Source organism: Labilibaculum sp. DW002 (assembly GCF_029029525.1).
In the GTDB taxonomy this organism is placed as follows: Bacteria; Bacteroidota; Bacteroidia; order Bacteroidales; family Marinifilaceae; genus Paralabilibaculum; species Paralabilibaculum antarcticum.
Map to the genome: position 1 here is coordinate 57,672 of NZ_JAKJSC010000001.1, position 57,671 is coordinate 115,342.

At 35.8% G+C, this 57,671-nt stretch carries 54 protein-coding genes (2 of these 54 cut by a window edge); 35 read left to right on the plus strand and 19 right to left on the minus strand.

Annotated elements, in window-relative coordinates; translation table 11 throughout:
- From phoR to pstS, 7 genes are all read right to left on the minus strand, one after another.
- Window positions 1-696: the 5' portion of a sensor histidine kinase gene (phoR, locus tag L3049_RS00250; RefSeq protein ID WP_275107758.1), read on the minus strand. 1,098 nt of this gene lie to the left of the window's left edge; the window shows 696 of its 1,794 coding nt (coding positions 1-696); the start codon lies at window positions 694-696; its stop codon lies beyond the left edge, outside the window.
- 19 nt (window positions 697-715) lie between these two features.
- Window positions 716-1,405, minus strand: a complete 690-nt coding sequence (phoB, locus tag L3049_RS00255) for a two-component system response regulator PhoB (protein WP_275107759.1) — start codon at window positions 1,403-1,405, stop codon at window positions 716-718.
- A 71-nt stretch (window positions 1,406-1,476) separates the two neighbouring features.
- Window positions 1,477-2,172: a phosphate signaling complex PhoU family protein gene (locus tag L3049_RS00260; protein ID WP_275107760.1), complete on the minus strand. Its 696-nt coding sequence runs from the start codon at window positions 2,170-2,172 to the stop codon at window positions 1,477-1,479.
- Between the two features lie 71 nt (window positions 2,173-2,243).
- Window positions 2,244-3,128, minus strand: a complete 885-nt coding sequence (gene pstB / locus L3049_RS00265) for a phosphate ABC transporter ATP-binding protein PstB (RefSeq protein ID WP_275107761.1) — start codon at window positions 3,126-3,128, stop codon at window positions 2,244-2,246.
- Complete coding sequence (gene pstA / locus L3049_RS00270; protein WP_275107762.1) at window positions 3,110-4,003, minus strand: phosphate ABC transporter permease PstA; 894 nt, start codon at window positions 4,001-4,003, stop codon at window positions 3,110-3,112. Before pstA ends, pstB begins: the two co-directional genes overlap by 19 nt.
- A 377-nt stretch (window positions 4,004-4,380) precedes the next feature.
- Window positions 4,381-5,235 (minus strand): phosphate ABC transporter permease subunit PstC, encoded by an 855-nt coding sequence (gene pstC, locus L3049_RS00275; protein ID WP_275107763.1) that lies wholly within the window; start codon window positions 5,233-5,235, stop codon window positions 4,381-4,383.
- Window positions 5,236-5,514: 279 nt separating this feature from the next.
- Window positions 5,515-6,585 (minus strand): phosphate ABC transporter substrate-binding protein PstS, encoded by a 1,071-nt coding sequence (pstS, locus tag L3049_RS00280; protein WP_275107764.1) that lies wholly within the window; start codon window positions 6,583-6,585, stop codon window positions 5,515-5,517.
- 247 nt (window positions 6,586-6,832) lie between these two features.
- Here pstS and L3049_RS00285 point away from each other — a divergent pair, with 247 nt between their 5' ends.
- From L3049_RS00285 to L3049_RS00310, 6 genes are all read left to right on the plus strand, one after another.
- Window positions 6,833-7,579 carry an SIR2 family NAD-dependent protein deacylase gene (locus tag L3049_RS00285; protein ID WP_275107765.1) on the plus strand — a complete coding sequence of 249 codons (747 nt, stop codon included), beginning with the start codon at window positions 6,833-6,835 and terminating at the stop codon, window positions 7,577-7,579.
- A 256-nt stretch (window positions 7,580-7,835) separates the two neighbouring features.
- Window positions 7,836-8,582 (plus strand): 3-oxoacyl-[acyl-carrier-protein] reductase, encoded by a 747-nt coding sequence (gene fabG / locus L3049_RS00290; RefSeq protein ID WP_275107766.1) that lies wholly within the window; start codon window positions 7,836-7,838, stop codon window positions 8,580-8,582.
- A 208-nt stretch (window positions 8,583-8,790) separates the two neighbouring features.
- Window positions 8,791-10,230, plus strand: a complete 1,440-nt coding sequence (locus L3049_RS00295; protein WP_275107767.1) for a hypothetical protein — start codon at window positions 8,791-8,793, stop codon at window positions 10,228-10,230.
- 163 nt (window positions 10,231-10,393) lie between these two features.
- Window positions 10,394-11,431 carry a sensor histidine kinase gene (locus L3049_RS00300; protein ID WP_275107768.1) on the plus strand — a complete coding sequence of 346 codons (1,038 nt, stop codon included), beginning with the start codon at window positions 10,394-10,396 and terminating at the stop codon, window positions 11,429-11,431.
- Window positions 11,432-11,447: 16 nt separating this feature from the next.
- Window positions 11,448-12,488: a histidine kinase gene (locus tag L3049_RS00305; protein ID WP_275107769.1), complete on the plus strand. Its 1,041-nt coding sequence runs from the start codon at window positions 11,448-11,450 to the stop codon at window positions 12,486-12,488.
- A gap of 36 nt (window positions 12,489-12,524) precedes the next feature.
- On the plus strand, window positions 12,525-13,301 hold the full coding sequence (locus tag L3049_RS00310) for a LytR/AlgR family response regulator transcription factor (RefSeq protein WP_275107770.1): 777 nt from the start codon (window positions 12,525-12,527) through the stop codon (window positions 13,299-13,301).
- A gap of 2 nt (window positions 13,302-13,303) precedes the next feature.
- Here L3049_RS00310 and L3049_RS00315 read toward each other — a convergent pair whose 3' ends face one another.
- From L3049_RS00315 to L3049_RS00325, 3 genes are read right to left on the minus strand one after another with little or no spacing between them, the layout of a single operon-like run.
- Window positions 13,304-13,711, minus strand: a complete 408-nt coding sequence (locus L3049_RS00315; RefSeq protein ID WP_275107771.1) for a hypothetical protein — start codon at window positions 13,709-13,711, stop codon at window positions 13,304-13,306.
- A 10-nt stretch (window positions 13,712-13,721) separates the two neighbouring features.
- On the minus strand, window positions 13,722-14,861 hold the full coding sequence (locus tag L3049_RS00320; protein ID WP_275107772.1) for a DUF3179 domain-containing (seleno)protein: 1,140 nt from the start codon (window positions 14,859-14,861) through the stop codon (window positions 13,722-13,724).
- Window positions 14,862-14,871: 10 nt separating this feature from the next.
- Window positions 14,872-15,849 (minus strand): transporter, encoded by a 978-nt coding sequence (locus tag L3049_RS00325; protein WP_275107773.1) that lies wholly within the window; start codon window positions 15,847-15,849, stop codon window positions 14,872-14,874.
- A 178-nt stretch (window positions 15,850-16,027) separates the two neighbouring features.
- Here L3049_RS00325 and L3049_RS00330 point away from each other — a divergent pair, with 178 nt between their 5' ends.
- The 3 genes from L3049_RS00330 to L3049_RS00340 all read left to right on the plus strand — a co-directional run bounded on the left by L3049_RS00330 (window position 16,028) and on the right by L3049_RS00340 (window position 18,681).
- Window positions 16,028-16,519 carry a superoxide dismutase [Ni] gene (locus L3049_RS00330; protein WP_275107774.1) on the plus strand — a complete coding sequence of 164 codons (492 nt, stop codon included), beginning with the start codon at window positions 16,028-16,030 and terminating at the stop codon, window positions 16,517-16,519.
- Between the two features lie 101 nt (window positions 16,520-16,620).
- Window positions 16,621-17,289, plus strand: a complete 669-nt coding sequence (locus L3049_RS00335; RefSeq protein ID WP_275107775.1) for a Crp/Fnr family transcriptional regulator — start codon at window positions 16,621-16,623, stop codon at window positions 17,287-17,289.
- Window positions 17,290-17,391: 102 nt separating this feature from the next.
- Window positions 17,392-18,681: a spondin domain-containing protein gene (locus L3049_RS00340; RefSeq protein ID WP_275107776.1), complete on the plus strand. Its 1,290-nt coding sequence runs from the start codon at window positions 17,392-17,394 to the stop codon at window positions 18,679-18,681.
- A gap of 40 nt (window positions 18,682-18,721) precedes the next feature.
- Here the strand turns inward: L3049_RS00340 and L3049_RS00345 are convergent, their stop codons facing one another.
- Complete coding sequence (locus tag L3049_RS00345; protein WP_275107777.1) at window positions 18,722-19,963, minus strand: hypothetical protein; 1,242 nt, start codon at window positions 19,961-19,963, stop codon at window positions 18,722-18,724.
- 77 nt (window positions 19,964-20,040) lie between these two features.
- Between L3049_RS00345 and sfsA the strand changes: the two genes are divergently transcribed.
- Together sfsA and L3049_RS00355 are read left to right on the plus strand one after the other, a co-directional pair.
- Window positions 20,041-20,751: a DNA/RNA nuclease SfsA gene (gene sfsA / locus L3049_RS00350; RefSeq protein ID WP_275107778.1), complete on the plus strand. Its 711-nt coding sequence runs from the start codon at window positions 20,041-20,043 to the stop codon at window positions 20,749-20,751.
- Window positions 20,752-20,830: 79 nt separating this feature from the next.
- Window positions 20,831-21,364 (plus strand): YkgJ family cysteine cluster protein, encoded by a 534-nt coding sequence (locus tag L3049_RS00355; RefSeq protein ID WP_275107779.1) that lies wholly within the window; start codon window positions 20,831-20,833, stop codon window positions 21,362-21,364.
- 14 nt (window positions 21,365-21,378) lie between these two features.
- On the opposite strand, the gene L3049_RS00360 is transcribed toward L3049_RS00355, so the two are convergent.
- Window positions 21,379-22,074: a Crp/Fnr family transcriptional regulator gene (locus L3049_RS00360; protein ID WP_275107780.1), complete on the minus strand. Its 696-nt coding sequence runs from the start codon at window positions 22,072-22,074 to the stop codon at window positions 21,379-21,381.
- Between the two features lie 369 nt (window positions 22,075-22,443).
- Between L3049_RS00360 and L3049_RS00365 the strand changes: the two genes are divergently transcribed.
- The 9 genes from L3049_RS00365 to L3049_RS00405 all read left to right on the plus strand — a co-directional run bounded on the left by L3049_RS00365 (window position 22,444) and on the right by L3049_RS00405 (window position 31,379).
- The gene (locus tag L3049_RS00365) at window positions 22,444-22,977 is read left to right on the plus strand and encodes a rhodanese-like domain-containing protein (RefSeq protein ID WP_275107781.1); all 534 of its coding nucleotides are present in this window, start codon (window positions 22,444-22,446) and stop codon (window positions 22,975-22,977) included.
- A gap of 54 nt (window positions 22,978-23,031) precedes the next feature.
- Window positions 23,032-23,985, plus strand: a complete 954-nt coding sequence (locus L3049_RS00370) for a rhodanese-like domain-containing protein (protein WP_275107782.1) — start codon at window positions 23,032-23,034, stop codon at window positions 23,983-23,985.
- A gap of 150 nt (window positions 23,986-24,135) precedes the next feature.
- Window positions 24,136-25,167: a porin gene (locus L3049_RS00375; RefSeq protein ID WP_275107783.1), complete on the plus strand. Its 1,032-nt coding sequence runs from the start codon at window positions 24,136-24,138 to the stop codon at window positions 25,165-25,167.
- 73 nt (window positions 25,168-25,240) lie between these two features.
- Window positions 25,241-26,086 (plus strand): sulfurtransferase, encoded by an 846-nt coding sequence (locus L3049_RS00380; protein WP_275107784.1) that lies wholly within the window; start codon window positions 25,241-25,243, stop codon window positions 26,084-26,086.
- 204 nt (window positions 26,087-26,290) lie between these two features.
- Window positions 26,291-28,528: a molybdopterin-containing oxidoreductase family protein gene (locus tag L3049_RS00385; protein ID WP_275107785.1), complete on the plus strand. Its 2,238-nt coding sequence runs from the start codon at window positions 26,291-26,293 to the stop codon at window positions 28,526-28,528.
- Window positions 28,525-29,058 carry a 4Fe-4S dicluster domain-containing protein gene (locus tag L3049_RS00390; protein ID WP_275107786.1) on the plus strand — a complete coding sequence of 178 codons (534 nt, stop codon included), beginning with the start codon at window positions 28,525-28,527 and terminating at the stop codon, window positions 29,056-29,058. The genes L3049_RS00385 and L3049_RS00390 overlap by 4 nt, the downstream gene beginning before the upstream one ends.
- A gap of 102 nt (window positions 29,059-29,160) precedes the next feature.
- A complete protein-coding gene (nrfD, locus tag L3049_RS00395; RefSeq protein WP_275107787.1) occupies window positions 29,161-30,102 on the plus strand; it encodes an NrfD/PsrC family molybdoenzyme membrane anchor subunit in 942 nt (313 codons plus the stop codon).
- A gap of 118 nt (window positions 30,103-30,220) precedes the next feature.
- A complete protein-coding gene (locus L3049_RS00400) occupies window positions 30,221-30,589 on the plus strand; it encodes a hypothetical protein (RefSeq protein ID WP_275107788.1) in 369 nt (122 codons plus the stop codon).
- A gap of 202 nt (window positions 30,590-30,791) precedes the next feature.
- The gene (locus tag L3049_RS00405; protein ID WP_275107789.1) at window positions 30,792-31,379 is read left to right on the plus strand and encodes a TetR/AcrR family transcriptional regulator; all 588 of its coding nucleotides are present in this window, start codon (window positions 30,792-30,794) and stop codon (window positions 31,377-31,379) included.
- 178 nt (window positions 31,380-31,557) lie between these two features.
- Here the strand turns inward: L3049_RS00405 and L3049_RS00410 are convergent, their stop codons facing one another.
- The 5 genes from L3049_RS00410 to mtnN all read right to left on the minus strand — a co-directional run bounded on the left by L3049_RS00410 (window position 31,558) and on the right by mtnN (window position 37,751).
- On the minus strand, window positions 31,558-33,678 hold the full coding sequence (locus tag L3049_RS00410; RefSeq protein WP_275107790.1) for a M3 family metallopeptidase: 2,121 nt from the start codon (window positions 33,676-33,678) through the stop codon (window positions 31,558-31,560).
- A gap of 257 nt (window positions 33,679-33,935) precedes the next feature.
- Window positions 33,936-35,912 carry a peptidase U32 family protein gene (locus tag L3049_RS00415; RefSeq protein ID WP_275107791.1) on the minus strand — a complete coding sequence of 659 codons (1,977 nt, stop codon included), beginning with the start codon at window positions 35,910-35,912 and terminating at the stop codon, window positions 33,936-33,938.
- A gap of 88 nt (window positions 35,913-36,000) precedes the next feature.
- The gene (locus tag L3049_RS00420; protein WP_275107792.1) at window positions 36,001-36,450 is read right to left on the minus strand and encodes a DUF3592 domain-containing protein; all 450 of its coding nucleotides are present in this window, start codon (window positions 36,448-36,450) and stop codon (window positions 36,001-36,003) included.
- Window positions 36,451-36,555: 105 nt separating this feature from the next.
- Window positions 36,556-37,035, minus strand: coding sequence for an S-ribosylhomocysteine lyase (locus tag L3049_RS00425; RefSeq protein WP_275107793.1), 480 nt, complete (start codon window positions 37,033-37,035; stop codon window positions 36,556-36,558).
- An 11-nt stretch (window positions 37,036-37,046) separates the two neighbouring features.
- Window positions 37,047-37,751: a 5'-methylthioadenosine/S-adenosylhomocysteine nucleosidase gene (mtnN, locus tag L3049_RS00430; RefSeq protein WP_275107794.1), complete on the minus strand. Its 705-nt coding sequence runs from the start codon at window positions 37,749-37,751 to the stop codon at window positions 37,047-37,049.
- Between the two features lie 214 nt (window positions 37,752-37,965).
- Between mtnN and L3049_RS00435 the strand changes: the two genes are divergently transcribed.
- From L3049_RS00435 to L3049_RS00455, 5 genes are all read left to right on the plus strand, one after another.
- Window positions 37,966-38,910: a hydrogen peroxide-inducible genes activator gene (locus tag L3049_RS00435; protein ID WP_275107795.1), complete on the plus strand. Its 945-nt coding sequence runs from the start codon at window positions 37,966-37,968 to the stop codon at window positions 38,908-38,910.
- Window positions 38,910-39,227 (plus strand): antibiotic biosynthesis monooxygenase family protein, encoded by a 318-nt coding sequence (locus tag L3049_RS00440; RefSeq protein WP_275107796.1) that lies wholly within the window; start codon window positions 38,910-38,912, stop codon window positions 39,225-39,227. Before L3049_RS00435 ends, L3049_RS00440 begins: the two co-directional genes overlap by 1 nt.
- 125 nt (window positions 39,228-39,352) lie before the next feature.
- On the plus strand, window positions 39,353-41,488 hold the full coding sequence (gene ovoA / locus L3049_RS00445) for a 5-histidylcysteine sulfoxide synthase (protein ID WP_275107797.1): 2,136 nt from the start codon (window positions 39,353-39,355) through the stop codon (window positions 41,486-41,488).
- Between the two features lie 210 nt (window positions 41,489-41,698).
- Window positions 41,699-42,592 (plus strand): phosphatidylserine decarboxylase, encoded by an 894-nt coding sequence (locus L3049_RS00450; RefSeq protein WP_275107798.1) that lies wholly within the window; start codon window positions 41,699-41,701, stop codon window positions 42,590-42,592.
- A 439-nt stretch (window positions 42,593-43,031) separates the two neighbouring features.
- Window positions 43,032-43,946 carry a DMT family transporter gene (locus tag L3049_RS00455; RefSeq protein WP_275107799.1) on the plus strand — a complete coding sequence of 305 codons (915 nt, stop codon included), beginning with the start codon at window positions 43,032-43,034 and terminating at the stop codon, window positions 43,944-43,946.
- Window positions 43,947-44,081: 135 nt separating this feature from the next.
- Here L3049_RS00455 and L3049_RS00460 read toward each other — a convergent pair whose 3' ends face one another.
- Window positions 44,082-46,295 carry an alpha-L-rhamnosidase-related protein gene (locus L3049_RS00460; RefSeq protein ID WP_275107800.1) on the minus strand — a complete coding sequence of 738 codons (2,214 nt, stop codon included), beginning with the start codon at window positions 46,293-46,295 and terminating at the stop codon, window positions 44,082-44,084.
- Window positions 46,296-46,584: 289 nt separating this feature from the next.
- The gene (locus tag L3049_RS00465; protein ID WP_275107801.1) at window positions 46,585-47,292 is read right to left on the minus strand and encodes a hypothetical protein; all 708 of its coding nucleotides are present in this window, start codon (window positions 47,290-47,292) and stop codon (window positions 46,585-46,587) included.
- A gap of 490 nt (window positions 47,293-47,782) precedes the next feature.
- Between L3049_RS00465 and L3049_RS00470 the strand changes: the two genes are divergently transcribed.
- From L3049_RS00470 to L3049_RS00515, 10 genes are all read left to right on the plus strand, one after another.
- Entirely contained in the window at window positions 47,783-48,988 is a 1,206-nt protein-coding gene (locus L3049_RS00470; protein ID WP_275107802.1) for an outer membrane protein assembly factor BamB family protein, read from the plus strand.
- Between the two features lie 30 nt (window positions 48,989-49,018).
- Entirely contained in the window at window positions 49,019-50,266 is a 1,248-nt protein-coding gene (locus L3049_RS00475) for an outer membrane protein assembly factor BamB family protein (RefSeq protein WP_275107803.1), read from the plus strand.
- 54 nt (window positions 50,267-50,320) lie between these two features.
- Window positions 50,321-51,316 carry an outer membrane protein assembly factor BamB family protein gene (locus tag L3049_RS00480; protein WP_275107804.1) on the plus strand — a complete coding sequence of 332 codons (996 nt, stop codon included), beginning with the start codon at window positions 50,321-50,323 and terminating at the stop codon, window positions 51,314-51,316.
- On the plus strand, window positions 51,285-51,746 hold the full coding sequence (locus L3049_RS00485) for a hypothetical protein (RefSeq protein ID WP_275107805.1): 462 nt from the start codon (window positions 51,285-51,287) through the stop codon (window positions 51,744-51,746). The genes L3049_RS00480 and L3049_RS00485 overlap by 32 nt, the downstream gene beginning before the upstream one ends.
- 12 nt (window positions 51,747-51,758) lie before the next feature.
- On the plus strand, window positions 51,759-52,721 hold the full coding sequence (locus tag L3049_RS00490; RefSeq protein WP_275107806.1) for an NHL repeat-containing protein: 963 nt from the start codon (window positions 51,759-51,761) through the stop codon (window positions 52,719-52,721).
- 1 nt (window position 52,722) lies between these two features.
- Window positions 52,723-52,917, plus strand: coding sequence for a hypothetical protein (locus L3049_RS00495; protein WP_275107807.1), 195 nt, complete (start codon window positions 52,723-52,725; stop codon window positions 52,915-52,917).
- An 83-nt stretch (window positions 52,918-53,000) separates the two neighbouring features.
- Window positions 53,001-53,561 carry a 4Fe-4S dicluster domain-containing protein gene (locus L3049_RS00500; RefSeq protein WP_275107808.1) on the plus strand — a complete coding sequence of 187 codons (561 nt, stop codon included), beginning with the start codon at window positions 53,001-53,003 and terminating at the stop codon, window positions 53,559-53,561.
- A 9-nt stretch (window positions 53,562-53,570) separates the two neighbouring features.
- On the plus strand, window positions 53,571-54,833 hold the full coding sequence (locus tag L3049_RS00505) for a 4Fe-4S binding protein (protein ID WP_275107809.1): 1,263 nt from the start codon (window positions 53,571-53,573) through the stop codon (window positions 54,831-54,833).
- Between the two features lie 125 nt (window positions 54,834-54,958).
- A complete protein-coding gene (locus tag L3049_RS00510) occupies window positions 54,959-56,842 on the plus strand; it encodes an outer membrane protein assembly factor BamB family protein (protein WP_275107810.1) in 1,884 nt (627 codons plus the stop codon).
- 2 nt (window positions 56,843-56,844) lie between these two features.
- Window positions 56,845-57,671, plus strand: the 5' portion of a protein-coding gene (locus L3049_RS00515; RefSeq protein ID WP_275107811.1) for an NAD(P)H-dependent oxidoreductase subunit E. It continues 1,516 nt past the right edge of the window; 827 of the gene's 2,343 nt are visible here — the first part of the coding sequence; it begins with the start codon at window positions 56,845-56,847; the stop codon falls past the right edge of the window.

Sequence of the window (57,671 nt, forward strand, 5' to 3'; positions counted from 1 at the left end):
ATGACTGATTTCACCCAATTCAGTTTTCCCAAAATCTTCGTTAGGGTCGATATCTCTATTTTTTGCAGCATTTATTGCAAACTTGCGAAGTTTAGAAATGGAATTCCCAAAATGCTCGGTTGCGTAAATTAGAAAGATTACGGTAACCCCAAACAAGCCAATCAGAAAATAAAAAAATAAGGTGTTGGCTTTTAAAAAGCTTAGTACACTTTCGTTGATTGGTAAAGCGGTACGTATAAAATAATCGTAATAGTTCTTCGAATAATAGTAGTACGATTGCCCCGTAGATCCAGACAAACGAATGTTACTTCCTTTTTCGGAATGCAATGATTTTTGAACCTCTGGACGTTTCAAGTGATTGTCTAAACGCTCTAGGTCTTCAACAAAAGAATCGTAAATAACCTTTCCTTTTGCGGTGATAAGCGAAATTCGAATGTCTTTGTCGGGCATGAGCGTGCGCAAGGTATCAATCTCCGAAAAATCTTTGATGCTAAACAGTTGCTTTTTCTTTACCAGTTCGTGTACTTGTTGTGTATAGATATCTAGAGCATATTCAAGCTTTTCGCGACGATACAATCGTTCCTGACTATATTGAAAACCTCCAATAAGTAGAGAGAATAAAAGCACAATGATGAAAAAGAAAAAGAAGAGTCTTTTTTTGTATTTTGATCCTGAATTTTGGATTGCTTTTTGCATGAATTTATAGATTTGGGTATCAAGAGGTTTGTGGTTCAAAATAATAACCGTAACCGGATTTTGTTTTTAATAATTTGTGGTATTCACCAATTTTTTTTCTGATTCGTCTAACGTTAACATCTACTGTTCGGTCGCCTATGTGAATGTCATCTTTCCATACAATACTCATGATTTCTTCTCTGGAATAGATTCTACCTTGATGATCAAGCAAGAGGAGAAGAATTTCATATTCTGTTTTGGTTAAACCGATGTCTACATCATCAATGGTAACTTTTTTTGCTTCTGAAATTAACTTTAAGTTTTCAAATTCAAAATTCTCATTCTTTTCTGATGGCACAAAAACACGTTTGCAAATTACATGAATTCGGGCAATAATTTCTTTTACCGAGAATGGTTTTGCTACATAATCATCTGCTCCTGCGCTAAAACCAATTAATTTATCGGCCTCACTTGTTTTTGCGGTGATAAAAAGAATGGGTTTCTCTTTTAAATCAGGATTCCTACGAATTATTTTAGCCAATTCAAGTCCCGATATTTCTCCCATCATAATATCCAGAAGAAAAAAATCATAATTACGAAGATCTAACTTCAGTGCTTGCTCCGAAGAGTAAGCTACGTCGACATTAAATCCTTCCTTTTTTAGATTGAATTGGAGAATTTCACATAAATCCTCTTCATCATCGACTACTAATATCTTTAAATCTTTCATTTTTTGAAAATCTTTCCTGGGGTTTATTGAAAAAGTTGCCTTATTGCTTCGTAGGGCAAACAACTTTTAATTTACTGATCTTCTTCTGGCAGTTCTTGATGACGCAAATCAATTCCTTGCTGATAATAAATTGCAGCTTCTGCAATGTTGGTTGCGTTATCGGCAATTCGCTCGATATTACCTAAGATGCTGTTGAAATTTAGCAAGTTGAAAATTTCTGTAGGATCGGTATCCTTTGGTGCATTTTTACGAACCATACGTTTCAAGATTTGCGACTGCATCTCATCCACAATTTCGTCGTTTTTAATGGTCCAAATTGCATATTCATGATCACCATCTTCAAAGGATATTAAGGCTTTTTTTACCATCTTTTCGCTTAAAGAGAGCATGTTAAGAACAGAATCTTTTTGGTTTTCTGGAATGTTGGGAGGATCCATTTTATGGAAAAAGCGCATGACGTTATTTAGCTGATCACCAATTCTTTCTACGTGGCCAATCATTCTGAAATAGGAAACCAATAAACGTAATTCTCTTGCCATTGGATGCTGTAATCCAATGGTCTGTATAATGTTATCGCTCATCTTCAATTCGAACTGATCGAGCTTGCTTTCGTTTTTATTGAAGGTATCTATTGTGCTTTTTTCAACTTCATCTAAGCCATTGTTTACGACCTCTTCCAGTATTTCAAACTGTTGAAATACTAATGATTTCATTTTTGCAAAATCATTGTCGAGCTTATCGAACTTTTTGTCTTTCTTAATTGACATTGTATGTGAATTTGTATTGTTAAACCATTTTAATAATCAGAATGAATAAGCGTTTAATTTGTTTTGCTAAATCAACCAAATTTTCCAGTTAAGTATTCCTCTGTTCGTTTGTCTTTAGGAGTGGTAAACATTTGTTTTGTTTTCCCATATTCTACCAATTCTCCCAAATACATAAACATCGAATAGTCTGAAATTCTAGCTGCCTGCGACATGTTGTGGGTAACCAATACGATGGTAAAGTCTTTTTTTAACTTTACTAACAAGTCTTCAATTTTTGCAGTTGCAATTGGATCTAGGGCAGAGGTAGGCTCATCCAAGAGAATAATTTCTGGCGTGTAAGCAAGTGCTCTGGCAATACACAAACGCTGCTGTTGTCCTCCAGATAGGAAAGTTCCTTTGTTGTGTAATGAGTCTTTTACCTCGCTCCACAAACCAACTTCACGCAATGATTTTTCCACAATAGCATCCTTTTCAGCTCGCTTTAGTTTGATTCCATTCAACTTATAGCCGGCAATTACATTGTCGTAAATGCTCATGGTTGGAAACGGATTCGGACGTTGAAACACCATTCCAATCTTTCTTCTCAAAAGAATCGGATTCATATCGTAAATGTTCTCATCACCAAGATATACAGCGCCTTTGTTGTGTGTATTTGGATACAATTCATGCATGCGGTTAATGGCTCTAAGGAGCGTACTTTTTCCACATCCTGATGGCCCCATAATTGCCGTAATTTTATTTTTAGCAATACCTGCAGTAACATCATTAATTGAATACTTATCTCCACCATACGAAACCGATAATTTATCGATGTTTAATATTGGAGAAGTTATATTTTCGATTGGATTTTGTATCACGCTTCTTGTTTTAGTTGTGTTGTCTGTTAGGTCTGTGTTTGCTGTTACCTCTTTTTCTTTAGTGGCAACTACTTCTTTTTCTAATATTGTACTTTCCATCTCTTTGCAATTGCTTTAGCACTAAGGTTTAAGGTTAAAATTAATAGCAGTAGGAATAGGGACGCACTCCAAATCATATTTACCAAATTAGGATCGTTGTAAAATTCCCACACCAACAGAGGAACAGCACTCGATGGCTGCGTAACATCTGTATTAATAGCAGCACTTCCCAATGCGGTTAACATTAATGGAGCAGTTTCACCCGCAATTCTCGAAATACCAAGAATAACACCAGTTAGGATTCCACTAATTCCCGATGGTAGAATAACTTTCAGCATGGTTTTGTGATAGGGAACACCTAATGATAAGGCCGCCTCCTTTAAAGTTGAAGGGATCATTTTTAGTGTTTCTTCCGTTGAGCGAACAATTGATGGCAACATCATGATTGAAAGAGCGACACTACCCGCAAGAGCTGAAAATCCTGAAGTGACAGGCTTAACAATCCAGATATAGGCAATAACTCCCAAAACAATTGAAGGAATACCTTGTAGCATATCAACAACAAAACGAACCATATTTGTCATTTTTCCTTTTGATGCTTCTGATAAATATATACCTGTAATTAAACCTAAAGGAATAGCAATAAGTGAAGCCATCCCAACAATTATAATTGTACCAACAATACCATTGGCGATACCACCAGGAATAATTTCATTGTTGTTTACAGCAACCATGGCTTCCATTGTATCTGGCGCCACTTTGTAAAAGAAGCTGATGTTGATTTGTTTGTACCCTTTCTTTATCAATTCAAAAAGAATTAAAAATAGCGGTACGCTTGAAAGAAAAGCCAAGGAAATTAGCAGGTAGGTGAAAAACTTGTCTTTCAACAAACGTCTGTTAAGCTTCGCATTGGATATTTGTGTAGATGTATTCATTTTATATTAATATTGTCCAATTCATTTTTTGTATTGGGCTTTCCGCCCAAACCCGACTTCATCTTTTTGGCTTGATCCAAAAAACGAAGCAAAAAAAATCAAGGCTACTTTTAAAATTACTTCCTTATTTATCTCACACTTAAGTGCGGCCGAGCGATTTACTCCCGAAGATGAATTTTGTTGTATTTGGAAAACAAATACTTACAAATTCTATATCGGGATCAACTTCTCGGTCTTACTAAAGCTAAGCGTTAAAACAAAAGCAATTTGAAAAAATGCCGAAAAAGCATGGTGCATAAAAACGTCTTTTCAAGCAAATGCTCCTCGAACCCTTATTTTTATTGAAATCTTATTCATTTTATATATAATGATATCGCTTACGCTGATAGTTTTCTCATGATTAATTTTCCCAAGTAGTTTACAATACCCGTGATGACAAAAAGGAGTAATCCGATTTCAACCAAAGCGGTATATTTTAAACCATCGGCCTCGCCAAACTGGTTGGCAATTAAACTTGCCATGGTGTTTCCTAGATCGAAGATTCCTGTTGGGATTTTGTTGGAGTTACCAATTAACATGGTAACTGCCATGGTTTCACCAATTGCTCTGCCGAGTGCAAGAATGTATCCCGCAAAAATTCCCGAGCCAGCATTTGGGATAATCACACTCGTTACAACCTCTAATCGTGTTGCGCCCAGTGAGTAGGCCGCTTCCTTTAAACTTCCGGGAACCATAGAGATTACTTCTGATCCTAAGGAGGATGCATAAGGAATAATCATGATGGCAAGGATAATTGAGGAAGTGAAAATTCCGAATCCTTGAGCATTTAAGCCAAGATCGGCAACTAATGGTCTTAGCGCATAAAATCCCCAAAGTCCATAAACTACAGATGGGATTCCAGCCAATAGTTCAACTACAGACCTTAAAAAGGAGGGTAGTTTACCATTCTTATAATATTCGCCTAAGAATAAGGATATTGAAAAGGCGAACGGAAATGTTAAAATCAGAGCCAATATGGAGGTTACTAAGGTTCCAATAATAAAAGGGAGAGCACCATATGATTCTCTTCCTTCGGTTGGATTCCAATCGGCCGAATAAATAAATCCAAAACCAAACTCTTTAAAGGATGGAATGGAGCCAATAATGAGGGTAGTAACAATTCCAAGGGCGATTAATACGATTAGAACACCACTACCAATTAATAAATATCGAAAAATTTTCTCGCTGTTCATATGCTTTGAACGATTGCTGTAAAAAGAGAGCTTGCTTCCTATTAAGAAACTGTTTAAAAATTTATCCTTTAGCTTTTTTATAAGCTAAAAACCTCATAACTGCGTTAAATTATCTTTAAATAGAACCACTATTCGCATCAAATTTGCCTTATTCTGAGTCTTTTTTCTTCGATAAAAATTTCTAAAAATAAATTTAAACAGCTTCTAAGTTTGGAGAACTTTTCTATTGTGTTTGAAATAGAACTGGAAGCAAGCCCAATCAGATAAATAATAGCTTTCTTATTTTAATGCTTTTCCATTATAAGTTACTTTGCTTAAAACAGCTTTGGCTTTGGCAACAGCAGCTTCAGGAAGTGGTGCGTAATGAACCTTAGTTGTTTCTTTCTGAGCATCGGCACTTACAGCCCAATCGATCAATTTGATGGTTTGTGCTGCCTGATCCTGACTTCTGTTGTTATAGTTTTGCTCTTTGTATACGATTAACCAAGTGAAACTTGATATTGGATATCCATCTACAGCAGTTGTATTTGTTAATGTTACACGTGTATCGTTTGGAATATCACCAGCTGCAGCAGCACTTACCGATTGTACCGATGGCTTAATAAAGTTACCTGCTTGATTTTGAATGCTAGCGATTGGAATACCCTGTGCAAATGCATACTCAGATCCAATATATCCAATAGCACCTTTGGTTGAACTTATTGTTCCTGCAACACCAGGATTTCCTTTAGCTGCAATACCAACAGGCCATTGTAAAGCTTTACCAGCTCCGATTTTTTCTTTCCATTCTGAGCTAACCTTACTCATATAGTCACTAAAGATAAAAGTTGTTCCACTTCCATCCGAACGGTAAACAACTGTGATAGCTAAATCAGGAAGTTTGGCATCGGGATTGATTTTTGCAATCTTCGCATCGTTCCATTTCGTGATTTTTCCCATGAAAATACCTTCCATCAATTCAGGTGTGAATTTTAACTCTGGTTTTCCAGGAAGATTATAAGCTGCTACTACAGCACCTAAACATGAAGGAATATGTAGAACATTACCTGGCATATCAGCCAATTTTTTATCTGATAGGAATGCATCTGTTGCACCAAAATCCACAATTTTATCTTTTAAACTGCGAATACCACCACCTGAACCAATTCCACCGTAGGTTACTAAAAGACCTTTCGACTTGGTGTAAGTTTTAAAAATTGTATTGTAAAAAGGTTGTGGGAAAGTTGCACCCGCACCTGTTAAAGCTTTTGCTTTTTTCTCGCTATTCGATTTGTCTTTACCAGAGCCTCCGCAACTTGCCATAAGGGTAAGCGCAATAATGGCTGTAAGAAGCAGTTGAAATTTTTTCATTTTTTTAATTTTTAGTTCAGAACTTTCGTTCTTGGTTTTATTAAATTATTTTTATTTCTAATTGAGAGATCAAGAGCAATTCGCTCTGCATCTTTTGATATTACAATATTAGAGAGCTAGTATTACAAGAATGTTACAGTAATGTTAAATAAACGTTACATCTTTTATTTAGCTCAAAATGAGATGATTGAGACGTTGATTTGGTTTGTTTTTGTTGATTTAATAAGATAATTTAATCTAAATAAGCATGGAGAATGATTTAAAAAGAGCTGCGGAATTGATTAAAAATTCCAATTCGATGATTGCTTTTACAGGGGCGGGGATTTCTGTGGAGAGTGGAATTCCTCCTTTTCGTGGACCAGATGGATTGTGGAGTAAGTACGATCCCAAATGTTTGGATTTGGATTATTTTCATGAATATCCAAAGGAATCCTGGACGGCTATTAAATCGATATTCTACGATTTTTTTGGAAAAGCAAAATACAATAAAGCGCACAAGGTATTAGCCAACTTAGAGAAGGAAGGTTTGTTAAAAGCTATCGTAACTCAGAACATCGATAATTTGCATCAGGAAGCAGGTTCGAAACAAGTGTTTGAGTTTCATGGGAACTCTCAAAGAATGATTTGCCCAATATGCGATCAAATGTATCTGCCTGGCGAACTTGATTTGAATAAATTACCTCCTCGGTGCAAAAATGATGGGGAAGTACTAAAACCAGACTTCGTATTTTTTGGAGAAGGCATACCAGAAGATGCTTACCGAAAATCGCTATTGGCAGCAAGAATGTGTGATGTGGTTTTGATAATTGGAACGACAGGCGAAGTAATGCCAGCCGCTATGATTCCCACAGAAGCCCAAAGAGCTGGAGCAACAATTATCGAAATAAATACCGAGCCTTCGAACTATACGGACAAGATTACGGAAATTTTTCTTCAAGGAAAAGCCAGTGAAATATTGGTACAATTACAAGACTTGATCTCGTTAAAAAAATAACTTATTGTTTTGATTTAGTGAGTTGTGGCATTTATTATAAATCTGATTTACTCCATGAGAAAAGCAATTGCACGCTTCAAAAGCCTAATAAAAAAAGCATAATAGAGAATAATATTTTATATTTGTTATCGATTTAAGGCACAGGGCTGATTAAACAAGTTTATTTAGTTAACTGAACGATCATCCCAAAGCTTGTAATTGAAGACTGCTTTTTGCAGTTATTACATTGAATATATTAAAATAAAAATAGAATTTCATGAAATTATTAGAAGGAAAAACAGCGATTATTACCGGAGCTTCTCGCGGTATAGGTAAAGCAGTAGCAATTGAGTTCGCAAAGCAAGGTGCTAATGTAGCATTCACTGACTTATTTTATAATGAAGCAGCTCAGGAAACTGAAAAAGAAATCGCTTCATATGGTGTTAAGGCTAAAGGATATGCTTCAGATGCAAGTAATTTTGCTGACACCGATAAAGTTGTAGCAGAAATAGTTAAGGAGTTTGGAGCTATTGATATTTTGGTTAACAATGCAGGTATCACTAAAGATACATTGCTAATGAGAATGACTGAAGATCAGTGGGATATGGTTATTAACGTCAACCTTAAATCTGTATTCAACTTCACTAAAGCTGTTCAACGTACCATGTTGAAGCAACGTAGCGGATCTATTATCAATATGAGTTCTGTAGTTGGTGTTAGTGGTAACGCTGGTCAGTCTAACTACTCAGCTTCTAAGGCTGGTATTATTGGTTTCACTAAATCTGTAGCTAAAGAGCTTGGTTCTCGTGGTATCCGTTCTAACGCAATTGCTCCAGGATTTATCATTACAGAAATGACAGGTCAACTTCCTGAGGATGTGGTGAAAGAATGGGCTGGTAAAATTCCTTTGAAAAGAGGTGGTACACCTGAAGAAATTGCAAAAACTTGCGTTTATTTAGGTTGTGATCTTTCTTCTTACGTTACAGGTCAGACTCTTCACGTTTGTGGTGGTATGAACGTTTAAGAAATTACGATATCATATTTAAAAGCCATCCTTCGGGGTGGCTTTTTGTGTATCTAAAAGTTTGAAAAAAAACGGTTCGTGTGGAATATGTACAATTCACTACACTGATTCTACAGTTCGGTTCATTTCATTTTTTATTCCAATTGATATTTCAGAATATTGTATCGTAGGAAACTATATAATGAAGAACAGAACAAACACTAAGGATATGAAAAAACTACTACTATTTATTACACTGATTTTTGCCGTATTGCTAAATGCGACTTTTTCTAGTTTGGCGGCAGAGCCAGATAAGGAAGTATCCATCACCAGAAACTCTAACTGGAATTTCGAAAAACTGAAAATATCTACCAATGGCGATTTGACTTTTAACGATAATTATACAGATGTTATTTCTTTATCGGAAGATGCTTATTTGAAAATTAGCATGGTTAGTTTCGGTATGAAACGAAAGCTATACATTTCTTCTGATGAAGGTCGTGTGGTATATCGTTATTTCGAAGGTAGTAAAGAAATTAACTTTGAGCCAAAGGGTAGAGAATGGATGAAAGAGATATTACCTGATGTAATTCGAAATTCAGGACTCGATTTAGAAAATCGGGTGAATAAGATTTATCAGAAAAAGGGTGTTACAGGATTCTTATCTGAGCTTGAGGAGACCGATAGTGATTATTACAGATCGAAAATGGTTAGTTACTTGCTGAAGAACAATGAGCTTAAGAAACCTGAACTGCAATCCTTATTGAGAGAGTTTCCTTATCGTATCAATTCGGATTACGAATTGTCTCAAATCTATAAAAAATACAATTCAGCCTTTTTAGTTGATATGGAGCTTTCTACGGAGTTTTTCAACAGCTTAGAGGAATTGTCGTCAGATTATGAACTTTCTCAGGTTCTAAAATCAGTTTACAAGCTGAATGATTTAGATAATGGGAAGTTTAGCTTGTTTATTGGTGCATTTGACGAAATTTCATCGGATTACGAAAAATCGAACTTGATGAAATTGGCTTTAAATGATGACCGATTAACAAGTGAGCAATTGACTGAACTTCTGGAGCAGGTTGAGGATTTGTCTTCGGATTATGAGAAATCACAAATTATTAAGTCTTTATTGCGAGGACATGGACTTTCAACTAAGAATATTAACGATATAATAAGGTTATCACATTCAATTTCTTCGGATTATGAAATAACACAAATCGTTAATTCTATAATTGAAAGTGGTATGTTGAACAAAGCAAATCTTGATTTATTTAATGAGTTGGTTGAAGAAATTTCGTCGGATTATTCGTACACTGGAATTTTAAAAGACTTAATTGAATATGAAAAATTAGGAACTGAACGTTTCGATTTTTTACTGGAAGCATCAGAGAATATCTCATCGAACTATGAGCTGAGTCGTTTTTATCATGAATTGCTATATCGACGAGAATTGTCTATTGATCAGCAGTTAAGCTTGATTGAAAAAGCTCGAAATATTTCTTCTAACTATGAATTGGCAAAATTTTTAATGGAGGCAAGCCAAAAAATGGATTTGGATAATGACAAGATTTATGAAGCTTTGGTGAACGCAACTCAAGACATTAGTTCTGAATACGAATATGGGAAAGTGATGAAAGTTATTTATACCCATCGCAAAGATCGATAATTGAAAGGTATTGTAAGCTTATAATAAACAGTTAGAGAATTGCGTTTGTCAAGTGAATAAACGATTAGAACGAAATTGAGACTTTTCAAAGTGCAATTCAATACTGTTTGCCTTATCTTTAATACAAATTAAAATTAGCTGAATCAAAATCCACAACACACCAATGAATAAATACCTGCGATTTTTAATCATTAGTCCTATTCTTGGAGTACTTTGCTATGTATTGGCATTTTATGGCCACCTTAGTGAATTACCAGGAGCAGAGTACAAGTTTACGGGCTATTTGCCTAGTGCTGTATTTGGTTTGTGGGCAGGTTTTGCAGCATTAGGAGTCGGACAATACTTAAATAGGTTCTTTAATTGGCGTCATAAGCATGCACTAAGGTTCTTTGTGCAATGTGTTTTGTTATATGCTGTAGCATTGGTATTGTTAGCAATTTACTCAGAAATGTTTCTGATTTCGCTTCGTAGCGAGTTAACTTATTCTCAGTTTTGGTTGATGTATAAAGATGAGTTCTTTAAATCAATCTTGATATTGTTTATTTTGGTCTTTATTTATTCTCTTCTCGATTTTGTAGTTTATTCTTACAATCAAATGAAGGAGGAGGAAGTTCGCTCTGCCGAAGTGATGAACAATCAGCTGAATTTACAATTTGAAGCTCTTAAGTCGCAATTGGATCCACATTTTTTATTCAATTCCTTAAACACCATTTCCTCTTTACTATATAAGGATACCGAGAAAGCGGAACGTTTTATTCGAATGTTTGCCGAAAGTTATCGCTTTATTTTTAGACAGAACGATCAGGCCTTAATTCCATTGAAAAAGGAGTTGGATTTTGTACAAGCTTATAATTATTTACTTGAAGTGCGTTTTCAGGAATCTTATGAGCTGAAAATCAATTTGCCAGATTCAATTTTAAAGAGTTATGTGCCTCCTTTAAGCGTTCAGATGTTGGTGGAAAATGCCATTAAACACAATTTGATATCACCTACTTCGCCTTTGGCAGTAGAGATCGATTTTGAGAAAAATTATTTGTGTGTGAGAAACAATATCAATCCTTTACGAGTGCAGCCAGAGTCTTTTCAAATAGGTATTGAGAACATTAAAAAGCGCTATTCTTACTTTACGGATGAGAGCATTTTATTGGATAAAAATGAACAATTTAAGGTTAGTTTACCCTTAATTTCAGAATTACAATAGTTATAGAGAATCAATTATGAAGACCAACTATTTAAATCACATTTTGTACAGAATATTTGCTCCACCCGTGGTTGCTGTGTTTGTATATTTATTGATTCTATTGATTTTTGATCGTTTATCTGAAATCAGTAACAATTTCAGTCCCGAAGAATTGCTATTTCTTGCAGTTGTGACTTTCGCTTTATTCGAAGCATATCGTTTTTGGATTAAAAAGGCAGAAAGGATTGCTTATTTTAATGATCGCCCTTATTTGAAATCTATGATTTTATTTGCTGGCGGCTTTGCAATTACCATGCTTGTTGTCATTGGCTTGTTCTCCGTTTATTTTATCTATTTAGTGGGAATGAGTGAGTTTCGAGCAGAATTAATCTCATTTCTGATTGTTTTTACATTGGTAGGGATTTTATACCATCTGTTTTATTTAAGTATTCGTTTTTTGGATCGTCAAAAGACTCTTTTGTTGAAGAAAGAGGAGATTAACAGAAAGAACATTGAGTTTGAATTAGAGGTATTCAAGAATAAAATCAATCCTGATTTCTTATTTCAATCATTGGAAAGTGTGATTAGTTTGATCCGTAAAAAAGAGGTGGATCATGCAGAGAAATTTATCGATCATTTGGCTTTGTTCTACAGACGAATATTAGGGAATCGTTATTCGGAGATTATTTCATTGGAGGAAGAAGTTCACAAGATCAATCAATATCTGGAGATAAGAAACTTTAAATACGATCAGAATTTCAAAGTAAATTGGAATGTTGAATCTTCGCAACAAGAGGTTAATGTGGTTCCCAATACGCTATTGCAGACCTTACAAATGATTGAATATCATCAAATGGTTGACAGCAATATCGCACTAAATGTAGAAATAAAAGAAGAAGATAATTATCTTGTATTTCAGTACCTTTCATCTGAAAGATTAACACCAGTGCCGAAATTAAAATTGTATATGGAAACCTTGCAAAAGGCGATTGGTTTTTATTCTAATTTGAAAGTTGAATGGACAAAAAATGAGGGTTTTAGCCTGATTAAGATTCCAATCGTATGTTTGGAAGACTAATAAATACAACAAAACAATAACCTATTCCCCTAAGATATGAATGTAGTAATTATAGAAGATGAAGCATTAGCAGCTGATAAACTAGAGCGTTTGTTGTTTAAATATGATCCGAAGATTAAGGTTGTGGATCGATTTGATTCTGTAACTGATTCTTCTATTTGGCTGGGAAATCCTAGCAATCAGGTCGACTTAATATTTCTTGACATTCATTTAGTAGATGGTTTAAGCTTTGAGATCTTTAATCGAGTGCAAGTACAAACTCCAATCATATTTACCACGGCTTATAACGAATATGCCTTAAATGCTTTTAAGCTGAACAGCATCGATTATTTGCTTAAGCCAGTTACTTTCGATCATTTGTATTCCAGTCTTAAAAAGTTGGAAAATCTAAAGGAATCTTTGTCAGAATCTGTGAAGATGAGAGATTTTGAAGATTTGACAAATGCTTTGGCTACGATTCAGAAAAATTACAAATCTCGCTTCATGGTTAAAATAGGTGAGAAATTGAGATCTTTCAAAGCCGAGGATATTTCTATTTTTTATGCTGATGGTAGAGATGTTTTTATTCTACTGAAGGAAGGAAATCAGTATATTATCGATTATAAAATGGAAGAATTACAAGATTTATTAAATCCAGAACAGTTCTACCGAATAAGTCGTTCTTTTATTGTGAATATCAATGCGATTAGTGATGTGCTTTTGCATTCAAATTCTAGATTAAAAGTTGTTTTATCACAAATATTTGAACGCGAATTAATTGTAAGTAGAGAGAAAGTGAGTAGTTTTAAAGATTGGTTTAATGGTGCTGGTTAATCTTACAATTGCCTAATTATTAATTTGTTTCTCTGATGAAATAGATAGCCAAAACTAAATCCCCACAGTAAATGGCTTAAGATATAGTATCCAACACCATATGCATTTTCGTCGAGTAATGCACAGGTTAAAATAAGTAAAGCGCTTATAGCTAATCCTCCGATGGTTCCCTTAAGTCCATTTATATTCGTTATTCCGAGTCCAAAAAGGAGGGCCGTGGCAAACAATACTATATACAAACATGTCCAATCCACCATTAATACATCATCTCTAATAATTGTCCATGGAATAGCGAGCTCTTCCGAGAGCATTTGCAAATTCACCAATCCATAAAGAATGATTGTTAATAGACCGCTTGCCAAAGCTCCTCCAGTTAGTAGGCGAACCCAATTTCTTTTTCTTTTGTACATCGAATTCTATTTAAAAAGATGAAAAACGATATGCTTTGGCGTTTCCTTTGATGATAACACCAAGTACTCTTTCTTTAGGGTTTAATCTATTATCTTCAAAATTGATCGGGAAGTTAATAGTCTTGTTTGTTGGGTAATTGCCGTATGGATTTCTACCATAATCCCTACTATAGCCTGTTTTTGTCGACAATAGAGAGAAATTACCTGCAACTAATTTCCAGGTGGATAGACTTGTTTCCAGTACTAAAAGATTATCAGCATTATTGCCAGATAATGTCCCTTGAACACTTTTTTGTAGCATTTGACTCCAATTGGAATTGGTGTTTCTATCGTAAGGAACCACATTGCTGTTATAGAGGAATCCGGAAACCCCAAAAGTTGTTATTTGTCCATTGATATTTCGATCCCAAACTGTCGCCGTTCCAGTTAAGGGACAATAAACGACTGAAAAATAAACATCATCAATTTTATCATTTACGATTTCGTGCCAATTTAATATTCCATGAGGATATGCCTTACTGGTGTTGTTAATGCGAACACCTACCATTAATTCATCTTCCGGTCTTTTTTCGCCTTTGGATGTAACAAATTTTGGGTCGTCTATTGCTGGTATTCCATCTCGAGAAGCTCCTCTGAAAACTTTATCCTTTGGAATTAACCAGTCATCGCTTCCAGCAACAGTTTTGCCCAAATTAGGTCTAGTTTTGGCATCTCCATAAATTTCTAAGCCAGGGTAAAAAGTTCCCCAAGAAAACCAATAGCCCATAAAAGCATTCATTGGAGTTAATTTTTCGCCCACATTGGGTCCATTCGATACTCTACCAAAAATATCATATTGATTACCAAGATTGTCTTGCATTACAATAGGTAATCTGTTTTGTAATGCTTCAAAAGTAAGATTATTACCATTTAAAGACGTGTTAAATGCAAGCATGAATTTTAATGATTTACTTCCTACCACAATGTATTTTGAGCCTGCAAAAGTGTCATTTATTAGGTTGATAACATCTTTTGATTGAACGGGAGGTGAAGTTTGAATTGTATCTGTTGGAGGAGGAGTGTCCGTTATAATTTCATCCTCGCTTATGCTAGTGCAAGAAATGGCGAAAAGGAATAGTAGTAAGATCAGATTGTTATGTATTGTTTTCATATTCTTGGATTTATTTTAAATATTTTGTCTTTATAAAATTGATCGTATAATTCAAACCAATGTTTCCTTTGAATGATGTGATGAGTTGAGTGCCAATAACATCAGCATGAATTGGAATTTCAAGATTTGAATGAACTTGTAAAGAAGGTGATAGTTGAATGTTTATGGCTGGTACCAAATACATCCAGGAACCACCTGTGTTTGGGAACTGACTTCCATTGTTTTCATCCTTTTGAGTATGTCGATAGCGATACTGCAAACTTGGTTTGATAACATGTTTTCCTAAGTTAAAGCTGTCACTTGCACCAATGTTTATTGCTAGTTCGTTGCCAAAACGATACTTTTGTTGACCATCGTACCTGCCAACTTCGAAGCTATAACGATAACTAACTAATGAAATAAGGCTAAGACTTGGTCTTGAAAAACCCGATCTGACATAGGATACAGCACCAATTCCATCCCAAGATCCTGTTCCGGGTTGCAGATCAGGTGGCAATAAAATATCAAATTCATTTCCGCGTTTAGACGTACTGCCTGTTGGTAGTTTAGGGCCAGCCGCTATGATTAATTGATTATTGTGGCTTTGAATAAGCGAGTATTGACCTAATAGAACAAAATCACCAATTCCATTTGCTGATTGATTGTTAGAACCAACTACCGATCGAACAGTTTGTTTTTGCCAAACATAGGGAAGGATAGCTGTTAATGAAAAACGATCGCTAAGTGCATAACTGAGACGTAATATGGTGCTTTGTGTAATTCTTTCACGCTCATTGTCATTCAGTTTAGTGCTGCCCGCATATAAATTATCAATTTTATTATAATCGTAAGATAGATCGACAACTAATTGATTGGCCTTATAATGTGCAATTCCCAAATTACTAGATAAAGGAGCTCCACCAGTACAGCATGCCTGTGAATAAAGAACATTAGGACAGCCTAAAATTAATAAGATTAGCAATAGAATATTTTCTCTTTTTGTTTTCATGCAACAGCTGTATTAATGATTACTTGCAAAATACAGATTGGCGTGAAGAAAAAATGTCGGCATATGGACAGTAGCTATTTTTTATGCTAGATAAATTGTAGTTGAAAGTTTTTAATTATGAATATTTAGATTAATTTTAAATAAGAAAGTTATTATTCACTAAAATGAAAAGATTACCATGAAAAAATTACAATCGAAAATAGGAGTAGGCATACTAATGTTATTTATGCTTTTGATTGGAACTACAAATAAAACTTACGCTCATTGTGAAATACCGTGTGGTATTTATGCTGATTCGGTACGAGTTGTATTGCTGTCGGAACACATAACGACAATCGAAAAGAGCATGAAGAAAATTACAGAATTATCGGCTGCAGATCAGGTAGATTATAATCAATTGGTGCGTTGGGTTACAAATAAGGAAGATCATGCTAAGAAGATTCAGGAAATTGCAACGCAGTATTTCATGTTTCAGAGAGTAAAAGTTTCAGATGATCCAGAAGTGGTGAAGAAGAACACAAAATTACTAGCTGTTTTGCATGAGATTTGTGTTTATGCTATGAAAACAAAACAAACAACAGACTTGCAATACATTAAAAAATTGAATGATACAGTTCATAATTTTTCACATTTGTATTTTGGAAAGAAAGGACATCACCATCATCATTAATAGATAATTAAATAAAAATCCCTTTCTTGTTAAGATTGGGATTTTTATTTTAAACTTAGATGTCAATTTGGATTTAATGCATTATCAAAATTAAAGAAGGAATGAGTGAATCAATTTGGTGTTTCGAGGATGTAAACCTTTATCAGGTTCTTTGTCCTCATAAGCTAAAAGAATACGGAAAGGATCATTTTGAGGGTTTTAAGAAAGGTGATTTTATTTATTTCCCAGAGGACGCTTCTCAATCGATCTTTATGGTTAGTAAGGGTAAGGTGAAAATTGTAACCTATAACGGAGATGGAGAAGAGGTTGTGAAAGCAATTTTAGGTAAGGGAGAGATCTTTGGAGAAAAGGCCTTGTTAGGTGAAGACAAACGCAGCGATTATGCGATGGCTTGTATGGAACCAACGGTTTTGTGTCCTATGAAGTTGCCAGATATGTATCAGTTAATGCGTAATAATGAGAAGTTTGGCTTTTCTATTTACAAGTTAATAGGCCTTAGAATCAGGAAAATGGAAAGAAGGCTAGAGGGCTTGCTTTTTAAGGATGTAAGAACACGTTTATGCGAGTTTATTAAGGAAATGAGCGAAGAGAGCGGAAATGTTATTGGTTCTGAAATAATCGTTCCACATTTTTTCACCCAAAAAGATTTTGCAGATTTAATTGGTACCAAAAGAGAAACCGTTACTCGCTTGTTTAACGAATTAAAAGAAGAAGGAATTATCGATTACTCTAGAAAGGAAATTAGAGTGTTAGCGAAAGAAAAATTGTAAATTTTTTAACTTTTTTCGCAAATGTGATCTGGCTTACATTTTATGATTATTTACAAAAGTACTTTTGATTGTATAAGTAATTAATCAATAAAATGTAGCGATATGAAAAAGATAGTTAGCCTAGTTGCAGCAAGTACATTATTCTTCACAGCATGTGATTTAGATGATGATAAAGATTTTGACCCAATTCCAACGGGTGAATTTACAGTTCGTGTAGAAAATATTCAGGCCGGTAAGAGTTTCTTTAATTCTGGAACCACAGATGCTGTTGGACCCGGTGGAACATTGAGCTTTAGTTTTAATGCAGGTAAAGGTGCTTACCTTTCCTTAGCTACAATGTTTGTACAATCAAACGATTTATTTTACGGTTTTGAGGATACAGGATTAGCTTTATATGATGCTAACGGAGATCCGGTAACGGGAGATGTTACTTCTGAAATTATGCTTTGGGATGCAGGTACAGAAGTGAATCAAGAACCGGGTGTTGGTACAGATCAGGCACCAAGACAAGCGGGTGCGAATACGGGTGCAGCAGAGAATGGAACCGTAAAATTAGTTGCTGATGTAATGGATGGTTATACATACCCGGCAAATTCGGAAGTGATTCAGGTAGAATTAGCACACGATGGTGGTAGCGAATTTACCGTAACAATAAACAATGTTTCCGATATGTATGCACTTCAATCTCCTATTGCACCAGGAGTATGGGCAGTTCACAATTCAGGAATGCCAATTTTCACAAAAGATCAGGCTGCAGCTAATGGTTTAGAAGGATTAGCGGAAGATGGTGCTAATGCTGATACAGGAATGTTCCTTGCTGATAACAGTGGCTATGTTTCACCATTTGCACCTGGAGTATTTGTCTTGAGTGGAGCTGGTTACCCACTATTCCAAGATGGAATGATTCAAGCTGGTAATGGTCTTGAAAAATTAGCTGAAGACGGTGGCCCTGGCGATTTAGATACTTATGTGGCTAGTTTGCCTACGGTACTTGGACATGGAATTTTTTCAGAACCTGTAGGACAAAGCGGTGGAGCACCAATTTTCCCCGGCGATGCATATGAATTTACTTTTGTAGCTGCTGAAGGAGATTACCTTAATCTGGCTAGCATGTTAATTCAATCAAACGATTTATTTGTTGCTTTTGATGATATGGGGATTGCTCTTTTCAACAATGGTGTAGCGGTAACTGGTGATGTTACTTCTCAATTGAAATTATGGGATGCTGGAACGGAAGTAAATGAATATCCGGGAGCAGGTAACAACCAAGCACCAAGACAAGCTGGTCCTAATACTGGTGATACAGAGGCAGAAAAAGTAATGGAAGTAAACGATGGCTTTACTTACCCTGCAGTAAACGAATTAATTAGGGTGACAATTAGTGCTAACTAAATTGAAGCTTGGGATTCTCACAATTGTGAGAATCCCTTTTTTATTCTTCCGTATTTTCAAGCAAAATGTACGCGCCAAAGTTTTTATTCTGATATGGACTTACCAATGGAAGATAACCTTTCAACCATTTACCATCCTTCATCTTAAAAGGATGTTTCTTTTCCATTTCTTTATGAAATTCATCAAATGTAGATTTTGGCTTAAAAATCATTTTAAATGCGCCACTTGTATTGGGAGCCAAATATTCATCCAAAATAAGCGCTAATGTTCCCATGTTGTATCGTAAGTTGATTTCTACACATGGTTGAATTCTCATTTTACCACTTTTATCCTCAAATAAGAGGCAATCAATTCCTAAATATCCGCAATAGTTCGTTGCCAAGTCCGATTCTTCCATTGCACTTTTAATACCATTTGACAGTTCGTCCATTTGAGCATCTGACAAGTAAGCCTTAAAATACTCAGGCATTCCACCAAGAATATTACCCTCGTATTGTCCATTCGAACTAGTCAGGAAAAAACCAGGTCCCATATAGCTTAACTTGCCTTTTCCATCGCAATGGTACTGCAAGGAAAAGTCGTACTTCTTGTCTAGCAGTGCTTCAACAGTTAGGTAATCTTGTGCCTCTAAGGTTCCATTAATCCATTGCGTAATAGAATCATTTAAGTGCGAATATCTTAGTACTTGCAAGCCACGTCCAGATGAACTTAAAGGAGCTTTTATAACCAACTGTTTCCATTCTTCAATTAAAACTTCAATTTCTTGGATATTGGTACAAACTCTTGCAATCTGACTTTGATCTATGTAAATGTCATCAGGATGATTGTTCAAGAAGGTTTTTAATACTTTTAAAGCGGTTTCTCTACCATATAAATCTCGATGCTCATCTTTCCAGTAGGCATTTGGCTGAGCCAGATATTCCGAACTACAAGAAGTTTTGAATGGTTTTAAAATGTGGTGTATTCTAGGACTCCATCCCCAAGCTTGTAGGCTGTTTTTATCGGTCTTTACAAATTCATCATCCGTAAGAGCATCTTCAAGTACTTTAAACTTTGGTAATTTTATACCTGCAGCAGAAATCTGGTTTAAAAAATCATTATCGGGCATTTGCCTTACCAATAAAACATCATTGCTATCGGTAAAACATAGGGGCAATACATCCAAATCTTTTTCAAATTTAGATAAGGTCTTGTTGGGGAAAAAGCTTAATGTACCATTGGCAATCGCTATTTCACAAGTGGGATTGTAAATGTATATATTGGGTAGTTTTTTTTCTGTCATAATCTTATTCTCGAATCTTGCTCCGACAAAAGTAGCCGAAATCTCTTTATCTTTGAATTTCCAACAAAAAATTAATCATGATTTTTCCCAATAAATTAGTACACGGTAAATTAATAAGACGATACAAACGATTTTTAGCTGATATTGAATTGGATAATGGTGAGGTAGTAATTGCACATACCTCTAATTCGGGCAGTATGAAATCTTGTTTAGAAGAAGGAGCAGAGGTGTATTTAACTTACGTTGATGATCCCAAACGAAAAACAAAGTACACTTGGGAAATGATCAAGATAAATGGTTCTTGGGTCGGGATCAATACGGCAGTACCCAATTTGTTGGTAGCCGAAGCGGTTAAAAATCATCAAATTAAAGAGCTTGCGGGATATTCGTTTGTAAAGCGTGAAGTAAAGTTTGATGACAGTCGTTTTGATGTTTTTGCTTCTAATGATGAGGAGGAATGTTTCATTGAAGTCAAAAATGTGAGCTTAAGAGTTGAAAACTATGCTCGTTTTCCTGATGCAGTTACAATTCGAGGTAGAAAGCACCTAAACACTTTAATGAAAGTTAAGGAAGAGGGAAAAAGAGCCGTTATGGTATATGTAATTCAACGAGCTGATGTTGATGTTTTTGCACCTGCTGTTGATATCGATCCGGAATATGCTAAGACTTTAAAGGAAGCACACGAAAATGGAGTAGAAGTTTATCCCATACGCGCCATTGTTTCTCCTGAAAAAATAGAATTGGGCGAACTATTGCCTTTTGAATTATCAATGAACAGTTATCAGTAAGCAGTTATCAGTTTGGGATTTTCAATGAAGTTCGGATTCTCAATTCAATTTGCCTACATTTGCACAAAATTCAAAAGAAATGAACGATCAGGCAAGAGAAGAATTGGCAAAGTATCGCCAGTTAAGAAACGAGGTAAGCGAAGTAAGCGAGAAACTTTCAAAATTACACAAAGAGGAAATGGCCTGTAAAAAGGGTTGTGCTGAATGTTGTATGCATTTTTCGGTTTTGCCAGTTGAGTATTTTAGCATTTTAGAAGAGTTAAAAGAAAATCCACCAAAGGAACATCTAGAATTGGATGAGGAAGCAGATGATTGCAACTTCTTGATTAAGGACTTGTGCCAGATCTATCAATCTCGACCTTTTATCTGTAGAACACATGGCTTGCCACTTTTGTTTATGAGTCAAGAAGGAGAAGATTGGGAATTATCAACTTGTCCTTTGAACTTTACTGATTTTGAAGATTTCCATAGTGAAAACACCTATCCTCAGGATACCTATAACAGCAAATTATTCTTAATCAATCAGGAGTTTGTGAAGAATTATGAAGCCGAAAAATTCGGAGATTTTGATATGATCTCGATTAATCGGCTAATACATGATTTGAAAAAATAGTTGCTCCTAATTAATTAACCATTTTCGCAGATTCGCTCCAAGCGTTCACGGTCGGTGATTTCTAATTTCCGGCCATCTAATTTAATAATGCCATCGTCTTTGAACTCTTTTATTACTCTAGAAAGACTTTCAACAGACATAACGGTAATTTCAGCTAGATCTTTTCGAGAAAGTGCCATTTCAAACTTATTGCTTTTGTATAAGCGATCCGATAGGCAAAGAAGGATATCTGCTAGTCTTCCGCTAGATTGCTTTTGTGTAAGACAGAACAGACGACTATAACTTCGAATTGTATTTTCATTTAATTTAGCAATCAGTTTGGATGCAAAGCCAGAGTTTTGCTCGATAATTTCACTAATTACATTCATTTCAAAAAGACAAACTGTTGTGTCTTCATAGGCAACAGCTGTATAATGGAAAACATTATTTCCAAATAAGGACTGCAATCCAATCATGTATCCGTCTTTCTCAATGGTAAGAATGATATTCTTATTATTTCCACCTTCGATGTATAATTTTACAAATCCTTTCTTAATATAGATCAAATGTGACGCAAGCATTCCTTGTTTACAAACTATTTCTCCCTTTTTAAAAGTTACTTCAAATCTTCCCGTGTCAATTTGAATTAGTTCGTTTTCTGATAACTCATTGAAACAAGCTGATTTACTAACACACTCTTTGCAACACGTCGTTTTTGTTGGGATAGCCATAGATTAGTCGTTAAGGTTTTTGTATCCAATCCTGTAAATATATACAAATTTAGAGAATGAAAACATGTCTTATATCATTTTGAAACATGTAATAGATCAAATTTTGTTCTTGTCTGCGTCAAATAATTCCTTCCAAATTACAAATTTCCAGTTGATGGATTGGGCATAGAATCTCTCGTTTGAAAGCGGATAATCCATTAATATTACAATAGAGAAATAAATCTTTAATTAGAAGCATTCCAAATTTCATTTTAAGGGATAATGCAGACGAAATATCCTCAAAATGAAATTACAAACGTTTTAAAGATTAAAAAAGCAGTTAATAAGGTAATATTCATTACTAAAAAGTTTGACCTTAATAAATAAACTATGAAAGCAATCAGGAATTTATTCTTTATATGTTTAATCGCACTTGTTAGTTGCCAATCTAATGAGATCGATCGAAATAAGACTTATGCAAGCATTGATGAAATGGTAGAAGATATTCGAAAAGATATTTCGACACTTACCACTCAAGAGTTTCATGAATTAATGAATAGCGAAGAGGCATATGTCTTACTTGATGTGCGTTTACCAGAAGAGCACGATCGTGGATTTATACCAGGTTCTGTATCAATTCCTAGAGGTGTACTTGAATTTAGAATTGCAAGTGAAAAGATCTGGGATGAAGAAGGATTATATGTTCCGGAGAAAGAGGAGATGCTAATTCTTTATTGTAAAAAAAGTAATCGTAGCCCATTGGCAGCGCTTCGTCTAAACCAGCTAGGTTATAAGAATGTAAAAATTCTTACCGGTGGGTGGATTGAGTGGCATAAAGCTTATCCTGAAGCAATGGAGGATAATATTGAAGAAGGTGGAACTGTTGCTGTTGCCGCGGAAGAGGAAGATTCTGGCGGATGTTAATTAAGAAAACTTAGAACCCAATAAACCACAATTACAAACTAAACTATTTAAATTATGAAAACATTACTGAAGTATTTCTTTATTCTGGCAATTATACCTGCCTTATTTTTAACATCTTGTAAAGAAGATAATGATACTGCTGGTGTTGACAACCCTGCATTTGAAACACTTCAAAGCTACCTTGTAGATAATCAAATGGACCTAAACCAAGTTATCTCGACTACAGAGAATGGTAAGTTTGCCACAAAAACTATTGATGGCAAATACATTATTGATATTCGTAAGGCTGTAGACTTTGACGCTAGTCATTTAACTGGAGCTGTAAACTCTACATTAGGAAATATATTAGAAACTGCAAAAGGTGCAGATAAAGAGATACTTGTTGTTTGTTATACAGGTCAGACTGCTGCCAGAGGTGTTGTCGCTTTACGTTTGAGTGGTTACCCCAATGCTAAACTTTTAAAGTGGGGTATGAGTGGACAAGGTAGTCCTGCTAAATGGGATGCAAATGTTGGTGATGCAGCTGTAGGTCATGAAAATTGGACTAATGATGCTCCTGTTAACCCTTCAACTTTCCCAGCTCCTATTTTATATACGACAGCAACTGAGCCTACTGAAATTCTTAAGGAAAGAGTACAAGCAATGCTTGAGAACACAACTTGGTCTGTTGGTAATGCAGATGTATTAGCTACTCCTGAAAACTATCAAATTAACAACTACTTCTCAGAAACTGACTGGAATGGTTTTGGTCATTTTAAAGGTGCTTACCGTTTAAACCCTCTAACACTAGATGGAAGTCAGATTTTCAATCTTGATCCTAACCAAACTATCGTAACTTATTGCTATACTGGACAAACTTCAAGTATTATTACTGCATACTTACACGTACTTGGATATGACAAGGCAAAGAGTTTAATGTTCGGAATGAATGGCTTAAATAATTCACACAGCCAGTGGACTGACAACACTGCTATTACCGGCAATCGTTGGGTAGTTGGTGCTCACTAGAAATTTATAAAACATTGTAAGGGTATGCTTTGCCCTTACAGTGTTTCTTTTAAGAAATTACATTGAACTTTTTACTAAACATAAAGGAAGTCTGTAGGATAGTTATAATTGCTATTTGATCCGTATTCCTTTGCCTTTAATCTTCAACAAATGAAAAAATTACTCATAATTATAATGATCGCCTTGCTTGCACCAGCGCTAACTTTTGCGCAAGGTTGCGACGAACCTTCAAGTGAAGGTGTTAATGTATTTGGTTTCTTCCAACCAAAATTCGAGTATAACCAGCAAGAAGGTATTGATGATAGCAATACATTCAATTTCAATAGAGCTCGTATTGGAGCAATGGGAAGTATTCCTTACGATTTTAGTTACTATATGGTTCTTGAAACCAGCCCTTCGAAAAATGGAGGTACACCTTATTTACTTGATGCCTTTGTAACCTACTCTCGCTACGATTTTGCACGTGTTTCTTTTGGTTCATTCAAATCTCCAATCTCTATGGAATTAAACACGCCATGTCATAAACTTCATACCATTAATCGTTCAAGAGCTGTAGAGCAATTGGCTACACCTGATCGCGATCGTGGTTTCATGGTACTAGGTGGTGCTGACACAACCCTATTCCAATACAGTGTTGCTTTGACTAACGGAACTGGTTTGTTCCAAAATGATGACAATAAAAGAAAAGATATTGCTGCTCGTTTAGTTGCTAATCCTCATAAGAATCTAAAAATTGGTGCTAGTTACAAATTTGGTAAAGCAACGGCTGCTGTAGACGGCATGCCTGAAGACGAAAGAACACGTTGGGGAGCTGATCTTCAGTACAAGCAAGGTGGTTTCATGTTACAAGCAGAATATTTATATGCAAAAGATGTTGGTTCGTATACGACTGGTGGTGGCTGCGGTGAGCCTATCGAAATGCACCAGGGAGACATCAAACGTGATGGTGGTTTCATTATGGCCATGTATGAATTCGAAAACAAATTACAACCGGTTCTTAAGTTTGAATTCTTCGATTCAAATAAAGATATGGGTAACAACACTGAATTTTGCACAACCTATGGTCTAAACTATTTCTTCAACGACTGGACAAAAGTTCAAGCTAACTATGTGTACAGAGCTGAGAGAGAGAATGAGATTGATAACGATATTTTCATGTTACAGGTAACTGTTAAGTTCTAAAACAGGAACGTGGGAGCCTTATGGCTCCCTTTATACCAAATTAACCGAAAACCAAACTAATATATATAGACTTATGAAAAAATTGATATTAATGACCTTTGTTTGCTTTCTTGGCATTCAAATGTCTTTCGGACAAGATATAATTTCAGTAAAAGAATTCTTAAAAATTAAGAAGGACCCTAATGTGGTTCTGGTTAGTGCCAGAAAACCTGCTGATTACAAAAAAGTTCATATTGCTGGTGCAATAAACATCAACCATAAAGATTTATACAAAGCAAGTCCTAAGAGCACGCTTAAGACAGTTGCTGAAATTGCTAAAATCCTTGGAGAAAAAGGTCTTAGCAACACCAATACCATCGTTCTTTACGATAATGGTTCTGGTAAATATTCAGGACGCATGTACTGGATTCTAAAATATTTAGGTGCTAAAGATGTAAAGCTTTTGGATGGACATATGAAAGCCTGGAGAATGGCTCGTAAGCCTGTAACCAAGAATCCTGCTAAAAGAAAAGCAACAACATTTGCCGTAAAACTAAACAAAGGTATCATTGCCTCTATCGCTCAAGTTAAGAAAGCTTCGAACAGTGCTGCTTCAGTAATCGTAGATGTTCGTGCTGCTGACGAATTCAAGGGTATTAAAGAATCGAAGCTACCTAAGGGGCATATTCCATCTGCAATCAATCTTGAATTTAAAAAGGTGTTGACAACAAAAGGTAAACTAAAGTCTAAGGAAGATTTACAAGCTTTATTCAATGCTGCTGGCATAACTAAGGACAAAGAGATCATTCTTTACTGTGAATCTAGTGTACGTGCCGGTGTTGTTTATTTAGCTCTAACATCAGCCTTAGCTTATCCAAATGTAAAAGTTTATGATGGTGCTTTGTTCGAATGGACGGCAAGCGAAATTGTACAAAAGTAGATTCTTTTTTTCATAAATTAAAATTCATATCCTCTTCGAAACGGAGGGTATGAATTTCATTCACACTACATATTTACTACAATTACTTACACCGAATGATTTTGGATTTAAAAGAATCCAGTGTGAATTAAAGAAGACCTTAAAGATAAGCAACAAACTAATGTTTGTAAACTAAGCATCAGTTCAATCTAAAATATCGATCTGATGAGCAAGTCAAGAAGAGAATTTATTAAGATATCTGCATTGAGTTTTGGTGGCTTAGTGATGGCTAATCCTATTTTGAACGCAATGATTGGGCAAGTGCAAGCAGGCGAGCCCATAGATGCCTCCAAAATAAAACCTGTACCTACCTATTGTGAAGTGTGTTTCTGGAAATGTGCTGGTTGGGTGCATACCGACGAAAAAGGTGAACTATGGAAAATAGAAGGTAACGAAGATGATCCTCATTGTAAAGGACGTTTCTGTCCGAGAGGTACAGGTGGTCTTGGCATGTACAATGATGAAGACCGATTGAAATCACCATTGATGCGAGTTGAAGTTAATGGTAAACAAACCTTCAAAGAAGTCAGTTGGGATAAAGCATTCCGATTTATCGCTGACAAAATGAATCAAATTTCCGAAGAGCATGGGCCAGAAAGTTTAGCCTTATTCAAACATGGATCAGGTGGCGCTCACTTTGGTAAATTATTCAAAGCCTTTGGTTCCAGAAATATTACTGCTCCCTCCTATGCACAATGCCGTGGACCAAGAGAAGTTGGTTTCCATGCGACCTTCGGTGCAAACATTAACTCACCTGAACCTGTGGATTTAGAGAACACAAAGTGTTTAGTCCTGATTGGTAACCATATTGGTGAGAACATGCACAACTCCCATGTGCAAGAAATGTCTAAAGCAATTGACAACGGCTTGGAAATTATAACTGTTGATCCTCGTTTATCAACGGCTGCAAGCAAATCAGTACATTGGCTTCCAATAAAACCGGCTACTGACATTGCCCTTCTACTGGCTTGGATGCACGTTTTAGTTACTGAAAAATTATACGACAAGGCATACATCGACCAGTATGCTTATGGTTTTGAAGATCTTGAAGCACATATAGCTGATAAAACCCCTGAGTGGGCTGAAGAAATTACAACAATCAAAGCTGACGTTATTAGGGAAACTGCTAGAAAAATGGCTTATCACGCTCCTGCTACTCTTATTCATCCTGGTCGTCATGTTACCTGGTATGGTGATGACACACAGCGATTGCGTGCCATGGCTATGCTAAATGCGCTTCTTGGTTCCTGGGGACGTAAAGGTGGTTTCTATTTCCCTGAAAAAGCCAAAGTTCCTTCTTTCCCTCATCCTGCCTATCCTTCGGCTTCATGGACATGGAAAGATTATTTGGATGGCAAATATGCCTTAGCAGGCTCTTCAATTGCAAATGTATTTGTAGATGCTTCACATCCTGATAATAAAACAGATAAAAAAATTAAAGGTTGGTTCGTAGTTGGAACAAATCTGATTTCAACTATACCTGATACTAAGAAAACGCTGGAGGCTATTGATAACCTTGATTTATTTGTTGTGGTTGATACCATGCCAATGGAGATTACGGGTTATGCCGATATCATTCTTCCGGAATGTACTTATCTGGAGCGTTACGATGATATTCGTGTATCGCCAAACAGAGAACCTAATATTGCTGTGAGAATACCAGCAGCAAAACCAAAGTATTTAACGAAACCATCCGATTGGATCGTTCGTAAATTAGCTGAGAAACTGAAATTGAGTGCCCACTTCAACTATAAGAGTTATTCTGAAGTTTTAGATTGGCAGTTGAAGCAAATGGGCTTCTCCTTAGCGGAGATGAAAGAAAGGGGAATCATCAAATTCGATAGAAAGAATGCGAACCTTTATCTTGAAGAAGGTGAAGAATATGAATTTGGAACGCCAACGGGAATGATTGAGCTTTATTCTACAGACCTGGAGATGGAAGGCTTTGATCCACTACCAAACTACACCCCTCATCCTGAGCCACCAGCAGGTTTCTTCCGATTGAATTACGGACGTGCCCCTATGCACACCTTTGGTCGTACAGCCAATAACCCAAACCTGAATGAGCTAATGAACGAAAACAAGCTTTGGGTGAACCCTAAAATCGCTAAGAAAGCCGGAATCGTAAACGGACAAGAAATTTGGTTAGAAAACCAGGATGGTGTTAAGTCTGAATTTCCTATTAAAGTAAGAGTAACCGAACGTATTGGTATGGATAACGTTTATATGGTACACGGTTTTGGAAAATCGAATAAAAAGCTGAAGCGTTCGAACGGACGTGGCATAAGTGATTCTCAACTCGTCACCAATGTGATGGTCGATCCGGTAATGGGTGGAACAGGCATGCGTGGTAATTTCGTGAAATTTGTAATTGACAAGCCAGAAAGGGAGGTTATCTCATGAGATATGCAATGGTAATTGATACTAAAAAATGTGTTGGATGCAGCGACTGTGTTGTTGCCTGCCAAAACGAAAATCGTGTGCCTATTGGCTATTGCCGCGACTGGGTAATTGAACATGCTAAGGGAGCTTTCCCTAATGTTAGCATCGAATTGCGCTCAGAAAGATGTAATCATTGTGAGAATTCACCTTGTGTACGCTGCTGTCCTACTGGCGCCAGTCATTACGAAGAGGGTGGTTTGGTTATGGTCGACAGAGGTGCCTGTATTGGTTGTGGTGCTTGTGTTCAATCTTGTCCGTACAATGCACGTTTCTCTCACCCGGAGGGCTATGTGGATAAGTGCAGTTTCTGTAATCACAGATTGAAGGAAGGTAAAAGCCCATCATGTGTTTCGGTTTGTCCTACCAACTGTATGTATTTTGGTGACTTGAACGACTCTGAAAGTCAGGTGAGTCAGCTTCTCAAAAACAGAGACTGGAAAGTACTCGCTCCGGAAGTGGGGACAAAACCACAGGTATATTATTTAATTTAGTTTGTTGAAGTGAAATAGTTCAAGTTTTTTATCAGATTCCATTTGTCAAGTGGTACTCGCGCTGGGGCAATCTTGACGAATGGAATCAAAAACATTCAATTTATGAACGAAGAAATTTTAATTAGTGGAAGAATGAATCCCCATATCGACCCTACCTTGGGTATTTGGGGATGGGAAATTCCTCTTTACCTATTTCTGGGAGGTTTGGCTGCCGGCATCCTATTCTTTGCTTCCCTTTATACCCTACTGGGAAGAGAGAAAGAATTGCCTACTGCTGTTAGAAAAGCGACATTCTTAGTCCCTATCATTTTGATTGTAGGCTTGGGTGCTCTTTTTCTTGATTTAAAAAACAAACTGTACTTCTGGCAACTATACACAACCATACGAATCGAATCTCCAATGTCGTGGGGAGCTTGGATTCTAATGCTAATCACGCCCCTATCTATGGCCTGGTGCCTTAGTTATTGGCGTGATTTAGCACCTGGATGGAAGTATAAGCTTGAATGGTTAGAATACATAGAAAAACTAGTAAATAAGTATCGAAAACCAATGGCATGGATACTTATTGTATCATCAGTAATTCTAGGTATCTATACCGGAATTCTATTGTCAGCATTTAACGCACGCCCGCTATGGAACACATCTATTTTAGGTCCTCTCTTTCTGGTTTCCGGTTTGTCTACAGGTGCAGCTACCATCATGTGGCTATCCAAAGAACAATTGGAACGTAGCTTATTCAGTAAAATCGACTTACTTCTGATTGGTATCGAGGTTTTCTTTATTATTCACCTGTTTATGGGATTCATGGCCAGTAATGCTGCCCAAATAGAAGCAGCAGGTTTATTTTTGGGAGGAGCATATACTTTACCATTCTGGATTGGCGTTGTTGTTCTTGGACTTATAGTACCAGCAATATTAGAGATTATGGAGTTAAGGGGACGAAAAATCCCCGTCGCGATACCAGCTTTACTTATTTTATTTGGAGGCTTAATTTTTCGTTTTATAATGGTAGATGCGGGACAAATAAGTAGTTACTTGTATTAATTTTAAAGAGATATACTCAAATACTAAGATTTATAAAATTAAAAAGAGTACAGTTATGTACTCTTTTTTTGTTTAATTGTTAGTATCTTGAATATCTTCGAAAGATTAAAATTATTGAATGGCAGAAGTTAAGTATAAGATCATAAAATCAGGTTCTACCAAAATACTACTTCGTGAATTTCATGGAAAGGTACAAGCTGATGATGTTGTAGAATCCTTTAAATATATTTTTGAAAAATATATTGACGAGGATTTTTCTGGCATTGTTTCAGATTTTAGCCATGCTAAGTTTGCAATGGGTATAAGTGACTTTCAAAAGGTACTAAAATACATCAAACGAACTCCAGCTATTTATAATTTTCAACTGGCTATTGTTGTTAATACTCCTCAAAAAACAATATTTCCAATCATAGCAAAAACAAAACTTAAAAGATTGAATATTAAGCCTTTTTCTACATTGAGTGCCGCTCTTGATTGGCTGGACTAGATTATCTAGGTTCTTATTTCAATTATGGTTTTTGTCTAAAATTTAGCTCCATTTTGGTATGGATCAATCAATGACTATTAATATTAGAAGTTAGAATGAAAGCCTAAATCTTAATTTTCTCCATAAGTTTTTTTTGGATATACACCATATTGTGTTGTAACTTAGGAATAAATAGAAGTCTAATTCTTTAAATTATAATGATATGGCTCCAAAAAAGAATACATCAAGCGAAGATTTGAAGAGAAAAGAAATTCTAAACACAGCTTTGGAGATTTTTGTGAGAGATGGCTATTTCATAACTACGGGAGCTGATATAGCAAGTGCATTAGAAATCACAGAAAAAGATCTATTTCAATATTTCGAAACCAAAGAGAGTCTATTGCATACAGTAGTAGCGGAGGCTGTTCATTTGGTTTTCGATGGTATAGATCCAAATCAGGATGGGAAACTACAGGAAGTAGAGTTACTATTTTTCATTAATGATTATTTCGATTCGGTAGAAAAGAACCTTGAATTTTTTAGATTGTTTTATTCCCTTAGATTTCAGCCAGGTGTGGTTGCATTATACAAACAAGAATTGTTAGAAATTGTTAATCCTTTGTTGGATATTTTAGTAGAATATTTTGAGAAGGAGGGAGCTGAAAATCCAAAAATGGAAACACGTTTCTTGGCATCGATGTTAGATGGTATTGCAATGAATTATGTGTTGGAGCCCGAAGGATATCCAATTGATGCAATGCAGCATAAGGTTTTGAATATGTATATCAAAAAAGAAGAATACGAGGAATAAATTCAATTATAAATTAAGAATGATTAATTAATAATAGCCAGAGGTAGATTATTAAGATTGATATGATTTTCGTGTAAGGGATAATTCAAGACTAGAAATATTAAGACAAATAAAAACTCCGATTCACACTGTGAATCGGAGTTTTATATTTTTACCAGTAGCTAAATGCTAATCGTTTTTATTTTAATCCACGCTTAATTAAAAGAGGATCGATACTTGGCTCAGCACCTCTAAAGCGCTTGTAAAGTACCATCGGATCTTCAGTACCACCTCTTGAGATTACATTATCGCGGAATGACTTAGCAGTAGCTTGGTCAAATAAAGATGTCTCTTTAAATGCCTGGAAAGCATCAGAATCAAGTACACCAGCCCAAATGTAAGCGTAGTAACCCGCAGAGTAACCTACAGGACTAGAGAAGATATGGTTGAAATAAGTAGAACGGTATCTTGAATAGATCTCCGGAATTAATCCCATTCCCTCAAGGTAGTTCTTCTCAAAAGTCATCACATCTTCAGTTAATGGCTCAGTTAAAGTATGGTATTTCATATCAAGTAATGAAGCAGCAAGATACTCAAGAGTTGCAAATCCCTGGTTGAATTTACCAGCAGCTTGAATCTTCTTAACCAATTCAGCAGGAATAACCTCACCTGTTTTGTAATGCTTTGCATAAAGCGCTAACATTTCCGGCTCGAAACACCAATTTTCCATTACCTGAGATGGTAACTCAACAAAGTCGCGAGATACCGAAGTACCGGACAATGTGTTGTAACGACACTTAGATAAGAATCCGTGAAGTGCGTGACCAAACTCGTGGAATAAAGTTTCAACCTCATCTGGAGTTAATAAGGAAGGAGTATCGCCAACAGGCTTAGTAAAGTTGCAAATATTTAGGATAATAGGAGTTACTGGCTTAGCAGTACCAAAACCCGACTGCTTACGGAATGAATCCATCCAAGCACCTGGACGCTTAGATGCACGTGGGTGATAATCTAAATAGAAAATACCAATATGTGTTCCATCAGCTTCTTGAAGCTCCCAAGTTTGACATTCTTCATGAAACTTAGCAATATCCTTACGCTCGATGAATTTGATACCATATAACTTTGTTGCCAAAGCAAAAGCACCATCACGTACGTTGTTAATTTCGAAATAAGGACGTAGTTCATTCTCGTCAAGAGCATACTTTGCTTTCTTCACTTTATCAGAATAGTACCACCAGTCCCAAGAAGCTAACTTAAATTTGCCACCTTCTTTGTTAATCATTTTTTGCAATTCAACAGCTTCTTTCTTAGCATTTGGCAAAGTTTTATTCCAAAGCTTGTTCAATAACTCAAGAGCTTTCTCCGGAGTCTTAGCCATATTCTTATCAAGAACATAAGCTGCGTGATTTTTAAAGCCGAATAATTTAGCTCTCTCGATTCTTAAGTTTGCAATTTCCTGAGCAATCTTCTTATTATCAAATTCGTTATTGTTGTTACCACGATTTGTGTAGCCCATGTACAATTTCTCTCTCAAGTCACGCTTATCAGAGTATTGTAGGAAAGGAAGCATCGATGGCTTATCTAAACCAAACATCCACTTACCTTCTTTACCAGCAGCAGTTGCTTTTTCAGCAGCAGCACCAATAACAGATTCAGGTAAACCAGCAAGGTCTTCTTTCTTGTCGATAACCAACTCGAAAGCATTTGTTTCTTTCAATACATTATCGCCAAACTGCATGGTTAGTAAAGCTAATTTACCATCAATCTCACGCAATTTTGTTTTTTTGTCAGCATCAAGATTAGCACCACTACGAACAAAGCCTTGGTACATTTTCTCTAGTAAAGTATTCTGCTCAACAGTCAACTTCAAATCAGCTTTCTTATCGTAAACTGTTTTAATTCTCTTAAATAGGTTTTCGTTAAGGCTAATGTCAGCACTGTATTTTGTCATGATAGGAGACAATCTTTTAGCTAATGCAGCAATTGAATCAGTATTCTCTGATCCTTTAATGTTAAAGAATACATCACTAACTTTACCTAGCAGTTTTCCAGCTTTTTCGTAAGCTACAATTGTATTTTCGAAGGTAGCTGTTTCTTTGCTGTTTGCAATTGCATCAATCTCTGCACGACCTTGTACCATACCTTCTGTAAAAGCAGGCTCAAAGTGTTCAAATTTGATTTGATCAAACGGCGCTGTTTGATGTGGTGTGTTATACTCAGAAAAAAACGGGTTATCAGTCTTTTGCTCACTTTTGTTATCATTACAAGCGGTTAAACCGATACCTGCAATAAGTACGTAAAGGAAAGTCTTTTTCACGTTGTTCGTTTTAGTGTTAATAATTTTTGAATGTTCGCCGACCAAATTAGTAAAAAACCATTGTTTTTCCTTACAATTAATATAGTTTCCGCAACATATTGCTTTTAATTAAGAATTAAAATTTGGTAATGAGTAATAAACAGAAGGAGATACGATGTCTCCATATATTATGCCATTAAAATTTCCATAAAAAAGAGCCTCACGGCAAGTGAGGCTCTATATTTAAAATATGATTAATCAATCATTTAAATTCTGAATTACTTAAGTCCTTTTTTCATATTAAAGCTAGTAGACGGTTGTGCCTGCTTAGCTTGTTGAAAGTTTTTAATCAGACGCTTAAAGGTGTTCGACGAAGGTTTTTCATGCGTTAAATCAATCATGAAACGCTTAAATCCTTCTTTAATAAGATTATTTTTCTGTTGCATCCAGGTTACAGGATGTTTAGGATATACAATTGTGATTCCATCTCTAAGGTCTTTATCAAATTCACCCTGCATATCATCAATTAACTCATCTTCCTTATGCAATTTTACAGGCATTCTCGAGAAGAATAACTGAGGATAAAAATAGACTGGAATAATACCAAAACGATCGTTTCCAAGCAGCAAATTCTCTAGATCGTTTTCCTGTGGATGAGTGTATAAGTTAATACCTTCTTCCTGAACGTGAGCAACGGCTGCCTCATTAAACAGATATACATTCTCGTTACACGCTATTCTAGCTTTTGCAGGAACAATAAGCTTCTGTGATAAGTGACTGATCATGAAGTTTTGATAACCATTTTTCATTGCCTTATCGCAAATGTCCTTGTAAAAATCGATGTCATTTTCAGGAATGAATTTTGGCAATTCGATGAATATTTTCCCTGCGTTCTTTTGTAGGAAAGGAGCATTTAATCGTAATTCTTTCCATTCCGATTTTTTCAAGTTCAAGATTAAGTAATCCATCTCGTTTAAATGGATCTTTCTTAACCAAGCCATGGAATCAATACGTACATAGATCTGTTCTTTCTTTGGACTGTCCTTTTTTCCTAAACTTTTAACAATTTTGGTTCTGGCTCCACGATGCATGTTTATTGGTAGCGGCTTACCTTCTTCAGTGAATTTACTAGAGAATTTCTCCTCTTGCAATCCCGCAAGGTAAACTTGATCGCCAGATCTAGCGATAGCGTCTTTTGCATTTACTTTATAAACACCTTCTTCGAGCAAATCAATTTCTTTGATTTTAATTGCTTTTTGAGGCTCCCCACTTCGTTGCTTAATGCGAATTCGATTACCAAGTTTTAGTTCATGATCCGAAGAGATAATTACACGATCGTTAACTCTTTCCAATACTTCACCAATAAGAATACCAGTGTTTGTATTTTGAGTGATGGCACTACTTACATTGCCAGCCAAAAAGTATCCTGTCTTTTCACGACCCATGTCGTAGTTTAGAAGTTTTTTCGCAGTTTCAATATTGTTATTGTCAATAACTTCTCGGTAAGCACGAGATACATTGTAAACAAATTCAGCAGGTTTCATACGGCCTTCAACCTTAATCGATTCAATGCCTATTTTTATTAATTCTGGTAATACTTCAACAGCTTGGTTGTCTTTCAAACTAAAGACATAGCTTTTTTGTTTTCCCGATTGGTAAAAACGACGACAGGGTTGTGCACACAAACCTCTGTTGGCTCCACTACCGCCTAGATAGCTACTAAATAGGCACATTCCAGAAAAGGAATAGCATAGAGCTCCGTGCATGAAAATCTCCAATTCAATGTCCGATTTCTTTTTGATTTCTTTTAGTTCAGGAAGGGTTAATTCTCTTGCCATAACCACTCGTTCGAAATCTTTTTGCTGTGAATAAATGGCTCCTAATGAATTGTGATTGGCCATTTGTGTACTCGCATGCACTGTAATTTCTGGGAAATGCTTTTTTACCAAATGGTAAACGCCCCAATCTTGAATAATAATTGCACTAATCGACGATTTCTTTACCAGATTTAAAGTGTCCAATAAATCGGCTATTTCATCGTTTTTTATAACAGTATTTAAGGTAAGATATACCTTGATGTTATTTTTGTAAGCCAGCTTAAGTAAGGACTGTAATTGACTCACTGAAAAGTTTGTTGCTCTTCCTCTGGCATTAAACTGGCGCAAACCTAGATAAACGGCATCGGCTCCACCTTTTATGGCAGCATGAAACATTTCAGGATTTCCTACAGGTAATAATAATTCTGGCTTCTTCATTTTTTCTTTTTTTGTTCAGGCTGCAAAGATAAAACCGATAATTGGGTATTTCGATTTTGAACTGGAAAAAATGATAAGCTTATTGGAATTAGAGTAATTTTTTTCTTCGAATTGTTTCCTGAGAATTATTTTGTGGATTTCCGGATCTTCGATTTGTTCTCTTGGGTGTGAAACTCAAATAAAAAGCCATCCATAAAATGAAGATAACAACTGCGGCTGAAGTGAATCGATTAACATAGATTCCTCTTAGAGAGAATATGATTGAATTTTCCGGATCATTAGTGGAAAAAAGAATTGGGAATTTTTTTCCTATTTCATATTCAACATTTTCAGGACCTTTTAATGTGTATAGTTTTTGATTTGCCTGATAGGTAATGATAGAGTAGAAGGATCTTAGCATTCCAGCATCTTGTTCTATGATTTTAACAACCACACCTTCTGTCTTTTCACCATGCAACAGAAGCTTCCAATTTCCATAAATAGGAATCAAAACAATTAAAAGCGTAATTAATATGAATTTAGTTCCTGATATCTTCATGAGTAACAAATCTTTTCATAATAAATATAAGGAAATTTAAACAAAAAAAGAGGCTGTCTAATTTATATTGTAAGACAGCCTCTTCTTATATTTTATTTACTTCCCTTATTCAGGATAAGTAAGATTCTCATCAGTTAGACTTCCTAAAACTTCATTTTTGAATCGTTTTGCTTCCCAAAGAGCCATTGGTAAATCATGACTCATATAGTTACCACATTCAATTTTGTTTGTTCCAGGGATTTCGCCAGAGAAATCAGCCATGAAATCGAACATTTCCTGTGTCACTTTTATGATATCTTTTGAATCTAAGTCACCTTGGAAAATCAAATAGAATCCTGTACGACAGCCCATTGGTCCGAAATAGATTGTGCGATCTGCCCATTCCTTATGGTTTCTCAAAAAGGTAGCACCTAAATGTTCCATGGTATGCATTGCAGGAATATCCATTGCAGGTTCCATATTCGGTAGTTTGGTACGGATATCAAAACTTGTTAATGTTTCGGCACCAACTTTATCTTTTCGAGATACGTAAATTCCTCTTTTTAATTTATTGTGATCAACTGTAAAGCTTGCTATTTTTTCCATGTTCTCTTTTTTTATTTCTGATTTCCCAACTCATTTACCATCTCAGTCACCATTTTGGCTGAATTGACTGCGGCAATTTCAACAAATTCTTCGTACTGCATTGCATTCTCCTGTCCTGCAATATCCGAAATAGATCGGATAACCACAAATGGAATGTTGAACTGATAACAGGCTTGCGCGATTGCAGCACCTTCCATTTCAACAGCTTCGGCAGATGGAAACATTTCTTTTATTCTACTTGTAGCTTCCGGATTGTTCATAAATTGATCACCGGTAAGAATCGTAGCTTTTTTAGTATTTATATCGCTAAACTGATGAATTGTTTTATCCGCTAAAGCGATTAATTTATCATCAGCCTTAAAACTTTCTGGCATTCCTGGAACTTGTCCCATTTTGTAACCAAAAACAGTACAATCCATATCATGATGGATTAGCTCTTGTGAAATTACAATATCACCAACTTTTAAATCGCCAGGGAAACCGCCAGCAGCTCCAGTGTTAATAACATAGTCAGGCTGAAAAGTGTCAATTAATACAGCTGCTCCAATTGCTGCGTTTACTTTTCCAATTCCCGATTGAAGTAAAACGATTTCTACATCGTTCAAATTACCAGTATAAAAAACAAACGAACCTTTTTTTTGTTCATTTCTGTTGGACAATTGATCGCGAAGTTTAACAACCTCAACCTCCATTGCACCTATAATTCCTATTTTCATTTTTAAAGTATCAAGTAGTAAGTATCCAGTACAGCGTACAAAGATAATATTGCTATTTCAGAGCGCAAAGTTAAAAAACAATGCAATTGTAAGTGCATAATCCATAACAATATTGAATTATTTTGAAATCGGTTCGCTCATATTCTTAAATGTACAGGTTTCAATATTCTAATTTTTAATTAACTTCATGTGTTTAATAAGAAAAAGTTATAGAATGACCTTAAAACAATTAAATTATGCTTTAGCCTTAGGCCAATTGGGAAGTTATGGAAGGGTGGCCAAATCGATGGGGGTTTCGCAACCCGCTGTCAGTTTACAGATTCAAGCATTAGAAGTAGAGTTGGGCATCATTTTATTCGATCGTTCGAATAAGAAGGTCGAACCAACATTAAATGGTCTTGCTTTTCTCGAAAAAGCGCAGTCTCTTGTTACAGAATCAAAACATTTGGAGGCTTTTGCTTTACAATTATCCGAGGAAGTTCAAGGGGATATTTGCTTGGGTATTATTCCAACCTTATCTCCATTTTTAGTACCTCTTTTTGTAGGTGACTTAAATGAAAAATATCCTAAAATTAAACTGAAAGTTCAAGAAGCCATTACCGAAGATGTTTTGCGTGGAGTAAAGGACGGAACATATCATGCTGGTATTATTTCTACACCTATTGAGTCGAAAAGTAATCTGGAATTTACACCCTTGTTTTATGAACGTTTCTATTTGTACGTTTCAGAAAAACATGAATTGTATACACAAGATGAAATAGCAATTAGTGAATTGGATAATTCTGATGTTTGGTTGTTGAAAGAGGGGAATTGTTTTATGGATCAGGTAACTAATATCTGTAAGATGCATGCCAATCAAGGTGGTGATTTTATCTACGAAAGTAATAATATTGACGCTTTAAGACGAATTGTAGAATACAAAGGAGGAATAACTTTTTTACCCGAATTATCTACCTTAATGATTCCTTCGGAGCAGGAAGAGATGATTAAAGATATTAAGGGCAAGCAAAAAGTTCGAGAGGTAACAATGCTTTCTTTAAAAACAGAAGTAAGAAAGAATATTTTAAGTGTTATTAGTGAAGTTATCAGGGATAATGTTCCAAGTCAGATGCTTGGAAAAGAGAATAAAGAGATTGTGAAAACTAATTTTGTGGAGTAATGATTGCAAAAAATATAAAACCACCTTACTACGCTGTAATTTTTTCTTCGGAAAGAACCAAGAGCGATAATGATTATGAACAAATGGCTGATTCGATGATGGACTTAGCGAAAAGACAAGTCGGTTTTTTAGGAGTAGAATCAGCTAGAAGTGAATTGGGTATAACAGTATCTTATTGGGAGAGCATAGAAGCTATCAAGAATTGGCAGAAACATCCAGCTCATCAAATTGCACAAGAAAGAGGGAAGGCAGATTGGTATAAAAGTTATGCTGTCCGAATTTGTAAAGTGGAATCGGATTACTTTTTTGAGAAATAAGGAGAGTAATTACCCGTATGATAGTTTAAATCATTAGCACAGGAATAAATGAGCTTTGAATGAGCTAGAATATTTGTTAACTTCATTTCGCGATGAAACAGTGAATAATTCAAAGCCAAAATTTTATGAATAATATGATAGAAACAATAAGCGATCGAGATTTACTTGTGACCAAAACACCGATATTGAACGAAGGTTCACCAGAAGAAAAAAGAGCAGAACTACTTACTTATTTTAGAGCAACATGGGAGTTAGATGAGAGATTATATGACTGTTTGAATGGTCAGGAGGCTTTTCTGCATCGAGCAGATCCACTTCGTCATCCTTTAATTTTTTACATTGGTCATACGGCTACTTTCTATGTCAATAAATTATTGTTGGCAGGTTTAATTAGCGAGAGAATTAATCCCAAATTTGAATCGATATTTGCTGTTGGTGTTGACGAAATGTCCTGGGATGATTTGAATGAAGCACATTACGATTGGCCAACAATTCAAGAGACTAAAGAATATCGAGTTGAAGCCAAAAAGATGATCGAAAATTTGATTTTGGAGCTTCCACTTACCATTCCAATTAATTGGGAAAGTCAGTTCTGGGTGATTCTAATGGGAATTGAACATCAACGTATTCATATCGAAACCTCTTCGGTTTTAATTCGTCAGTTGCCTATTGATAAGGTGAAGGAAAACTCTCTCTTTCAAATTTGTGATGAATCTGGAAGTGCTCCTGAAAATGAACTGGTAAAAGTGGAATCAGGTATCGTGAAATTAGGTAAAGAACGCAGTGATGCCTTATATGGTTGGGATAATGAATTTGGTAATCTGAAATCAGATATTAAGGGCTTTTCATCTTCGAAGTTTTTGGTTTCGAATCAGGAGTATAAGACTTTTGTTGAGGCAGATGGGTATAAAACTCAAAAGTGGTGGACTGAAGAGGGCTGGAACTGGGTACAATACAAGGCTTGTGATCATCCTGTGTTTTGGGTGAAAAATGGTAAAGCTTGGAAACTAAGGTGTATGTTAGAAGAAATTGATATGCCCTGGAATTGGCCTGTTGAGGTTAATTACCTTGAGGCAAAAGCCTTTTGCAATTGGAAATCAGTCCAAACGGGGAAGAAATTAAGAATGCCAACCGAAGGAGAATATTACTTGTTACGTAATTCCTTAGACATACCTGATCAACCCTATTGGAAAAAAGCTCCGGGGAATATCAATTTAGAGCACTATGCTTCTTCCTGTCCTGTGGATAAATTTGAATTTAATGGTGTGTATGATGTGATTGGTAATGTGTGGCAGTGGACCGAAATGCCAATTTCGGCTCTCGATGGTTTTGAAATTCATCCATTTTACGATGATTTCTCAACGCCAACTTTTGATGCCAGACATAATTTGATAAAAGGTGGATCTTGGATTTCAACAGGAAATTTGGCTATAAAGGATTCGCGTTATGCTTTCCGTCGTCATTTTTTCCAACATGCAGGTTTTCGATATATCGAATCGGAAGAAGAGTTGGTCATAAAGGATGATTATTATGAGAGTGACGATTTGGTTTCACAATATTGTGAATTTCAGTATGGGCCAAGCTATTTTGAAGTTGAAAACTATTCCAAAGCTTGTTTGAGCTTGTTGGATAAGCATTTGACGAATTTGAACAAAGGAAATGCTCTCGACTTGGGTTGTGCAACAGGAAGAACGACATTGGAGTTAGCAAAGACTTTTGATAAGGTGACGGGACTAGATTTTTCGGCTCGGTTCATTCGTATTGGTACTCAGTTGAAAGAAACAGGAAAACTAAATTACATCCGACAAGAAGAAGGTAAATTATCAACTTACCAAGAATTAAAACTGAGCGATTACGATTTAGACGCTTCTCGCGATAAGGTTTCTTTTTACCAAGCAGACGCATGCAATTTAAAGTCGATTTTCACCAATTACGATCTTATATTTGCTGGGAATTTAATTGACCGATTATATGATCCACTTAAATTTTTGCAAGAAATTTCTACTCGATTAAATGAAAATGGAATTTTGGTTCTTACTTCTCCTTACACTTGGTTAGAGGAATTTACCGAGGCAGATAAGTGGGTTGGTGGTTATCGAAAAGATGGAGAACCTTTTACAACATTAGACGGTTTGAAGGAGATTTTAGATGAAAAATTCGAACTGATCGATGAACCTAAAGATGTTCCTTTTGTTATTCGGGAAACAGCTCGGAAATATCAACATACCATTGCGCAAATGACCATTTGGAGGAAGAAATAAGAAATTGTTTTGAAATTGAAAAAAGGAATATTCAAATGTGATTGTTCCTTTTTTTTAGATTGGCTGATTTTATTATTTACTTCTCTATTTTGCTAAAATATTTGAAGTATCACTAAAGAATTTGCACTAAAAACAAAGAAAGTACTAGAATTGTAGGTGTTTAATAGTAATACTTTTAAATTTGTACTCTGAAATCCTCTCAAGCAAAATATGACAAGTATAAAATATATAGAACGAATAAGTGGTGAAATTGTTGACGAATTGGTTCCAGGTGAAGGAATTTTAAAATGGTTGTACAGCTCGGTATTAGGAAAGGCTTCTCTTCATTTATTAGTTAAAAGGAAAATTGTTTCAGTTGTTGGAGGTTGGTTTATGAATAGCCGATTATCTAAACCTCAAATAGATAAGTTTATAGAAAAGAATCAAATTGACCTGTCTCTTTATAACATTTCGGATAGTAATGCATTTAAGAACTTTAATGAGTTTTTCTATCGTAAAATCCGAATGGATAAAAGGCCTATTGCCGATGGTGTGGTATCTCCAGCAGATGGAAAAGCAATAGCATTTCAGTCTATTAAGGACATTCCATCCTTCTTTCTAAAAGGATCTCAGTTTACAGTTCAAAGTTTCTTAGATAATGAATTGTTATCAGAAAAATATGCTGATGGATCTATGTTAATTGTGCGTTTAGCACCAGCAGATTATCATCGCTTCCATTTTCCTGCTAGTGGGTTGATATCTGAATCTAAAGAAATTAAAGGGAGATATTTTTCTGTTTCTCCAATGGCTTTAAGGGAAAGTTTGGAGATATTCTGTCGTAATTTAAGAGTGTACAGCACACTTAAAACAGAAGATTATGGAGATGTTTTAATATCAGAAGTTGGGGCAACTATGGTTGGGAGTATCATTCAGACATATACTAACAATTCTGAGGTTAAGAGTGGTGATGAAAAAGGTTACTTTGCTTTTGGAGGTTCTACTGTCGTTCTCTTTTTTGAAAAGAACAAGATGAAATTTTCGGATGATTTAATAAAAAATACAAAAGGAGGATTCGAGACTGCAGTCCAAATGGGTGAAAGTATTGGGAATAAGTTCATTGAATAGCGAACCAAAACTTATGATATAAAAGGGACAATTGATTAAAATCAATTGTCCCTTTCTCGTATGTGATGTTTTAATTATTTGAATTTAATTTTATCAGGATAGGAAAATTTGTTTTTTAATACTGTTTTTTTGTTTCTACAGGTAAAAAAGGATATATTTGCATCAGATTGAGCATCTAAACATTTTTTCTTGGTGATATTCCATGCTATGGAAGATTTCGGAAATCACCTCAGCTCATCATAGATCTACTCTGTGTACCATAGCTTCATCATTAAATACAAATGATTTATGAAGCTATTCGAGAACAATAATTTAAAGTATTTATGCTTGTTTGCCATCAATCTAAAGCCAATAGTTTTAGCAGTTTGTTCTTATGTCCATTTATTTCGATTAGGTAGTTTAATTTCAATCTTTCTTTACATTTTCCAATAATTGAACCATGAATATCAAACTTAAAGCCATTTTACTATTATTAATCGGAACCCTGTTTTGGGGTATGACATTTGTTTTTATTAAGGATGCTGTATCCCTAATGAGTGTGGCTAGTTTTCTTGGTTACCGCTTTCTTTTAGCAAGTATTGTACTGATATTAATTTTCATAAAACGCTTGCGAAAATTCGATCGAAATACATTTAAATTTGGTGCTTTATTGTCTGTGCCTTTATTGTTTAGTTTTCTTGCTCAGACAATTGGCTTGCAATATACAAGCGCATCAATGGGAGGATTCATAACTGGATTGTCGGTGGTTTTTGTACCAATTATCCTATCGGTCATGCAACGAAGATTGCCTAGCCTTTCTGTTTTCATTGCTGTAGTTTTGGCTACTCTCGGATTAAGTTTCCTAACATTAGGAAGTAGTATTGCTTTTAATATCGGTGATGTATGGGTATTTCTATCCGCAATTCTTTTTGCCATTTACATTATTATGGTTGGAAAGTATAGTAAACAGAGTGATGGTGTCTTACTTTCTATTACTCAGTTTTTTATGGTTGGTGTGGTTTGTATCGTTTATGCAGCAATTAAAGGAGAACTGTATTTCCCAACTCAGTACAAGCTGTGGCAGGCTATCCTATTTACTGCTTTATTTGCTACTGCATACATGTATACCGTTCAAAACTACTATCAGAAGTATATCTCAGAAATTACAACCTCAATTATTTTTTCATTTGAACCTTTGTTTGCTGCAATTACAGCATTTTTCTATTTGAACGAGGCCTTAACCGAAAAAACAATTATTGGAGGTTTGTTGATTTTTGGAGGTGTTTTGTTTGCCGAAATAAAAATAGAATTTATCCATTTAACGATAAAGAAAAGCTTGGGGATGGTTAAGGAAATGATTGGTTTTGAGAATTAAGTTTGTGATTTTTTTAAGACTTTAAGTATTTCATAACAATAGATATAGAAAGGGACAATTGATTTAGATCAATTGTCCCTTTATGTTGTGCTCAATCAGTGAAAAAAGTAAAAAACAGTCTTTTATTTTGTGAGATTATCTTTTTCTGATCAATCTAATTTTATCAATTCTTACACTATTTACATCTCCATTCATATTGTTATTGAACTCTTCAAAACTTATTTTGAAGAGGTTGTGTCGGTTTTTTAGATCAATAGCAATAGGGTTGGAGTATCCATATTCAGTCCAATTACGATCACCACGCTGTGGAAAAACGATGCTTCCAGAATAGGTATTGTTAACCCAAAAACTGCGTATAGCACATTTGTTATCGGTGTTTATTGGACCACTGCCGTTGGCATATAAAAAGTCAATGAAATATTTTCCTTTTCGTGGAATTCTAATCTTAAAATAAAATTCTCTGTTTTTCTGTTTGCTGAGGACAACATATGATGTTTTGGAATTAAAATCAAAATCCTCTGCTTCAACTAGTCTTTCGTATTCAGAATTGTAAACATAGATAGGTTCACTTAAAAAGGATAAATTACCTAAACTGTCCGATGTTTGAACTTGAAATTCGATAGGTTCCTTATTGTTGACCTCCGACATATAATTGTCTCTAGTTTCCAATAAAAGTTCACCGTTTTGATAAACATGATAATGGTCTGCACTTTCTTTTTTGTGCCAAGATAAAGTATTTTCATTGAATCTAAGCGTAGTTGTCTCTGGGGCTTCAAGATCATTCACAAGCTTGATTTTTGAATCTTGAGGAGCTTTATTATTCATTTTAATTTCAATCTTATGTCTGCCTGTCATTTCTTTTGGAACAATAGCATGACGGTAGTACTTTTCATCAAGAGAATAAGATTCAATTTGATCTCCAAAGCCGTAAATGTCAATATCAAGGATTGCATTTTGGTACCGAAGACCTTTGATACTTTGTTTTCCCTTGTATTCGCGAGGAATAAAAGGTCTAAACTCCAAATGGTCTGCAGTATAATTGATCCCTATAAGGCTTCTGTAAAATGTAGAGAGTGAACCTGCAACACTCCATAATTGTCTGTCAGAATTAATTTCAGTGCCATTAAAATCACCATTCGATATTAAGTAGTTTTCTTTATTCGTTAGAAATAGAGAAGTAGATCGTAACATGTTGGCGATTCCCCATTTAAAGCTAGTCATGTTGCCAACCTTGGTCGAGGCCCAATTCCAATATGCTTGCACAAATGGCCATATCGCCTTGTTGTGATAAGCAGGGATATTTGGAATTTGTGGATGAAAGCAAGGAATACCATATTTCGTGATTGGAGTGTTCGAAACAATATCTTTTTGTCTTTTCTCATCAGCAACATCCCAAATGATACTTAAGGCTTCCCCTAAACTTTCTGATCTTTCCGATAGCATATGATTTTTTCGGCCATATAAAAACTGGCCATAGTACTTTTGTTTTGGTAGCCAAAGTTTATCATTTATGCTTGCTTTTAAGGCATGGGAGATATCTTGATATTTTTGAACATCTTTATTTAAAATAGTACCCATTTTTATTAGCACATTTAAGCTTTGATAATGCACAGTTTGAGTTCCTAAGCTGTAGGAGTTGTATATGTCTACTGGTTCCATCCAATCTGGATAGGATTGTTCTCTCCAGTCCAAAAAGGATGATTCTCCTTTAAACAATCGCTTCTGGTAATCCCAAACTACATTTAAATCATCTTCTGTTGAATTTTTAATAATGAAATAGACTTTACGAAGCCAATCAAGATCTCCTGTTGATTTGTATATTTCCCAAGCAGCAGTCGACCATATCATTCTATCAGAACTAATAGGCCAGGAACCTCCTGTACCTGTGTCTTGAATTATTTTGCCATCCTTAACTTTTTGCATTAAACTATGCATTGAAATTTCGGGGTTTGTAATGGCTAAAGCAAGAATTACGCTATAACTGATATCCCGAGTCCAAACGCCTTTCCATTTTTCTCCGGTATCAAATGTAGAATCCGGAGCTATGTTTTTTTCAATTTCTTCAAGCGATAATTGGTAAATGGCGTTCAGTAAAACTTGGTTAGACTTATAGCTTGGATATCTATCTAGTTTTTTTTCAAGTTTCCACTCCATTTTATTCAAGCCAGGATAATTAGAGCTAATGTGATCAGCAGAGTAGGCTATGGCGATGTGTTCTCCTTGTTCAACTCTATTGGGGTAAACTTTAAAATCATCCGATTGGTAAATGATGTTATCATTAGGATTGCAAGCAATTAGCAGAAGAACTAAAAATAGTATTGTGAAGGCAATGGGAATGCATTTCTTCATATGTTGATTTTTTGATTTACATGTTAAAAGTAACAAAATCAATAAAAACAAAAAGGAATTATGAAAAAGAATCCCGATAGGACATTACTTATGAAATCAAAATAGGGGCATGTCTTGTTTGGCTTAATTTTATTTTGAAAAGTGTCGATTTGAATAAAAAAAAAGCGGCCGAAGCCGCTTTTTTGAACATTGTGTTTAGTTGTATGTAGTTAGTTAAATTGTATTATTCGAAATTTATAAAAAAAATATGTTAATGAAAACTTTTGAAACATATTAATTTATGAAATGATTATTTTGCCGCTGATGTTACAAGTTTACCTTCTTCCATGATTACAGCATAAGAGTATCCAGCTCCAAAATCTTTATTTAAAGTGATCTTACCTGTAAGTTCAACAATTTCCCCAACGCTGGTTACATCCATACTTGTAATGGTTAAATCATAATTTCCTTCAAAATCAGATCCATCTTGAATGTGAATCCAATTTTTCCCCATAATGCTTTTGTTGAATTTAGCTACTTTACCATAGACTGTGATTTCTTTTCCAGATAATTCTTTTTGATTCTTATAAACATCAGCTATGCTAGTAATACCTTCTTTTTTATCAAGCTGAACTTCGATTTTTTTGTTTATTTGTTTCTGCATTTGAGCGGCAGGTTTCGCTTTCGGTTTGCTTATAGCAGTAGGGGTTTCAGAGATAGAATTTAGAAAATAGATTTGAGGAAAATCGCGATTTAATTCCTTACTATGAAAGTCTCTCATTTCTAGAGCCCCTTGATAATAATAAGCTTTGTTTAATTCGATATTTGTTTGACCCACAGCTAGCCAAAGGCCATTTTCACCATTGATATAAGTGTAACCACCGGCGTTAAAAGTTTCTTTTACAACTATTTTACTTACGCCCATGGGCAGTAATTCTTCTTTTGTTGATTTTTTATCTTGACAAGATATAATGCTTAGGGCTAGGCCAAGAATTAGAAATAATATTGACTTCTTCATTAGTTATATGTTTTAGTGTATATTCTTAAAGATATAAGAAATCACATAAAAAATAAGTTAATAATCGTTTAGATATTTAGAATCATTAAAAAATAGTCGTTAAAAAGTTGTTAAAGCTTTGTTGGAAGGCTCTAAATAAGCGATATTATTACTTAATTTCATGATGGAAAAGAGATGAGTTTCTTTAGCTTTACAATAATCATATTGTAAATAAAAAGAGATCTTTTAGTCTTAAAAGGTCCTGTTTATAGTGAAGTTTGCTGTTTGTTAATGCTTATTTAGTGATTCTAAATAAATGTGGTTTCCAGAAATTATTATTTCTGCTACTACCTCTTTTTAATATTGAATATGTTAATAAATAAATCTTGTTTTTATTTAGACCTGAAATAGATTTAAGTTCAAGTGCTATGTTCATTTCAATACCAATGGAATAGCCCGTATCTTTAAGTGATTAGAATATTTTTAAACTATAGAATAAAGCTGATTTAGAATGAAAAAACAAATCGTAATACTAGCCTTAATATGTATTGGCACCCTTTCTTTTGCTCAGAATAACGCACAATGGAGAGGTGACAATAGAGATGGAATTTACCAAGAATCAGGATTATTAAATGAGTGGCCAACCGAAGGCCCTAAACTCTTATGGCATTTTGACGCTCTTGGTGCTGGGCATGCATCTGCTGCTGTTACTGAATCGGCAGTATACACTGCAGGCACTGAAGCTGAGAATGGTTATGTTATTGCATTGGATCACTCTGGTAAAACCCTTTGGAAGCAAATTTATGGAAAAGAGTGGATGGATTCTTATGATGGAGTTAGAACTACGCCGATGATTTATGAAGGAATGTTGTATGTAATGAGCGGTTTTGGGAAAGTTGTTGCCATGAATGCACAGGACGGATCAATTGTCTGGACAAAAGATATTTTAGCAGATTATGGTGGTGAAAATATTCGTTGGGGAGTAACAGAAAACCTAGTGGTTGAAGGGGATAAGTTATTTTGTACTCCTGGAGGAGAGCAAGTAAGTATGGTAGCCTTAGATCGAAAAACAGGAACCGAAATTTGGAAAGCAAAACCAAATGGTGAAAACTCAGCTTATTGTTCTCCTGCGATTGTAAAATTGGCAAATCGTAATTTATTAGTTACACATACAAACAGTTCAATCATTGGAGTAGACACAGAATCGGGTGAAGTTTTGTGGACAGTGTCGCACCCGAATAAATATTCGATACATCCAAATACTCCTTATTATAAAGATGGGTATTTGTATTGTGTAAGTGGATATGGTAAAGGTGGTGTAATGATTGAGCTTTCTGATGATGGTTCAAATGCAAAGGAAGTTTGGAAAGATGAATCAATGGATAACCAAATGGGAGGATTCGTTGTTTTAGACGGGAAAATATATGGTTCAGGACATAACAACCGTGAATGGTTTTGTTTGGATTGGAAAACAGGGGAAGTTTTGCATTCTGCAAAAGTGCTAAGTAAGGGAAATGTGGTGTCCGCTGATGGAAAACTATATTGTTACGGAGAAAGTGGAGAAGTAGCATTAGTTGATGTAAGTGCTGGAGCATTTAAGAAAGTAAGCTCATTCAGAGTTCCTTTTGGAGATAAGCAACACTGGGCTCATTTAGTGATCCATAAGAACAGAATGTATGTTCGTCATGGTAATGCATTTATGGTTTATTCGATTTAATACAATTAACATTTCAATCTCTAATTACTTATGAACCGACTTTTAATTGTCTGTATTGCTTTCATAAGCATATTGACTCAATGTAATTCCCCAAAGCAAAAAAGTGAATGGCGTGGGCCAAATCGAACAGGTGTTTATAACGAAACAGGTTTGTTGAAAGAATGGCCGGAAAAAGGACCTGAGATGTTATGGTCTTTAGTTGATATTCCTAAAGGATATTCTTCAGTAGCTGTGGTGAATGAAACGGTTTATTTAACAGGAATAAAAGATTCAATGGATGTATTGATGGCTGTTGATATGAAAGGTCAGCTGAAATGGCAAGTGCCTTATGGTCGTCGTTGGGATAATACTTTCCCAGATAGTCGTTGCACACCTACCATTGAAGATAATCGTATTTATCTTTCAAGTGGGAAAGGTGATTTAGCTTGTGTGAATGCACTAAGTGGAGAAATCAACTGGCAGGTAAAAGCAAGTGAAAAGTTTGAAGGCGAATTTGGAACTTGGGGAATATCAGAATCTCTTCTTTTGTGGAATGATTTGGTGTATTATACGCCTTGTGGACCTAAAACAACTATGATTGCCTTAAATAAAATGACAGGCGATGTTGTTTGGCAATCAAAAAGCTTGAATGATAAACCTGGATATGTTTCGCCTTTGTTAATTAATAGAAATGGAAAAGAACAAATTGTTACTGTTACCGAAAATAATGCCATAGGAGTTGATCCATCAAATGGGAATATTGATTGGCAGTTTGACTATGGATCATATGCTGCAGGTGAATGGAAAGCCAATATTCAGACCAATACACCACTTTATCACGAAGGGAAAATATTTGTAACCAATGGTTACGATCATAAATCTGTAATGCTCGACTTGAGTGAAGATGCTTCAACGGTAAAACTGGCCTATGTTGATTCTTTATTGGACGTTCATCATGGTGGTGCTGTTCGTTTAGGCGATTACGTATATGGAGCCAATTGGGAGCATAACAGAATGGGTAAGTGGATTTGCCTTGAGTGGGAAACCGGTAAGCCGATGTACGAGACAGAGTGGGAGAATAAAGGTTCTATTATCTCAGCTGAAGGGATGTTGTATTGTTACGACGAAAAAGGTGGAAATATCGCATTGGCAAAAGCAAGCCCCAAAGGATTTGAAGTGATAAGCACTTTTAAAGTACCTCTTGGGAAAGGGCCACACTGGTCACATTTGGTGATTAAAGATGGCGTTTTGTATGTGCGTCATGCAAAAGCTTTAATGGCTTATTCAATTAAAGACTAATCAAATTTATAGTTCTGAAAAGGCAATTTTTAAAGGACAGATTTATTTAAGTATATGTTACTGAAAAGAAGAGATAAAGGATTTATAAGCTTAGCTATAATTATTGCACTTGTTCTTTTTGTGTACTGGCTTGCCTACAATCCAGTTAAAAATATCCATGCTAGTATTCCTGGTATGGACAATCGTCCAAAACAATCCGCATCGTCGGAACGAGTGTTAATTGGTGAAGGCTTTGATTTTTATATTGAACACTCTTCAGAATTGAAAGGTAAGTGGACACAGTTTAGAGGAGCTGATTTTGATAATGTGTCTAAAGAAACAGTCAAGCTAGTTGATAAAATTGGACCAGAACCTAAAATTATGTGGCAACATGATCTGGGTGAAGGACACGCTGCACCGGTTGTTTATAATGGTAAGGTATATATTCTCGATTACGATGAGGTGAAAAAAGCAGATGCACTTCGATGCTTCTCTTTGGAAAGTGGCGAAGAAATCTGGAAACGTTCCTACAAGGTGCATGTAAAAAGGAATCATGGTATGTCACGAACCGTTCCTGCTATCAACGATAAATACCTTGTGAGCATGGGGCCTCGTTGTCATGTGATGTGTGTTCATCCTGAGTCGGGTGATTTCTTGTGGGGGCTCGATTTGGTGAAAGATTATAACTCAGAAGTCCCATTTTGGTACACAGGACAATGTCCGGTAATCGATAATAATGTGGCCATAATTGCTCCTGGAGGTAAAGCTCTGATGATTGGAGTTGATTGTGAAACAGGAAAAATTTTATGGGAAACGCCAAATCCGGATGGCTGGAAAATGTCACATTCGTCTATTATGCCAATGGTTTTGGATGGTAATAAAATGTGGGTTTATGCTGCTGTTGGTGGAATTTGTGGTGTTTCGGCTGAAGGTGATGATCTAGGTCAGATTCTATGGAAAACGAAAGATTTTTCACCATCTGTTGTAGCTCCATCACCATTAATATTTGATAATGGCAAGATGTTTATGACTGCTGGCTATGGTGCAGGTGCTGCTCTTACTACAAGTTAAAAAAGAAGGTGCTAAATATGCTGTAAGTACACTTCAAAAATTCAAACCGAAAGATGGAGTGGCTTCAGAGCAACAAACTCCTGTTGTATATAAAAATAGGATGTTTTCTATATTGCCTAAAGATGCAGGCGGAATGAGAAACCGATTTGTTTGTAGTGATCCTAACGATTGTACTAAGATATTGTGGACAAGTGGTACTAGCGACCGTTTTGGATTGGGACCCTATTTATTAGCTGATGGTAAATTCTTCATACTGAAAGATGACGGACTGCTTAGCATTGTTAAAGCTAGTACCGAAAGATTTGAATTATTGGACAAAACCAAAGTCTTGGATGGGCATGATGCCTGGGGACCTTTGGTGATAACTGATGGCCGATTATTGATGCGAGACTCAAAGCATATGCTTTGTATTGATGTTAGAGCAAATTAAACTGACCTACAAATGAAAAATAAATTGATATTATGGCTTTTAGTAGTTCTACTTCTCGTAGTTGTCGGCTTTATGGCGAAAGATCTATTTGTGAGTAAGAACACAACAAAAGAAAATGTTTATGAATACGATTTGAAAGAGCTTAGAAAGGTTGATCCTTCAAAAATCAGTCATGAAGAGGTGAAACAAATCAAAATTCAAGCTAAAGAACTTCATGGTATTGCGATTGATTCTAAAGATCAGATTTATGTGAGCACGGATGAAGCCATACTTATTTTGAATGCAAAAGGAGAAAAGATCAATTCTCTAAAAGTAAGAGGTGAAGCTCGATGTTTAACGATTGCTGAAAATGGTAATGTTCTGGTAGGGATGAGAAACCGAGTGGATATTAGAAAACCAGATGGAAGTCTGCGTAACAGTTTTTTAATTCCTGGAGAGAAAGCATTCATCACTTCTTTGGCAATTGATGGAGAAAATATATATGTAGCCGATGCAGGACAAAAAATTGTTCATCATTACAATATTGACGGTAAGAAGATTAAGGAAATTGGTGGGAAAAATACCGAAGCGGGAATCAAGGGATTTGTTATTCCTAGTCCGTTCTTTGATTTGCTAATGGGACGACAAGGCGAACTTTGGGTTGTTAATCCTGGAAGACATGCTTTCGAAGCTTATAATTCTAAAGGAGACCAAATCTCTTCTTGGGAACGAACCTCTATGAGTATTGAAGGATTTAGTGGATGTTGTAATCCCGCCAATATAGCAATACTTTCCGATGGCTCTTTTGTTACTGTTGAGAAAGGATTAGAGCGAGTGAAAATTCATTTGCCATCAGGTGATGTAAAATCGGTTGTTGCTGCTCCTGAATTGTTCGAAGCAGGAACAATTGGTATCGATTTGGCAGTAGATTCTGAAGACCGAATTTATGTATTGGATCCGGTAAAGAGTATGATAAGAATATTTGAAGCAAAATAGAATGGACAGAAGAGATTTTTTAAGAAACGGAGCTAGAACGCTAATTGTTGCAGGATTAGGAATTATGAGTGGCGTTTTTGTTTACCGAAATTACACGACTGAAGAGACATGTACTTTTAAGAATATGTGCAAGGATTGCAATAGTCTGGAGAAATGTACATTACCTGAAGGTGTGAAATATAAAAAGTCAAAATAGACCTGACAGCATTTGAAAAACCTGTAAGAGCCTTATTGTATAAGGAACTTACATCATTTTTGCTACTTGATTTAGATTAGAAGATGAAAAAGGACAGAAGAGATTTTATTAATACGTGCTTTCGATTTGCAGCGGGCGCAAGTCTAGTTGGAGTTACTGGTGTTTTGGCTCATAAAACGGTGTCGGGAAATACGCTTTGGCAGATTGATACGACAAAATGTACTCAGTGTGGGCGTTGTGCTACTTCTTGTGTAGTGACTCCATCTGCGGTGAAGTGTATTCATGTATACGATATGTGTGGCTACTGTGATTTATGTGGTGGTTATTTGCGCCCAAACGTAAAGAATATTACTACGGGAGCCGAAAACCAACTTTGCCCAACTGGCGCAATTAAAAGAAAATATATCGAAGATCCTTTTTTCGAATATGAAATAATTGAAGACCTATGTATTGGCTGTGGTAAATGTGTGAAAGGTTGTGGAGCTTTTGGAAATGGATCGCTTCAGTTGCAAGTAAGTCACGATTTATGTGTGAATTGTAATCAATGTGCCATTGCTCGTGATTGCCCTTCTGATGCATTTTCGCGTGTACCAGCTGATGAGCCCTATAAGTTTTCAGGCTTTAAAACAAATAAAAAAATATAATCGATTACGATGAAGAAAAGCTTAGCCTTTATCTCTTTACTGATATTATTTGTGGGAATGGAATTTGCAGCCTTTTCACAACAGCAACGTTTTCCAAAACCGGAATTTGAATCGGGATACGAACAACCTGTTGCCTCAATGCCTGCACCTCGCGATGGCATGTTTGCATTCTTGGATGTAATGGTATTAATTGCAGCACTTAGTTTAATCACTTGGTTTATTCTGAAGAAAAGATCAAGAACTGGCGTAGTAACAGTCTCTATTTTTTCCATTCTGTACTTTGACTTTTTCAGAGAAGGATGTGTCTGTTCTGTCGGATCAGTTCAAAATGTCGTATTAGCACTTTTTAATCCCGGCTATCACATTCCTTTATCGGCATTGGCCTTTTTTGTAATTCCACTGGTTTACACTTTATTTTTTGGTAGAACTTTCTGCGCTGGAGTCTGTCCTTTAGGAGCAGTTCAGGATGTATTTCTGATGAGACCAGTTACCTTGAAGAAATGGTTGCAAAAAGTCTTGGGATTAATTCCTTATATCTATTTGGGCTTGTCCGTATTATATGCAGCAACGGCTACAGACTTTATCATTTGTCGATACGATCCTTTTGTAGGGATTTTCAGATTCAATGCTACCTTTTTCATGTTCGCGATTGGTGCGGCCTTCTTGTTGATTAGTGTTTTTATTGCTCGACCATATTGTCGTTTCTTTTGCCCATATGGTGTGATTTTGAATCTAGTTAGTAGAGTTTCTAAAAATCATTTGACCATAACACCTTCCAATTGCATTCAATGCAAGCTTTGTGAGAATTCTTGTCCTTTAGATGCCATTAACAAACCTGTTGTGGTGAAGCAAATGGAAGACAAGCGATCAGCAACCAGAAGATTCATCTTACTTAGTTTAATTATACCAGCACTAATGATTGTTGGAGGTTGGACAGGTGCAAATTTCCATGAGAATCTATCAAAAGTAAACGCGAAAGTGCGCTTGGCGGATGAATTACTTCATTTCGATTCAAAAACCATGAAAGAAAGTCTGGAAATAGAAGGCTTCAGAACTTCAGGCCAAACAGTAGAAGAATTGTATTTGGAAGCTGCAGAAATTGTAGAGCAATTCTATTATGGTGGTTGGATATTGGGTGCTTTCATTGGATTGGTAATTGGTTTGGCTTTGTCAGGATTATCAACCTATCGATATAGAGAAGATTACACACCAGATAAAGGTGAATGTGTGAGTTGTGCACGTTGCCTAAAATATTGCCCTGTTGAAAAATAAAACCTATAACGACCTGACAGCGTTTTTTTAACCTGTCAGAGTCTTGTTAAAATATACTTTGTGTCCCTTTGTGAAGAACTTCGAGCTTCCTTAGTGGTAAAAAATAAAACTTAGTGGTAAAGCATATGAATAACAAGTTTAAAATAAATCGTACCAACCTGCCTCTTTGGAGAGGAATAGCTCTTGTGGCAGGAATATTCTCTTTCATAATCTGCATGTTGGTTTTGGTAAACTACATTCAAATCAATCGAGTTGATCCTGTAAACACAGAGATCATCAATAGTTTGGTTGATCGTTTGAATGAAAATCCAAATGATGAGCAGTTAAGAGAGCAAATTCGTGAAATGGATCTGTTGGTGCGAAAAGCATACTTTACAAATCAATGGCAAGTAAAGGCTGGAGGATATTTATTGCTTTTTGGAGTTATCGTAATGGCAATTGCTCTTCATTTATTTTATTCAGGAAAGAAAGAATTACCAAAAGTAACAGAGGAAGAAGAGGAGAACATTATCCTTTTCCGAGAGAAGGCAAGAAAGTGGATTGTGATTGGTGGTTTTGGAATGGTCGGAATCACATTGGTCTTTGCATTCCTTACTCATCAGGAATTGGGAAATCAATTTACTGTAGCGGCTAAAACAGCAAAAGCGGAAGCAGAACAAGAGCAGACACAACAAGTAAGTGAGGTAATTGAAGTATCTGCAGAAGTAATCCCAGAAAAGAAAGAAGAAGTAAAAGAGGAAGAAGTTGAAGTAATTGTTGAAAAAGCTCCTGAGGAAGTAGCAGTTGAAGTTCAAGAAGAACCTAAAGAAGTAGTACCAGCTAAAACTGTTGGAAAATATACAGGAACATATCCTACTAAAGAAATGATGGCCAATTTCCCATCTTTCCGTGGCCCTGGAGGAAATGGAATTGCTTACCAAAAGAACATACCAAATGAATGGGATGGAGCTAGTGGAAAGAATGTCCTGTGGAAACAGCCAGTACCTATTCATGCCTACAATTCTCCAGTTATTTGGGGAAATAAACTGTTTCTGTCAGGTGCGAACGCAACCAGTCGCGAAATTTATTGCTACGATAGAAACAATGGAAAATTGCTTTGGACAGCTAAAGTAGAGCAAATTCCTGGATCACCTGCAACTTCACCTGACGTTACACCAGATACAGGTCATGCAGCATCTACAGTTACAACCGATGGAAAATCAGTCTTCGCAATTTTTGCAAATGGAGATGTTATTTCTGTCGATATGAATGGTGAAAAACAATGGGCAAAAAATTTAGGTGTTCCTGATAATCATTACGGGCATTCATCTTCATTACTCATTTTTGAAGACAAGCTAATCGTTCAGTACGATCAAAAGAAATCCGGAATGGTATTAGCCTTATCCACAAAAGATGGATCTGAATTGTGGAACACTCCGCGTAAAGTTAGAGTTTCTTGGGCATCGCCAGTAATCGTAAATAACAATGGTCAAATAGAGGTCTTATTAGCTGCCGATCCTAGTGTTGCTTCTTACGATGTGAATACGGGTAAAGAATTGTGGCATTTGGATTGCATTACAGGAGAAGTTGGACCATCGGTAGCCTTCGCAAATGGAATTGTTTATGCTTTAAATGAATATGCTAGTTTGGTTGCCATTAAGACTGGTGAGAAACCAGAAGTGCTTTGGGAAGCTTACGATTACCTTTCTGATGTACCAAGTCCGATCGCATACAAAGACATGTTATTTATTGTAACCAGTTACGGTGCGGTTGCTTGTTATAACGCAACATCAGGAGAAATTCTGTGGGAACAGGAATTTGATAATGGATTTTATTCATCACCAATTTTGGTAGATGGCAAGATATATTTATTGGATCGCGAAGGTGTGATGCACATTTTTAAGGCTGATAAGCAATATGCATCAGTTGCGACTTCATCATTGGGAGAAAAATCGGATACATCGCCAGCTTTCGCTGATGGAAGAGTATATATCCGTGGAGAGAAAAACCTTTATTGCATAGGGAAATAATTATGGAGAAGATATTCAATTTTGTAGATGGAGTTGTTGGGGAATTGGGAGGTGAGCCAGATAAGGTGATTCCAATTTTACAGGCAATTCAAGGAAAATATAATTATTTGCCAGAAGAGGCTTTAAAGCGAGTTTGTGAGATCACAGATATTACTCAGTCTCAGATATCTGGTATTTCGACTTTTTATTCTCAATTCCGACACCAGCCGGTAGGTGAACATATCGTTCGTGTGTGTGTAGGTACAGCTTGTCATGTAAAAGGTGCAGGACAGGTTTACGACGCTTTTCGAAGAGAATTAAAGTTAGCTGCTGACTCAGATACCGATGAGCAAAAAAAGTTTACGCTGGAAGAAGTAGCTTGTTTAGGCTGTTGTACGTTAGCTCCTGTTGTTCAAATCGATGATGTAACTTATGGTCATGTAGAGACAGGAACAGTTGCTGAGATACTTGAGGATTTTAAAAATCTGGCGCCAAGCGAAGATAAAATTGTACGAGAAGTTACCGAAGAAGGTATTTCGCAAGGTGAAATTCGTATTGGCTTAGGCTCTTGTTGTATTGCCAGTGGTAGCTCTGGTGTAAAGGAAGCTTTGGAAGATACTCTAGATACTAGTGGTATTAATGTGGATGTGAAGCAAGTTGGTTGTGTTGGGGTGTGTAATCAAGTTCCTATGTTAGAAATCCATAAAAATGGGGAAGAAGCAGCTTACTATACCAAAATAAATGCAAATGAAGTTGGTGATATAATCGAGAAACATTTTCAATCTAAAAGTTGGATGAGTCGTTTTAAGAATCGCTTTTACAATTATGCCGAGAACATTACTTTCTCTGA

Bases quoted from the DNA above. Each gene is read 5' to 3' on its own strand.
- L3049_RS00510 (WP_275107810.1), top strand. From the start codon at position 54,959: ATGAATAACAAGTTTAAAATAAATCGTACCAACCTGCCTCTTTGGAGA.
- L3049_RS00260 (WP_275107760.1), bottom strand. From the start codon at position 2,172: ATGTCAATTAAGAAAGACAAAAAGTTCGATAAGCTCGACAATGATTTT.
- L3049_RS00450 (WP_275107798.1), top strand. From the start codon at position 41,699: ATGACAAGTATAAAATATATAGAACGAATAAGTGGTGAAATTGTTGAC.
- L3049_RS00305 (WP_275107769.1), top strand. From the start codon at position 11,448: ATGAAGACCAACTATTTAAATCACATTTTGTACAGAATATTTGCTCCA.
- L3049_RS00440 (WP_275107796.1), top strand. From the start codon at position 38,910: ATGATTGCAAAAAATATAAAACCACCTTACTACGCTGTAATTTTTTCT.
- sfsA (WP_275107778.1), top strand. From the start codon at position 20,041: ATGATTTTTCCCAATAAATTAGTACACGGTAAATTAATAAGACGATAC.
- mtnN (WP_275107794.1), bottom strand. From the start codon at position 37,751: ATGAAAATAGGAATTATAGGTGCAATGGAGGTTGAGGTTGTTAAACTT.
- L3049_RS00400 (WP_275107788.1), top strand. From the start codon at position 30,221: ATGGCAGAAGTTAAGTATAAGATCATAAAATCAGGTTCTACCAAAATA.
- L3049_RS00425 (WP_275107793.1), bottom strand. From the start codon at position 37,035: ATGGAAAAAATAGCAAGCTTTACAGTTGATCACAATAAATTAAAAAGA.
- L3049_RS00375 (WP_275107783.1), top strand. From the start codon at position 24,136: ATGAAAAAATTACTCATAATTATAATGATCGCCTTGCTTGCACCAGCG.
- ovoA (WP_275107797.1), top strand. From the start codon at position 39,353: ATGAATAATATGATAGAAACAATAAGCGATCGAGATTTACTTGTGACC.
- L3049_RS00330 (WP_275107774.1), top strand. From the start codon at position 16,028: ATGAAAAAATTACAATCGAAAATAGGAGTAGGCATACTAATGTTATTT.
- phoB (WP_275107759.1), bottom strand. From the start codon at position 1,405: ATGAAAGATTTAAAGATATTAGTAGTCGATGATGAAGAGGATTTATGT.
- L3049_RS00295 (WP_275107767.1), top strand. From the start codon at position 8,791: ATGAAAAAACTACTACTATTTATTACACTGATTTTTGCCGTATTGCTA.
- fabG (WP_275107766.1), top strand. From the start codon at position 7,836: ATGAAATTATTAGAAGGAAAAACAGCGATTATTACCGGAGCTTCTCGC.
- pstB (WP_275107761.1), bottom strand. From the start codon at position 3,128: ATGGAAAGTACAATATTAGAAAAAGAAGTAGTTGCCACTAAAGAAAAA.
- L3049_RS00385 (WP_275107785.1), top strand. From the start codon at position 26,291: ATGAGCAAGTCAAGAAGAGAATTTATTAAGATATCTGCATTGAGTTTT.
- L3049_RS00335 (WP_275107775.1), top strand. From the start codon at position 16,621: ATGAGTGAATCAATTTGGTGTTTCGAGGATGTAAACCTTTATCAGGTT.
- L3049_RS00495 (WP_275107807.1), top strand. From the start codon at position 52,723: ATGGACAGAAGAGATTTTTTAAGAAACGGAGCTAGAACGCTAATTGTT.
- L3049_RS00420 (WP_275107792.1), bottom strand. From the start codon at position 36,450: ATGAAGATATCAGGAACTAAATTCATATTAATTACGCTTTTAATTGTT.
- L3049_RS00300 (WP_275107768.1), top strand. From the start codon at position 10,394: ATGAATAAATACCTGCGATTTTTAATCATTAGTCCTATTCTTGGAGTA.
- L3049_RS00365 (WP_275107781.1), top strand. From the start codon at position 22,444: ATGAAAGCAATCAGGAATTTATTCTTTATATGTTTAATCGCACTTGTT.
- L3049_RS00505 (WP_275107809.1), top strand. From the start codon at position 53,571: ATGAAGAAAAGCTTAGCCTTTATCTCTTTACTGATATTATTTGTGGGA.
- L3049_RS00310 (WP_275107770.1), top strand. From the start codon at position 12,525: ATGAATGTAGTAATTATAGAAGATGAAGCATTAGCAGCTGATAAACTA.
- L3049_RS00320 (WP_275107772.1), bottom strand. From the start codon at position 14,861: ATGAAAACAATACATAACAATCTGATCTTACTACTATTCCTTTTCGCC.
- pstC (WP_275107763.1), bottom strand. From the start codon at position 5,235: ATGAACAGCGAGAAAATTTTTCGATATTTATTAATTGGTAGTGGTGTT.
- nrfD (WP_275107787.1), top strand. From the start codon at position 29,161: ATGAACGAAGAAATTTTAATTAGTGGAAGAATGAATCCCCATATCGAC.
- L3049_RS00355 (WP_275107779.1), top strand. From the start codon at position 20,831: ATGAACGATCAGGCAAGAGAAGAATTGGCAAAGTATCGCCAGTTAAGA.
- L3049_RS00390 (WP_275107786.1), top strand. From the start codon at position 28,525: ATGAGATATGCAATGGTAATTGATACTAAAAAATGTGTTGGATGCAGC.
- L3049_RS00315 (WP_275107771.1), bottom strand. From the start codon at position 13,711: ATGTACAAAAGAAAAAGAAATTGGGTTCGCCTACTAACTGGAGGAGCT.
- L3049_RS00490 (WP_275107806.1), top strand. From the start codon at position 51,759: ATGAAAAATAAATTGATATTATGGCTTTTAGTAGTTCTACTTCTCGTA.
- L3049_RS00500 (WP_275107808.1), top strand. From the start codon at position 53,001: ATGAAAAAGGACAGAAGAGATTTTATTAATACGTGCTTTCGATTTGCA.
- L3049_RS00340 (WP_275107776.1), top strand. From the start codon at position 17,392: ATGAAAAAGATAGTTAGCCTAGTTGCAGCAAGTACATTATTCTTCACA.
- L3049_RS00485 (WP_275107805.1), top strand. From the start codon at position 51,285: ATGGTGCAGGTGCTGCTCTTACTACAAGTTAAAAAAGAAGGTGCTAAA.
- L3049_RS00455 (WP_275107799.1), top strand. From the start codon at position 43,032: ATGAATATCAAACTTAAAGCCATTTTACTATTATTAATCGGAACCCTG.
- L3049_RS00360 (WP_275107780.1), bottom strand. From the start codon at position 22,074: ATGGCTATCCCAACAAAAACGACGTGTTGCAAAGAGTGTGTTAGTAAA.
- L3049_RS00325 (WP_275107773.1), bottom strand. From the start codon at position 15,849: ATGAAAACAAAAAGAGAAAATATTCTATTGCTAATCTTATTAATTTTA.
- L3049_RS00405 (WP_275107789.1), top strand. From the start codon at position 30,792: ATGGCTCCAAAAAAGAATACATCAAGCGAAGATTTGAAGAGAAAAGAA.
- L3049_RS00470 (WP_275107802.1), top strand. From the start codon at position 47,783: ATGAAAAAACAAATCGTAATACTAGCCTTAATATGTATTGGCACCCTT.
- L3049_RS00415 (WP_275107791.1), bottom strand. From the start codon at position 35,912: ATGAAGAAGCCAGAATTATTATTACCTGTAGGAAATCCTGAAATGTTT.
- L3049_RS00285 (WP_275107765.1), top strand. From the start codon at position 6,833: ATGGAGAATGATTTAAAAAGAGCTGCGGAATTGATTAAAAATTCCAAT.
- L3049_RS00480 (WP_275107804.1), top strand. From the start codon at position 50,321: ATGTTACTGAAAAGAAGAGATAAAGGATTTATAAGCTTAGCTATAATT.
- L3049_RS00370 (WP_275107782.1), top strand. From the start codon at position 23,032: ATGAAAACATTACTGAAGTATTTCTTTATTCTGGCAATTATACCTGCC.
- L3049_RS00435 (WP_275107795.1), top strand. From the start codon at position 37,966: ATGACCTTAAAACAATTAAATTATGCTTTAGCCTTAGGCCAATTGGGA.
- L3049_RS00460 (WP_275107800.1), bottom strand. From the start codon at position 46,295: ATGAAGAAATGCATTCCCATTGCCTTCACAATACTATTTTTAGTTCTT.
- L3049_RS00475 (WP_275107803.1), top strand. From the start codon at position 49,019: ATGAACCGACTTTTAATTGTCTGTATTGCTTTCATAAGCATATTGACT.
- L3049_RS00380 (WP_275107784.1), top strand. From the start codon at position 25,241: ATGAAAAAATTGATATTAATGACCTTTGTTTGCTTTCTTGGCATTCAA.
- L3049_RS00465 (WP_275107801.1), bottom strand. From the start codon at position 47,292: ATGAAGAAGTCAATATTATTTCTAATTCTTGGCCTAGCCCTAAGCATT.
- pstS (WP_275107764.1), bottom strand. From the start codon at position 6,585: ATGAAAAAATTTCAACTGCTTCTTACAGCCATTATTGCGCTTACCCTT.
- pstA (WP_275107762.1), bottom strand. From the start codon at position 4,003: ATGAATACATCTACACAAATATCCAATGCGAAGCTTAACAGACGTTTG.
- L3049_RS00345 (WP_275107777.1), bottom strand. From the start codon at position 19,963: ATGACAGAAAAAAAACTACCCAATATATACATTTACAATCCCACTTGT.